Annotated in this window: 51 protein-coding genes (2 of these 51 running past the window's edge); 27 read left to right on the top strand and 24 right to left on the bottom strand. The window is 41.0% G+C overall.

Annotation, left to right across the window (positions count from 1 at the left end; genetic code table 11):
- The 5 genes from GSQ84_RS09045 to GSQ84_RS09025 form a co-directional block, all read right to left on the bottom strand.
- A protein-coding gene (locus GSQ84_RS09045) for an AraC family transcriptional regulator (protein ID WP_158796907.1) crosses the window boundary here: on the bottom strand, positions 1–170 show its start. Its footprint begins 751 nt before the window's first position; 170 of the gene's 921 nt are visible here — the first part of the coding sequence; it begins with the start codon at positions 168–170; the stop codon falls past the left edge of the window.
- A gap of 82 nt (positions 171–252) precedes the next feature.
- On the bottom strand, positions 253–993 hold the full coding sequence (locus tag GSQ84_RS09040) for a DUF4198 domain-containing protein (RefSeq protein WP_158796906.1): 741 nt from the start codon (positions 991–993) through the stop codon (positions 253–255).
- Between the two features lie 12 nt (positions 994–1,005).
- The gene (locus GSQ84_RS09035) at positions 1,006–3,426 is read right to left on the bottom strand and encodes a TonB-dependent receptor (protein WP_158796905.1); all 2,421 of its coding nucleotides are present in this window, start codon (positions 3,424–3,426) and stop codon (positions 1,006–1,008) included.
- Positions 3,427–3,722: 296 nt separating this feature from the next.
- The gene (locus GSQ84_RS09030) at positions 3,723–4,733 is read right to left on the bottom strand and encodes an aldo/keto reductase (protein ID WP_158796904.1); all 1,011 of its coding nucleotides are present in this window, start codon (positions 4,731–4,733) and stop codon (positions 3,723–3,725) included.
- A gap of 125 nt (positions 4,734–4,858) precedes the next feature.
- Complete coding sequence (locus GSQ84_RS09025) at positions 4,859–6,034, bottom strand: threonine synthase (RefSeq protein WP_158796903.1); 1,176 nt, start codon at positions 6,032–6,034, stop codon at positions 4,859–4,861.
- Positions 6,035–6,275: 241 nt separating this feature from the next.
- On the opposite strand from GSQ84_RS09025, the gene GSQ84_RS09020 reads away from it, so the two are divergent.
- Positions 6,276–7,178, top strand: a complete 903-nt coding sequence (locus GSQ84_RS09020) for a LysR substrate-binding domain-containing protein (RefSeq protein ID WP_158796902.1) — start codon at positions 6,276–6,278, stop codon at positions 7,176–7,178.
- 57 nt (positions 7,179–7,235) lie between these two features.
- Here the strand turns inward: GSQ84_RS09020 and GSQ84_RS09015 are convergent, their stop codons facing one another.
- Both GSQ84_RS09015 and GSQ84_RS09010 read right to left on the bottom strand, forming a co-directional pair.
- Positions 7,236–8,204: a hypothetical protein gene (locus GSQ84_RS09015; RefSeq protein ID WP_216848897.1), complete on the bottom strand. Its 969-nt coding sequence runs from the start codon at positions 8,202–8,204 to the stop codon at positions 7,236–7,238.
- A gap of 174 nt (positions 8,205–8,378) precedes the next feature.
- Positions 8,379–9,284, bottom strand: a complete 906-nt coding sequence (locus tag GSQ84_RS09010) for a prohibitin family protein (protein WP_158796900.1) — start codon at positions 9,282–9,284, stop codon at positions 8,379–8,381.
- Between the two features lie 291 nt (positions 9,285–9,575).
- Here GSQ84_RS09010 and GSQ84_RS09005 point away from each other — a divergent pair, with 291 nt between their 5' ends.
- From GSQ84_RS09005 to GSQ84_RS08995, 3 genes are all read left to right on the top strand, one after another.
- Entirely contained in the window at positions 9,576–10,145 is a 570-nt protein-coding gene (locus tag GSQ84_RS09005; RefSeq protein ID WP_158796899.1) for a DUF4468 domain-containing protein, read from the top strand.
- Between the two features lie 95 nt (positions 10,146–10,240).
- The gene (locus GSQ84_RS09000; RefSeq protein ID WP_158796898.1) at positions 10,241–10,750 is read left to right on the top strand and encodes a hypothetical protein; all 510 of its coding nucleotides are present in this window, start codon (positions 10,241–10,243) and stop codon (positions 10,748–10,750) included.
- An 83-nt stretch (positions 10,751–10,833) separates the two neighbouring features.
- The gene (locus GSQ84_RS08995; RefSeq protein WP_158796897.1) at positions 10,834–11,622 is read left to right on the top strand and encodes a GDSL-type esterase/lipase family protein; all 789 of its coding nucleotides are present in this window, start codon (positions 10,834–10,836) and stop codon (positions 11,620–11,622) included.
- 92 nt (positions 11,623–11,714) lie between these two features.
- Here GSQ84_RS08995 and GSQ84_RS08990 read toward each other — a convergent pair whose 3' ends face one another.
- The 5 genes from GSQ84_RS08990 to GSQ84_RS08970 all read right to left on the bottom strand — a co-directional run bounded on the left by GSQ84_RS08990 (position 11,715) and on the right by GSQ84_RS08970 (position 19,381).
- The gene (locus GSQ84_RS08990; protein WP_158796896.1) at positions 11,715–13,124 is read right to left on the bottom strand and encodes a DNA/RNA non-specific endonuclease; all 1,410 of its coding nucleotides are present in this window, start codon (positions 13,122–13,124) and stop codon (positions 11,715–11,717) included.
- Between the two features lie 103 nt (positions 13,125–13,227).
- On the bottom strand, positions 13,228–14,370 hold the full coding sequence (locus tag GSQ84_RS08985) for a hypothetical protein (protein ID WP_158796895.1): 1,143 nt from the start codon (positions 14,368–14,370) through the stop codon (positions 13,228–13,230).
- Positions 14,371–14,393: 23 nt separating this feature from the next.
- Positions 14,394–17,276 carry a TonB-dependent receptor domain-containing protein gene (locus GSQ84_RS08980; protein WP_158796894.1) on the bottom strand — a complete coding sequence of 961 codons (2,883 nt, stop codon included), beginning with the start codon at positions 17,274–17,276 and terminating at the stop codon, positions 14,394–14,396.
- Positions 17,277–17,503: 227 nt separating this feature from the next.
- Positions 17,504–18,712 carry a FecR family protein gene (locus tag GSQ84_RS08975; RefSeq protein ID WP_158796893.1) on the bottom strand — a complete coding sequence of 403 codons (1,209 nt, stop codon included), beginning with the start codon at positions 18,710–18,712 and terminating at the stop codon, positions 17,504–17,506.
- Between the two features lie 78 nt (positions 18,713–18,790).
- The gene (locus tag GSQ84_RS08970; RefSeq protein WP_158796892.1) at positions 18,791–19,381 is read right to left on the bottom strand and encodes an RNA polymerase sigma-70 factor; all 591 of its coding nucleotides are present in this window, start codon (positions 19,379–19,381) and stop codon (positions 18,791–18,793) included.
- 256 nt (positions 19,382–19,637) lie between these two features.
- Between GSQ84_RS08970 and GSQ84_RS08965 the strand changes: the two genes are divergently transcribed.
- Genes GSQ84_RS08965 through GSQ84_RS08950 form a run of 4 tightly spaced genes read left to right on the top strand, consistent with a single transcriptional unit; the run spans position 19,638 to position 23,634 of the window.
- On the top strand, positions 19,638–20,954 hold the full coding sequence (locus GSQ84_RS08965) for a gluconate:H+ symporter (protein WP_158796891.1): 1,317 nt from the start codon (positions 19,638–19,640) through the stop codon (positions 20,952–20,954).
- A gap of 6 nt (positions 20,955–20,960) precedes the next feature.
- The gene (locus GSQ84_RS08960; RefSeq protein ID WP_158796890.1) at positions 20,961–21,434 is read left to right on the top strand and encodes a RidA family protein; all 474 of its coding nucleotides are present in this window, start codon (positions 20,961–20,963) and stop codon (positions 21,432–21,434) included.
- Entirely contained in the window at positions 21,427–22,548 is a 1,122-nt protein-coding gene (locus GSQ84_RS08955) for a D-TA family PLP-dependent enzyme (RefSeq protein ID WP_158796889.1), read from the top strand. The genes GSQ84_RS08960 and GSQ84_RS08955 overlap by 8 nt, the downstream gene beginning before the upstream one ends.
- A 9-nt stretch (positions 22,549–22,557) precedes the next feature.
- On the top strand, positions 22,558–23,634 hold the full coding sequence (locus tag GSQ84_RS08950) for a dipeptidase (RefSeq protein ID WP_158796888.1): 1,077 nt from the start codon (positions 22,558–22,560) through the stop codon (positions 23,632–23,634).
- A gap of 75 nt (positions 23,635–23,709) precedes the next feature.
- Here the strand turns inward: GSQ84_RS08950 and GSQ84_RS08945 are convergent, their stop codons facing one another.
- The gene (locus GSQ84_RS08945; protein ID WP_158796887.1) at positions 23,710–24,834 is read right to left on the bottom strand and encodes an acyltransferase family protein; all 1,125 of its coding nucleotides are present in this window, start codon (positions 24,832–24,834) and stop codon (positions 23,710–23,712) included.
- A gap of 350 nt (positions 24,835–25,184) precedes the next feature.
- On the opposite strand from GSQ84_RS08945, the gene GSQ84_RS08940 reads away from it, so the two are divergent.
- Together GSQ84_RS08940 and GSQ84_RS08935 are read left to right on the top strand one after the other, a co-directional pair.
- Positions 25,185–25,937, top strand: coding sequence for a hypothetical protein (locus tag GSQ84_RS08940; protein WP_158796886.1), 753 nt, complete (start codon positions 25,185–25,187; stop codon positions 25,935–25,937).
- Between the two features lie 154 nt (positions 25,938–26,091).
- Complete coding sequence (locus GSQ84_RS08935; RefSeq protein ID WP_158796885.1) at positions 26,092–26,844, top strand: hypothetical protein; 753 nt, start codon at positions 26,092–26,094, stop codon at positions 26,842–26,844.
- Positions 26,845–26,892: 48 nt separating this feature from the next.
- On the opposite strand, the gene GSQ84_RS08930 is transcribed toward GSQ84_RS08935, so the two are convergent.
- Positions 26,893–27,174 carry a helix-turn-helix domain-containing protein gene (locus GSQ84_RS08930; protein WP_158796884.1) on the bottom strand — a complete coding sequence of 94 codons (282 nt, stop codon included), beginning with the start codon at positions 27,172–27,174 and terminating at the stop codon, positions 26,893–26,895.
- A 346-nt stretch (positions 27,175–27,520) separates the two neighbouring features.
- Between GSQ84_RS08930 and GSQ84_RS08925 the strand changes: the two genes are divergently transcribed.
- On the top strand, positions 27,521–29,059 hold the full coding sequence (locus GSQ84_RS08925; protein WP_158796883.1) for a hypothetical protein: 1,539 nt from the start codon (positions 27,521–27,523) through the stop codon (positions 29,057–29,059).
- Here GSQ84_RS08925 and GSQ84_RS08920 read toward each other — a convergent pair.
- A complete protein-coding gene (locus tag GSQ84_RS08920) occupies positions 29,025–29,540 on the bottom strand; it encodes a DinB family protein (RefSeq protein WP_158796882.1) in 516 nt (171 codons plus the stop codon). The two genes, GSQ84_RS08925 and GSQ84_RS08920, sit on opposite strands and share 35 nt — an antisense overlap.
- A 33-nt stretch (positions 29,541–29,573) precedes the next feature.
- The gene (locus tag GSQ84_RS08915; RefSeq protein WP_158797382.1) at positions 29,574–30,149 is read right to left on the bottom strand and encodes a thymidine kinase; all 576 of its coding nucleotides are present in this window, start codon (positions 30,147–30,149) and stop codon (positions 29,574–29,576) included.
- A gap of 100 nt (positions 30,150–30,249) precedes the next feature.
- Here GSQ84_RS08915 and GSQ84_RS08910 point away from each other — a divergent pair, with 100 nt between their 5' ends.
- Positions 30,250–31,737, top strand: a complete 1,488-nt coding sequence (locus GSQ84_RS08910) for a hypothetical protein (protein ID WP_158796881.1) — start codon at positions 30,250–30,252, stop codon at positions 31,735–31,737.
- On the opposite strand, the gene rodA is transcribed toward GSQ84_RS08910, so the two are convergent.
- The 7 genes from rodA to purN all read right to left on the bottom strand — a co-directional run bounded on the left by rodA (position 31,730) and on the right by purN (position 39,689).
- Positions 31,730–32,995, bottom strand: a complete 1,266-nt coding sequence (gene rodA / locus GSQ84_RS08905) for a rod shape-determining protein RodA (protein ID WP_158796880.1) — start codon at positions 32,993–32,995, stop codon at positions 31,730–31,732. The two genes, GSQ84_RS08910 and rodA, sit on opposite strands and share 8 nt — an antisense overlap.
- Entirely contained in the window at positions 32,992–34,938 is a 1,947-nt protein-coding gene (gene mrdA / locus GSQ84_RS08900; protein ID WP_158796879.1) for a penicillin-binding protein 2, read from the bottom strand. Before mrdA ends, rodA begins: the two co-directional genes overlap by 4 nt.
- Positions 34,939–35,454 carry a rod shape-determining protein MreD gene (locus GSQ84_RS08895; RefSeq protein ID WP_158796878.1) on the bottom strand — a complete coding sequence of 172 codons (516 nt, stop codon included), beginning with the start codon at positions 35,452–35,454 and terminating at the stop codon, positions 34,939–34,941.
- Entirely contained in the window at positions 35,444–36,283 is an 840-nt protein-coding gene (mreC, locus tag GSQ84_RS08890) for a rod shape-determining protein MreC (protein WP_158796877.1), read from the bottom strand. Before mreC ends, GSQ84_RS08895 begins: the two co-directional genes overlap by 11 nt.
- Before the next feature lie 118 nt (positions 36,284–36,401).
- Entirely contained in the window at positions 36,402–37,424 is a 1,023-nt protein-coding gene (locus GSQ84_RS08885) for a rod shape-determining protein (protein WP_068403231.1), read from the bottom strand.
- An 86-nt stretch (positions 37,425–37,510) separates the two neighbouring features.
- Positions 37,511–39,037: a bifunctional phosphoribosylaminoimidazolecarboxamide formyltransferase/IMP cyclohydrolase gene (gene purH / locus GSQ84_RS08880; protein WP_158796876.1), complete on the bottom strand. Its 1,527-nt coding sequence runs from the start codon at positions 39,035–39,037 to the stop codon at positions 37,511–37,513.
- 73 nt (positions 39,038–39,110) lie between these two features.
- Positions 39,111–39,689, bottom strand: a complete 579-nt coding sequence (purN, locus tag GSQ84_RS08875) for a phosphoribosylglycinamide formyltransferase (RefSeq protein ID WP_158796875.1) — start codon at positions 39,687–39,689, stop codon at positions 39,111–39,113.
- 596 nt (positions 39,690–40,285) lie between these two features.
- Here purN and rpsT point away from each other — a divergent pair.
- The 15 genes from rpsT (at position 40,286) to phoU (ending at position 57,469) form a co-directional block, all read left to right on the top strand.
- Complete coding sequence (gene rpsT / locus GSQ84_RS08870) at positions 40,286–40,540, top strand: 30S ribosomal protein S20 (RefSeq protein WP_041878275.1); 255 nt, start codon at positions 40,286–40,288, stop codon at positions 40,538–40,540.
- A 58-nt stretch (positions 40,541–40,598) separates the two neighbouring features.
- Complete coding sequence (gene radC / locus GSQ84_RS08865; protein WP_158796874.1) at positions 40,599–41,297, top strand: DNA repair protein RadC; 699 nt, start codon at positions 40,599–40,601, stop codon at positions 41,295–41,297.
- Between the two features lie 162 nt (positions 41,298–41,459).
- Entirely contained in the window at positions 41,460–43,859 is a 2,400-nt protein-coding gene (pheT, locus tag GSQ84_RS08860; protein ID WP_158796873.1) for a phenylalanine--tRNA ligase subunit beta, read from the top strand.
- Between the two features lie 53 nt (positions 43,860–43,912).
- Positions 43,913–44,203: a hypothetical protein gene (locus GSQ84_RS08855; RefSeq protein WP_158796872.1), complete on the top strand. Its 291-nt coding sequence runs from the start codon at positions 43,913–43,915 to the stop codon at positions 44,201–44,203.
- A 32-nt stretch (positions 44,204–44,235) separates the two neighbouring features.
- Positions 44,236–44,526, top strand: a complete 291-nt coding sequence (locus tag GSQ84_RS08850) for a cell division protein ZapA (RefSeq protein ID WP_158796871.1) — start codon at positions 44,236–44,238, stop codon at positions 44,524–44,526.
- Positions 44,527–44,794: 268 nt separating this feature from the next.
- Positions 44,795–46,357, top strand: a complete 1,563-nt coding sequence (gene rny, locus GSQ84_RS08845) for a ribonuclease Y (protein ID WP_158796870.1) — start codon at positions 44,795–44,797, stop codon at positions 46,355–46,357.
- A 62-nt stretch (positions 46,358–46,419) separates the two neighbouring features.
- Positions 46,420–46,947 carry a DUF962 domain-containing protein gene (locus GSQ84_RS08840; RefSeq protein WP_158796869.1) on the top strand — a complete coding sequence of 176 codons (528 nt, stop codon included), beginning with the start codon at positions 46,420–46,422 and terminating at the stop codon, positions 46,945–46,947.
- Positions 46,948–47,029: 82 nt separating this feature from the next.
- On the top strand, positions 47,030–49,834 hold the full coding sequence (locus tag GSQ84_RS08835; RefSeq protein ID WP_158796868.1) for a TonB-dependent receptor: 2,805 nt from the start codon (positions 47,030–47,032) through the stop codon (positions 49,832–49,834).
- Positions 49,835–50,085: 251 nt separating this feature from the next.
- Complete coding sequence (locus GSQ84_RS08830; RefSeq protein WP_158796867.1) at positions 50,086–51,471, top strand: T9SS C-terminal target domain-containing protein; 1,386 nt, start codon at positions 50,086–50,088, stop codon at positions 51,469–51,471.
- Between the two features lie 298 nt (positions 51,472–51,769).
- Positions 51,770–53,122 carry a hypothetical protein gene (locus GSQ84_RS08825; RefSeq protein ID WP_158796866.1) on the top strand — a complete coding sequence of 451 codons (1,353 nt, stop codon included), beginning with the start codon at positions 51,770–51,772 and terminating at the stop codon, positions 53,120–53,122.
- A 29-nt stretch (positions 53,123–53,151) separates the two neighbouring features.
- The gene (gene pstS, locus GSQ84_RS08820; protein WP_158796865.1) at positions 53,152–54,204 is read left to right on the top strand and encodes a phosphate ABC transporter substrate-binding protein PstS; all 1,053 of its coding nucleotides are present in this window, start codon (positions 53,152–53,154) and stop codon (positions 54,202–54,204) included.
- A gap of 89 nt (positions 54,205–54,293) precedes the next feature.
- Entirely contained in the window at positions 54,294–55,196 is a 903-nt protein-coding gene (pstC, locus tag GSQ84_RS08815) for a phosphate ABC transporter permease subunit PstC (protein WP_216848896.1), read from the top strand.
- Between the two features lies 1 nt (position 55,197).
- Positions 55,198–56,043, top strand: coding sequence for a phosphate ABC transporter permease PstA (gene pstA, locus GSQ84_RS08810; protein WP_158796864.1), 846 nt, complete (start codon positions 55,198–55,200; stop codon positions 56,041–56,043).
- A complete protein-coding gene (pstB, locus tag GSQ84_RS08805) occupies positions 56,025–56,783 on the top strand; it encodes a phosphate ABC transporter ATP-binding protein PstB (RefSeq protein ID WP_158796863.1) in 759 nt (252 codons plus the stop codon). Before pstA ends, pstB begins: the two co-directional genes overlap by 19 nt.
- 11 nt (positions 56,784–56,794) lie before the next feature.
- Positions 56,795–57,469, top strand: a complete 675-nt coding sequence (gene phoU / locus GSQ84_RS08800) for a phosphate signaling complex protein PhoU (RefSeq protein WP_158796862.1) — start codon at positions 56,795–56,797, stop codon at positions 57,467–57,469.
- Between the two features lie 105 nt (positions 57,470–57,574).
- Here the strand turns inward: phoU and pstS (GSQ84_RS08795) are convergent, their stop codons facing one another.
- Positions 57,575–57,671: the 3' portion of a phosphate ABC transporter substrate-binding protein PstS gene (gene pstS / locus GSQ84_RS08795; protein ID WP_158796861.1), read on the bottom strand. 1,013 nt of this gene lie beyond the right edge of the window; 97 of the gene's 1,110 nt are visible here — the last part of the coding sequence; its start codon lies off the right edge, out of view; it ends in the stop codon at positions 57,575–57,577.

Here is a 57,671-nt window from a genome sequence, read left to right as displayed (position 1 = left end):
ATGGAATAGAAATTATACATAAAACTTTTCAGACTGTTCTCCACACGACATTCGATTGCGCTCATATCAATCACACTTACCAGTGGGTGCGCAGGTTTAGGTAATTCCAGGACCTGATGCAGTTCGGATATGGAATTGATGACATAGGGGGTACCAGCCTCTTTCTTCATATCAGCAAGTTAAGAAAAAGAGGCTGTATAAACGTAACAATGCCTCCAAATAATCTATTTGAAGGCATTGTTACGTGATCTGTTATTTTACTTCATCAAGCACCATGGTCATACAGGATTTCTCTCTGAAGACATCATAATGTATTCCTCTGTAGGTACCCGGGCTTTCAAACTTTAAGGTAACCAAAGCAAAATATCTGCCTGCTTTTGGTGAATGAAAAGATACTTTTCCATCCTCATTTGTGGTGAATTTCTGCTCAGCCATTCCCGGATTACGCAAAAAGACGATTGCATTAGGAACTGGTTTCCCATGTAATAATGCTTGCAAAGTTACATCGGCACCGGTTTGGGTATCAGGAGATCTCACAATGGATAGATCTGTCACCGCATCTTTTGCTATAGTTTCGTCATCGCCAATTTTAATCGTGGTGCGGCTATAATAGTTTTGTTTAGCTATACCAATTTTAGTAGTGGATTTACTCCAGTCTTCCACTCTGCGTTGCTTGTTTTCTAACAATAACACGTAAATACCTTTTTCTGCAGGCGTAAAACTAGCCTCATAAGAAGTCTCCTTAGGTGTAAAATTTAAAGTTATGTGTTTACCCGACGGGCTAATGGCCCAGCAGGTAAAATCTTTAGCCTCTTTAGAATCATCGGTGTTTACATTTTGCAGCCGATATTCATTATAAGATCCAAAAATCACTTTTACCAGTTGTGCTTTTCCTACTTGTCCTGTTCCATTGGCCTCGATCCATAAAGAATCGGCTTTGGTAGTTAAAACAGTAAATAAACAGCCTATTAAAATTAATGTGAAACGTTTCATCAGTTTAAAGAATTAGAATTTAAGTGACAGGTTAGCTGTAAATCTTGCGGGAGCTTGTGGGGTTAACCTTACCGACCATGCTTTTTCGCTGGTAAGATTGTCTACCTTAAAGCCAATACGCCATTTCGGCTGATCATAGAAAACACTGGCATCAAACATGGTATAACCTGGTATAATTACTTTTGAAGTATTGGTATTGGTTTGATATGATAAACTACCTGAGTTTCCACCAAAGCCTACACCTAAACCTTGGAGGTCACCTGTTGGCATGCGGTAACTGAACCAGAAATTCAGCATTCTTGCAGGACCTGAATCAGCAGGCCTCAAGCCTTCTTCAGCAGGGTCTGTTTTGGTCAGTATGCTTTTGTTATAGGCATAACCGGCAACGATGTTAAAACCTCTGAATGGATTTGCAGTCAGTTCTATTTCTACACCTTTACTTACCTGTGTTCCATCCTGAATAGAATAATTGGCATCAGTAGGATCTGTACGTAATATATTTCCTACTTTAATATCATAATAACTTACTGTACCTACTAATTTATGGTCAAGCACATCGCTCTTTACCCCAAATTCCAGCTGGTTACCATGTTCTGCTTTAAATGCGCTGCCATCTTTAGCAACTCCGCTGTCGTTAAAAAAGCCGTTCATATAATTACCAAATACTGAAACGTGGTCTTTATATACCTCATATACGGCACCTAACTTTTGCGACAGGTCATTTTGATTGTAGGGGCCTGCTGTTATTCCGCCAGCTCCCAGACCACCTGCGGTAGTCCCTGTGATTAGATTATAAACCCCCAGATACATGTAACGGCTGGCACGCAAACTTCCCATTACTTTTAAACGATCGGTCAGGCTGATTACATCCGAGAAATAAACTGAGTAGGTATTATCCTCGTTTTTCTCTTTACGCAGCGATCCTTTAGTGCTTAATGAATCCACTTTAAATTGGCTTACACGATAGGAAGCCGGCGTATGGATAAAGTTTACATCCGGTAAGTTTACCGTTTCCCTGTCGAAATCATTAAAATTGTTATAGTAATCGGCACCTACAACCAAACGGTTACGCAGGCCGGCAACTTTAAAGTCACCAATAAAATTCTGCTGGATATTGGTAGCGATAAATGAGGTGGTACCCGAGATCACATTTGGACGAAGAGTAGAATCGGTACGTCCTGTTAAGGCAGTAATGTCACCCTTTATATTAGAGCGGGCGCGTGAAATAATGGTCTGTGAGGTCCATTTATCAGAAATTTTATAATTCAGCTGGGTAAAAATGTTCAGCATCTGCGTGGTATAGGTCAGATCGTTACTCATGAAAGTCCTGTTATAAGGAAAACCCATCGTAGCGATATTCCGGATTTTCGGATTCGCTACGGTACCGCCACCCGTATAAGGATTAAAACGTACTACGGATGTTCCCGTTTCCTGGCCAAATTCGATATCTACCAATAATGACAAACGGTCGTTAATCTGGTAAGAAAAACTTGGGTCTATACTGATATTATTGGTATATCCCTGGTCTGCGAAGGTCTTTTGGTAAGTAGTTGCCCCATTTAAGCGGAACAAAGCTGTTTTGTCTGCATTGATGGGTGTGTTTACGTCAAATGCAACTCGGTTATAATTCCAGCTTCCGCCAAAATAATCTACCTGCCCACCAAAATCATTATAAGGTTTTTTCGTTACACGGTTCAATAAGCCTCCATAACTGCTGGATACACTATTGCCAAATAGAGTTGCTGAAGGACCCTTTATCGCTTCCACACGTTCCAGATTCGCTACATCAATAGATGAAAATGCTTGTCCTGCTACACCATTTCTGGCATTTGGCTCCGTTTCAAAACCACGTGAGAAATAGGTTACGCGGCCCTGGTTGGCAATTACCGGGATGCTTGCCCCTGGAATATTCTTAGTGATGCTTCCCAGATCTGTAGCCATTTGTTCTGTGATTAACTCTTTTGGAACGGTGTTATAAACCTGTGGGTTTTCCAGATTTTTCAAAGGCAACCGGGCAATATAAATACTCTCTTTTTGAGAAAGCCTGTTTGTATTACCGGCGATGGTTACTTCCTGTAAAGCCTGGATATTCTCTCTGGTCAGCTGATAATTTGCAATGGTGGTTTGTCCGGAAACAACTTTAACAGCGATATCTATTTCTGCAGCACCTAACACCTGAATTTTAATCGTATAAGTTCCATCAGCAAGACTGTTAAATGAATAATTACCCTTGTCGTTAGTGAGCGTAGATTTTTTTATTTCCAACAGTGAAACTGATGCCGATCCGTAAGGCTGGCCGTCTACGAGTGTTAATTTCCCTGTTATTTTTCCAGTGGAAGGGACAATATTAGGCTGAGAGGAAATAGATTGGGAATAAGAAATTAAAGGGCCTGTTAAAAAACAGGCAATTAAAAAAGTGAATAGAGCTCTCATCAAATATGATATATTTTAGTGTGATTTGTGCTTCAAATATATCAATATTATTAATAATCAATCTAATTAAGCTTAGTTGTTTATTAATTATGTCGGTTTTTAATGAGAATATTGCCTTTTTTATACATTATTTAAAGATTGTTGATGAATTTGTTAAAAAAAGATGAACAGCTTTGATCATCTCCATATAGCTTAGCTGTTCTGATGGAATATGAAATTATTTGAACATACAAATGCCCCCAAAAATTTTGACACTCTTTGAGGGCATTACAAATTTCAAAAAACGCTTAATAAATTTATTGGTCGATGGTTCCCATGCTTGCTTCGTCATAGCGGGCGCCGGTTGAAGTGCCCAGCGGGATAACTGTTTCCAGGTGTTCCAGCTCTGCTGCTGTTAAGGTGATACTGGCTGCGGCAATATTCTGTTCTACATATTTTACGCGTTTGGTACCGGGAATAGGCAGATGCCCTTTTGCAATTACCCAGGCAATTGCCAGCTGTGAAGGAGTGATCTCTTTTTCGTCGGCCAGTTTTTTGATCTCATTGACCAGCTCAATGTTTTTGTAGAACATCTCTCCCTGAAAGCGGGGGATACTTTTTCTGAAATCATTCTCAGGGAAATCTTCGGGGCTTTTGATGTCTCCTGAAAGGAAGCCTCTTCCTAGTGGAGAATAGGCTACAAAGCCGATTCCAAGTTCTTCCAGTGTGGTGATGATATCTGATTCTTCCGCGCTTCTTTCAAACAATGAATATTCGGTTTGGATGGCTGTTAACGGATGTATCTGATGGGCTTTTCTGATCGTTGCCGATGATACTTCTGATAGGCCGATGTAACCTATTTTTCCTTCTTTCACCAGGTCTGCCATTGCGCCAACTGTTTCTTCTATAGGGGTATTTGGATCTAAGCGGTGCAGGTAATACAGATCGATATAATCTGTAGCCAGGTTTTTAAGTGAACGCTCTACTGCCTTTTTTACATAGGCTTTGGTACCATTGAATTTCCAGGTCAGCTCTTCATTGTTGTCTATTTCAAAGCCGAATTTAGTCGCAATGATATATTGGTCCCTGTTTCCTTTGATCGCTTTGGCAATCAGCCTTTCATTTTTAAGCGGGCCATACAGATCTGCTGTATCGAGGAAATTGCCGCCCAGTTCCAAAGAACGGTGGATGGTGGCAATAGAATCAGTTTCATCGGCCTTGCCATAAATATCGTTACCTGCAATTTGACTCATGCCCATGCAGCCCAATCCTATTGACGGAACGGTTAGTCCCTGGCTTCCTAATGTTGTTTTTTTTATACTGCTCATATCTTTTGATGATTGTCTATGATTGAATAGTCCAAAGATCAAGGATGGAGACCTGCAAAAAGTAGCTGAATCTCTTAATGTTGTATCCAAACTACGGATTTGTAGTCTGGATACAACCATTGGGATTAGATGGTTATATTTTCGAGGTATTTATAGCCGTTACCGGTGTTGAGCAGGAGGATCTTTTCGCCGGGGCGAATCCATCCGGAGGTTTTCAGGCTTTTATACGCTTCCCATAGCGCTGCACCTTCGGGTGCAATGAGCATTCCTTCTTTTCGGGCAATCTCTTTCAGTGCCGATTCCATTCTTTCATCAGTGATGCTAATGGCTGTTCCGGCGCTTTCGCGCAGCACCTTTAAGATGAGTTTATCGGCATAGGGTTTAGGTACGCGTAGTCCGTTGGCAATGGTAAAACCATGGTCTACAAACTGGGAGCTCAGTTCTTTGTTATGGAAGGCCTGCGTAATCCCGTCGCAGCTCATCGATTGAACCGTAACCATTCTTGGTCGCTTGCTGCCTATCCAGCCCAATTTTTCCATTTCGTCGAATGCTTTCCATATACCGATCAGCCCAGTACCTCCGCCTGTAGGATAAAAGATCACATCGGGGAGTTCCCAGTTAAACTGTTCTGCAATTTCATAACCCATAGTTTTTTTACCTTCCAGACGGTAAGGCTCCTTTAGGGTTGATACCTGGAACCATCCATTCGCTATGGCATCTTTTTCTGCGAGCTTACCACAGTCGGATATATTTCCGTCTACTTCTATCAGCTGTGCGCCATACAATCTGCATTCATCTTTAAAAACCTTTGGGGTAAGCTTTGGCATGTACACATAAGCATTCAGCCCTCCCTGCGCACAGTAGGCCGCGAGTGCACCACCTGCATTACCGGCAGTGGGGGTTACAATATCAGTAATCCCCAATTCTTTTGCTTTGGAAACAGCAGCGCTGATCCCTCTTGCTTTAAAAGAACCGGTAGGGTTGCCTGATTCATCTTTCCAGATGATCTCATTTTCATTGTCTTCAAAACGCAGGTTTTTAAGCGGGAGAATGGGGGTGAAACCTTCTCCAAGCGTTACGATATGGGCAGGGTCAGTTACCGGTAAAAACTCATGGTAACGCCACATGGTGGATGGCCGGCCGGCGAAAAGGGCTTCAGGATTAAGGCTTAAAGGCAAGTCATAACTTGCGAATAAAGAAGATCTGCAGCTTTCCACTAAACAAACGGTTTGTATCACATCGGCAGGGTAGCGGGTGCCACAGGCAGGGCATTGTAGATCTTCGATCAGCGAGAATTTCATTGGATTCTATTATTTTTTATCTGTTGTGAAGCCCCATCAAATTACCTGGCAATTTGTAAGTTATAATTTGATACAGGTTTCATTAGAATTGCTCTTTAAAACTGTAAATGTAAAGGCTAAACGCTCAGGCTTGTTATACATAATACTGATAAGTCATAACCAAATAGTAAAGTATAAATAGGAATATAAGGAATAATTCCCTGCAAAAGATTTAAATTTACGACTACCTAAACAATTGCCAGTGCTATCGTTAAGTCACCTTGTTTTTTTAGAAGTAGCCGCTAACCTTAGTTTTTCCAAGGCAGCCAAAGCGCTGTATATCAGTCAGCCAGCCATTAGCAGGCATATTCATCTGCTGGAGGGGCAATATAACTGTGCTTTGTTTGAACGCAAGGGGAATAGTATTCAGCTTACGGTGATTGGGGATACAATCTATAAATATCTTCAGGAAGCAAAAGAAATACAGCGGAAAATACAATTTGAGGTCAGCACTTTAAAACAGGAAGCCGAGGCTGCGGGTAATTTGAAGCTGGGGGCAAGTACTACCGTATCTTTGTATATTATACCCAGTATCCTTTCTTCCTTTCATCAAACGATGCCTAAGATTGATATCCAGGTAGTAAACCGAAACACGGAAAATATCATTACAGCCTTATTGAACAAACATATTGATGTAGGGATTGTGGAGGTAGAAAATAAGATCAACCTGGTGAATTATGATTATTTCACTTCAGATAAAGTGATCGCTGTTTGCGCTTCTAAAAGTCATTTAGCTAAAAAAGCAAGTTTAACGCTTCAGGAATTGCTGAAAACGAATGTCGCCCTGCGCGAAGTAGGCTCGGGAACTTTATCTGCGCTGACCAGGGAACTGAGAAAAAACGATATTTCTATTTCCGATCTCACGGCAAAGGTTAGGCTGGGAGGAACAGAAGCTTTAAAGAACTTTATCCTTGCAGATCTAAGCCTGGGTTTTCTGCCTCAAAAAGCAGTGACCAAAGAATTGATTAGCGGCGACCTGGTAGAGGTTCATATTGAAGGACTGGAAATCAAGCGTGATTTCTTTTTTCTTACCCGGCCGGGAGAGAATTTTGACCTGATCAAGAAGTTCATTCGCTTTTCGCAGGGGCAGATACAAAATCAATAGTTGTACCCAATTAATAGTTCTATCCGGACAAAAAAGCCCGGGCAGCATAACATCAATTTACTGGTACTGTATGTACACAGGTGCCGGCTTTAAGTTAAGCACTTCTTCTTTGGTCATCATCCGGTGTGGCACAGGTTTAATGTCGTTCTTGTAAAACAGCTTAAAGCCGGTGAACTGTACTGGTTCGCCCTGTACGAAATATTTATAAGTTCCTTTTTTCAGGTCGGGGCCACCCCAGCCATCCATGTCCATTACAAACTGAACGTTATTGCGCAGTTTGATATCCTGGTAATTGGTCACCATGCGTTTGGTAAAGCGGTGCACCACGAAAACCTTAGGCGGCAGGTTGTACTTTTTACAAAGGTCGCTCAAGTAGGCGGTTACGTAGTTGATATCTTTGGCATCAAAGGTGCCAATGCGTTTACCTGGTACACTGCCCTCCTTCATTGAGAACTCCGGATCGATACCAAAATGCACATTGGGCATTTTCAGGTATTTTTCCAGTAAGGGCAACTCTTCCTGCACAGTGCTGAAACCAACCTGAATATCCAGGAACACCAGTGCGTTAATGGGTTTGGCCATTTCAATCACTTTATCGATCTGACTGAAGGGCATCCTTAGGTTATGGCGACCTTTTGGACCAGGATCTGCCTGGGCTGTTATGCAGATGTAGTGCAACGCGGGCACCACCGGTGTAGCCGGGTCTGCAGCTTCCCATGCCTTCACTTCGGCCATCAGCTTTCTGCGCATCTCAACTGGTTCATACTGGCCAAGCACACCCATATTCTTCGAATACATATTTCCGTAAAACGCAACGATCCGTTTAAAAGGTAAGATAGCACCCGGAAGGGGATAGGGAGCCTTTTTAACCGGCCAGCGCTTGTCGCCATTAGCTATACGTTTCATCAGGGAATCGTACCTGGTCGTATCGAGCGTTGTCCTTAAGGTCGTATCGGTTTTTACAGTTTGGGCAGAAGCAGTGGAAATAATCAGTGCTAATAGCAGGAGGCAGAAGGTATGTTTCAAAATGGCTAATGTTGTTTGGTGCAAATAACGCAATTTAGGCCAATGGATTTGAATTAATTTATTTACCCTGATAATTAAAGAAAAACAGGCTGTCTCCTAGGTATTGATTGAAGCCCAAATTTTGTCCAGCTTTTAAGTGTTCAATCAATGTTTAGGAAACAGCCCCATTCAAAATTAATTTCCGTTAATTAAAACGGGGGCACCTTTGCTGTTTCCCATTACAATGATCTTGGTATTGGGCGACAATGCAATTTCTTTTTGTGCTTTAATGGTTTCATATTGCAGTTGCTTATCACTCAATCCTGTGGAAAGTATTTTTTGATAATCTGCGATACCCTGGGCTTCTACGCGCTTACGCTCCGCTTCCTGTTTCTCTTTCTGCAACACGAAGATCATTTTCTGGGCATCCTGCTCTGCGTTGATCTTCGACTCGATAGATTTTTTAACCGATTCTGGCAGGGTGATGTTTCTGACCAGCAATTGCTCCAGTACCAATCCCCTTTGTGCAAAACTCCTGTTGATCGTTTGGAAAATCTTATCCTGAAATTCCTGACGTTTTGTTGAATAAAGTGCTACTGCTTCATAAGAAACAGCATTGTCACGTATAGCCGTTCTGGAAACCGGTCGTACAATTTTATCCAGGTAATCATCCCCAATCTGGCGCAGGATCTCCGGTGCCTGTGTAGGGCTTACCCTGAACAGTACAGACAGGTCGATCGTTACCTCCAGACCATCGGCTGATAGTACACGGATCGCATCATCGCCTGATTTAGATCCTTCATCATGCACGGCAGACATGGTGTAGTTTTGTGTTTTTACGTCGAAGGGAGTGATCTCCACCAAGGGGTCTACAATATTTAAACCGCTATACAGCACATGGTCGTCTACTTTTCCGAAAAGAGTTTTAACGCCAACCTGGCCTGCCCCGATGGTTTTAAACATGGAAGAGAAAGCTCCGATAGCGATGATCACTATACCCGCAATGCGGACCAGCGAACCAAAACGCGCATTTGGGTGGTCTTGTCTGGACAATACGAAGCCAGCTAATAAAATTAGGATACCAATGATTAAGAAGAACATAAATTTTGAGATTTAATTGTTTGTTAATTTACTGAATAATTCTTGATTGACAGGGGAATTAAGGTACTATCATGGACCCTGGGGCGGGCCGCTATCTGATTTCATTTTGTTTGATTTGAATTACGAAAAGCTATTCAAAAGGGATGCCGTATATTGCCATTAAAGACGGATGTGCCACTGCAAAGCTAAACGCAACTTTTAAGGCAGACAAGTGTTTGGCATAAAGGTGATACCCTTCCATATTGGAAAGGTTTATTTTCATTTTGACACGATTGCCTATATTTACATCCTATGTACAGACTCACATTTTTGCTCCTGCTGCTACCTTTTTTATCTTTTTCACAGACTGATACTACGGGTACCGGATTTCCATTTGAGGATGGGAAGATTGTTTACGAATCTGCGGCCGCTGTTTCTGGTTTAAGCAGGGATACGCTGTATGCTGCAGCAAAGAAATGGATAGCCCATAGTTTTGCTGACGGAAAGTTTAAGCTGGAACATGAAGACAGCGGCACAGGGCAAATTCAGGGAAGTGCTGTGTCACTGCTGTTAGTGACTTCCAGCAACTGGCTTTTTCAAACCTATGCCCTGGAGTTGAACTTTAGTATAGAAATTCTGTGTAAGGATGAACATTATCAGATCAGGTTTTACGGAATCACGACTAAAAGTGTGGCGCTGGGATCAATGACCAGCGATGTACAGGTTCCGCTGGAAACACTTGCCCGCCAGATGAAGGAAACAAAGTTTAAGCCTAAACAGACAGAGCGGAACAGGGATATGAAAAGGGCGGTAGATGAACAATTCAGTAAACTGCTCAGCAGTTTTCAGCAGGGATTTAAAAAATCCGGGAGCCTGTTTTAGAGTGATTGAAATTATTTTAATAGTATAGAAAAATAATTTGTTTCTCTCGTTTTGATTTATTAACTTGATTTAATAGATCAAAATTGTTAATCAGGATGACGTTAATAACAGGCAGCATAACTACAAGGGAACAAAAGATGGCCTTTATAGAAAGGTCCTTTAATCCTTTAGATAGCAGATTAAACAAGTATACAAGAGGATTGGAGCAGGTGGATGATGCATATTTTGACGAAATATACCATTCTTATCTAGAGTCGAGTATACGGTGCAGGGAAGCATTAAATCACATGTTTTCTGAAAAACCACATTTAAAAATGATGGTAGACCGTTTGAGTGACGATAAGATCAATAGGCTTTTTTCTTCCATGAAGGTAATCGGAAAGCTGGGGCGTGTAGAACGCATGACTATCATTATTGGAATCATTGCTACATTAATCCTGATCTACGGTTTTTATGCAAGTTTGCTGACGGCTACTTTTGCGGCACTGGGGATTGGCTTTATGGATGTATTATTGGTCAGGAGATTAAATAAAAAAATAGACTATATCCTATCAGATCATTTACTGGTCGAAATAATCACTTCAGGTTCAATCAAACTTGATTAAGAAATATTAACCAATACACACCAACGGAGGTTCCGGAGAAATCCGGGACTTTCCTATCTTTATGGCCAATCCTATCCATCATTATGCATAAAAAAACACTATCCTTTTTAGGGATAATCATTCTGTTAGGCTTAAACTTAAACAGCGCCAGTGCACAAACAGCACACAGGAACTTGAACATCGTCTTTATCGGAAACAGCATTACCCATGGTGCCGGCTTGCCTGATCCTTTAACGCAGGCACCGCCTGTCATTGCAGGACAGCAACTTGCTAAAATGAAAGGTGTTGGTAAAGTACAGGTGAAAAACGTAGGCAAAAGTGGTTCTACTACTGTGGACTGGCTGCCTGAAAATAAACAGCTGTTTTTAAATGCTGAACTGGCTGCACAGCAATTTGCTGCAGATACGGCTGCCCAACTGGTTTTTTCTTTAGTATTGGGTACCAATGACAGTGCAATCAAAGGCCCTAACGGATCTCCTATTTCGCCAGAAAATTATAGCGTAAATTTAATAGCCATTACAGAGAGGTTATTAACAGAGTTCCCTGCCAGTAAGGTGATCTTTCAATACCCTACCTGGTATAGCGAAAATACGTATAATGGTTCTATGTACTTAAAGGAGGGACTGGAAAGGTTACAGCTTTATTTTCCTGAAATAGATAAAGTGGTTAAACAGTATTCCATATCTCATCCTAACAGGGTGTTCGCTGGCGATAAAAAGGTATTTGCCTATTTTAAAGCGCATCCTGCTTTGTTTCAGAATGAAAATGGTCAGCAGGGCGTATTTAACCTTCACCCCAATGTACAGGGGGCTGCGGTGTTGGGTGGTTTCTGGGCTGCGGCTATTGATAAAGCCATCATCGCGCAGCCATAATAAAAAGCTTTCCGGCTGAAATGCCCCGCCCCATAATTGTCTGATTTCATGGGGCGGGGCATTTCGGCCGGAAAGGTATGGTATTTCAGGTCTTACTGACCAGCGTCTTTAGTGTTTTCCAATGCTGTTCTTACTGCAGCCGGTAAATTGGATAACAAGATGTAGCCGGTAGCCGTTTCAATTTCCTTTACAGTAACGATATATTTTGTCCAGTCGGAGTTAATGGTATTATTATTAGGGGTATCTACTGCAATTACACGGGTAGAGGTAGTAACGCGGCTGATGTCTCCATCACCTGCAGGTATCACTACGGCTACTTTCCATACATTGCTGGGTACCGTTACATGGCCATTGTTAATGGTGCTTGCTGAGCCGTTAGCCCCAACGCCACCAACACCGTAACTACCCATAATGATGTACACTTCATTTCCTTCCACTACCTGTTCCCGCAGGTAATTTTCCAGGTTGGCCCAGGTCTGCTCATTGTTCTGAGGTGCCTGAGGAATCATATTTGTCATTAAAAACGTAGCCGCATTGGCATTGGTAGAACTAGTGCGATCTGCTGAAGGGCAATTATGTCCTCTATCAAATCCGCTGCCTGAATAGCTATTGCTTTCTACCTGGTACCATCCGGCCGGTATGCCAGACCATCCTGCAAAGTCATCCAAACGTGCAGAAGCACCGGTAGTATTTGTTGCATCAAGGTGCCAGCTTACCCAATTCGGTTCGCCCTTAGTGGCATTGTAAGATTCCGTATAATACTTTTGATCGATCAGGTAATTGTCCATCATGGTGGTTGATGTTTGTGCATTGGAAGGATTTCCAAATAAAAGGTTGCTGTTATCACCGCTGGATGGTGGGGCATCTGTTCCGCTGGTTACGGGTCTTGGTGTTGCAGCAGTTGAAGTACTGGTGGTATCACTTCCGCTATCGGGTGTACCCGCCACAATCCCCGGATCTCCGGTTCCTTTAAAGGTGATATCGTCAATGTTGATACGGGTTGTACCGGCCTTTTTGATTTCAAAACGCACAATGCCTTTTACACTGACTTTGAATGAATCGGTAACCAGTGTGGTATTGGTTTCTGTGATGTCACTGCCAACCTGTGTATAGGTTTTACCACTATCTACAGACATTTCTAGTTGCCAGGTAGAATTGGCGTCAGATCCGTATTTACCATGTTTGATATACAAGGTGTTTAGACCTTTGATATCAAAATTCATTGCCAGATCGCCGGTACGCAGCCTTACTGATTTGGTGCCATCCTTTAAATCGGCAGCCAGGCTTCCAATCAGGGCATCATTAAAATCCCAGCTTCCAGTACTCAGCGTGACATTGGCATTGGCATAAGCTGTTTTTGAACCATTTTCAAAAGTTTCGGTGATGCTGTAAGGCTGTGGAAGTGGCGTTACCGGTGTTGGCGTTCCACCACCAGAGATAGTTTTGCAGCTGGCACCCATAATAGCTATGGTAATGCCTAGTAATAAGTTGAGTCTTTTCATGGGTTTATTGTTTTAGAATTCATGGTAGGTTATCGTCATTTTAAGAAGAAGCACGTGTTATTAAGCACGTACTTCTCTTCCGGACGAGGGAGGTAATTATTTTTTATTTTACAAATACAAAGGCAGTTCCATTGTAGGTATAGGTGCTGGTTGCATTTGAAGCGACTCCGAATTTATAAACCGCGTAGGTAAGGTTGAATATCTGACCGTTAATAGGTTTAGAATATTTGTAATTCAGCAGTGCGATAAATGCATTTTGAAGATCCGCAGGACTCCAGTAGGTAGCATCTGTAGTTGCACTTATATTAAAATCTTTATACTGCGCAACATTGGCCCTTGCTGCGGTAGTACCGGCACTTGTACTTCCGATATAGGTATAATCGGCTGAACTTAAAGTCAGGTATACTGTAGGGTCGGCTATCCAGGTACCACTGTTTTTCAGGAAAGATAAGGTAGCCTGTGTGGAAGCGGTTGTCCAGTTGCTGCCATCATACGTCAGCGCTAATACTTTCTGATAATTTGTAGGGTTGAGATAATACTTGTAACTGATGTATTCCACATCATTTGCCTTAATCGTATCCATGATGGAGGCATCGGCTTTCAGGAAAGTATTAAAATAGCTGGCCAGGTTGGGTACATCCGCACCGATAAAATTGCCAAAGCTGCCACGGTTAACAGAAGTGTACTGTGCAGGAGATATTTGGTAGATTTTCTGCCATGTCCCGTTCAGGTATAAAAAGGAATTGGTAACCAGTGTACCTGCGCTGGGGGTAATGCCCGATTCATAATCCGTATAGGTAATTACGGCTAGCTGGTTGGCAACAGGAGTTGGATATTTATAGGCCAGAAAGCTTAATGTCTGCGCAGGAGAAAAATCCTTAAACGTACTTTTAGTCACCGCTGCGTAATCGGCCGTAGTAACCGTATAACTTACATCATTGAATAAACTATCGGCAATGGTAATGGCGGCTGGTGCATTTGTATAAGTTACATTGGCTGTTGAACCATTCCCCAGTTGTGGTTCTTTTAAATTTAAGATCTGAGGGATATATAAATTCGCATCAGCATTAGATTTAAAACTAAAAGATTTATAGGGATAAGCAGTGGTAGGCAACAGCTGATAATCTGATGTGGCCAGCGTAAATGTCATTGCTTTGGTATAGGTTTCCGGGGCAATGACCGGCTGCTTTTGGCAAGAGGCAAAAGTGATGGCGGCCAGGATAAATAAATAATATATCTTTTTCATGCGTATTTTTCTTTGATGATCATTTAAAATTTAATTTTCAACCCGGTAGTGAACGTCCGTCCAATTCCATAATAAGCGTTGATGTTTGCAGCCTGTCCTGTTGCATTGGCATCATAACCATCCGAAATATATTTCCTGTTAAATACATTCATTACGTTGGCAATGAAAGAAGCATCCAGACCTGCAATTTTAAATCTGAATACCGCATTCAGGTTAACCAATGAATTGTTGGGTATTTTATAAGGTGTTAAACCCGGAATGGTGAGGTTTGTGAATAGAAAATTAGACGTGTAATTGGCAGTATAAAAATAATTAGCACCCAGTTTAAGCTGTGGCATCACATTCACATCAAGGCTTAGCGCCGCAGTGGTTTGTGGAGCATCGCCAACTTTGATATCCTTCAGGTAAACTTTGTTCAGTGTAGTAACCACTTGTTGCTGATTGTTATATACGGTAGCAGGACCTGCATCTTTGGTATAGTACCAATCTCCTACAGAAAGCATTCCGCCAATCGTTACATCTTTTACCGGACGCAGTTTAAGCTCCAGTTCGGCGCCCTGGTGCATTTCCGTTACACCGGTAATGTTTACACTGTAGAGTTGTAACGTGGTAGCGTCAGAATAAGAATTTGAAAAGGATTCATCTTTATACAATGTTCTGTAAAGGTTTAATTTGGCAGTGAACATCGAACTTTTAAAGCCGTAGCCCAATTCATAACTTAGCAGTTTTTCAGGAACGGTACCATCGTTGATTTTATTCGTGAATTTCTCAAAAACGTTATCGAAGTAGGGCGGTTTAGTAATGTAACCTACATTAGCGAATAAATTCATCTGGCTGTTCAGGTTGTAATTGGCACCGCCTTTAGCCTGATAGGTAAAGAAGTTTACATATCTGCTGGATTGATTTGGATCACTATTCAGGTAATTAAACAAATCGGTTCTTTTATCACCGCTGCCTGTACCAGATAGTGTTACAAAAACAGAGAAATCTTTTTTCGAATATTCTGTCTGCATGAAGGCGCCGCCAGATGCTACATAATCCTTGTTGTAATAATCAATCTTATCACCTACAACTGCGCGGTGTAAAGGATTGTTGATATCTCCTCCAGACGTACCTAAAGCAGCACTTCCTTTGTATTTATCGAGCACATAATCAGCACCCAATAAATCGGTCACCACTTCATAGTGTGTCCCTTCATAATACCTTAAATCTACTCCGGCAGAGAAGTCCAGGTTATTCGTCAGGTTCTTTTTATAAGTACTTCTCAGACCATACCATTTATGGTCGTTATGTGCGGCATAAAAGTAAGTAGCCGCAGAGCCATCAGGACTGGCTGCATTGGTTTTTTCTGCTGCGGTAAAATCAAATGGTGAATAGATATTGCTGATTCTGTTGGGTAATGTTCCGCCAATAGATCCGCCGCCACCTGTGCCGTAAGTAGCATAAAGTATAGTAGAGAGGCTAGAAGTTTGGTCGATATCCCAATGATGGGTAATAGAAGCTAAAGGTTTACTGAAAAAGTTGTTGTAAGGATTTACGTCTTTGCCATCTTTAACACCCCAGTTATCATTAAATCTTATTCCCTGTGGTGCGTTTTGCATCGTTGCTATCGTTTGCTCAAATCTTTGTCCGTGGGTTTGATGTGCACCCATGAAATCAAAAGATAAGGTTTGGTTTTTGCTTAAAACCTTCGACAAATTGAAGAAGTAATTGTAACCAAGAAATTTCAGTCCATCGGCGTTACCATTTCCCATTGTTCTGCTGCCCTGAAAAGTTGCTGCCCAACCATTTTTATCCAGACCAGTAGAGATCAGTACACCAGTTCTTTGATAGCCATCACTGCCGATATATTGTGCAATATAACCTCCCTTTTCTGTATCTGTACCGCGTGTGGTAATGTTAATGGTACCACCGAAAGAAGGTACGATTACTTTTGACGCACCTAAGCCACGCTGTACCTGTACAGAAGTAATTACATCAGCCAGTCCGGTAAAATCAGACCAATAAGCTGAACCGCTTTCCGGATCATTTACAGGAATACCGTTAATGGTTAATGCCACGTTACCTTTCTTTGATCCACTGGAAAACCCCCTGATGCTGACCCGGGAATCGCCATAACCCCCGCCTTGAGCAGTCGCCATAATCCCTGGCGTACCCTGCAGCAGCTCAGGAATATCCTGGTTACCCAGTTTTTCCTCGATAAACTGGGCATTAATAGTAGATACTGCTACCGGTGTTTTTCTGTCGATAACTACATCACTGGTGATGTTTACTTCGTTCATCGCGTTTGCACTTGCCTTCAGCTGGATCTCTCCCAGGTTAGCATTTTGTGAAACCGTGATTTCCTGGCGCACGTAACCGATATACGAAATCACCAGTACCGTGCCTTCTGTAGAAGTAACCTTTAATTTGAAGGTACCGTTCAGGGAAGTAGAAGCTGCATTTGATGATCCTTTCACAGCAACTGATGCACCTATAAGTGGCTCTTTGGTATCTGCATCGATCACTGTACCTGTAATGACGGTCGACTGACTGGCTGTTGCCACCTCTTTTTTTATACCTGCTGTGTTTCCGGTTATCTTTTCTTTCAGGACAATCGTATGGCCAATGATCGCATAAGTAAGCGGCTGGTTTTTAAAAACTTTGTTCAGTGTTTTTTCCAGCGTTAAGTTTTCAATACTTAAACTTAGTTTGTTGCTTCTAGCCAGTAATTCTGTCTGCATGAATACATCGTAGCCGCTTTGCTGCTCAATCTTGCTGAGCACCTTTTCCAGTGTGGCATTCTTTTCTGAAATGGTAATACGCTGTCCAAAACCTGCAGCACTGATATGCAGGCATACGGTAAATAGCAGGAGCGTAATGACTTGAATCCGCATAATGAGTTTCTTTTTGGTGGTTGTACTCATCGGGTTGAAGCGATTGAATACTTTATTACAGTTAGTTATTCGCCTGCTTTGGTATAACGGCGTGAAAAATGTAGAAAAATCCATATTTTTGTTTGGGTTGTGATTAAAGTGTATTCCTTATATAATTTATACTCAGCCTTTTCATTTGCCGGAGCGTGCTCGATACACCCTCCGGCTTTTTGGGCTAAAGCAGGTAACCGGCCTTGCAGGCTACCTGAATAGATCCATTATGATTTTACAATAATTTTCCTCCCGCTAATGGTAAAGTTAATTCCGCTTGTTTTTAATATTTCGAAGACCTGTGAAACAGGGACGTCTCTTGATACGCGTCCACGGTAATGTCGTTCGGGGGTATCCCCCTGGTATTCTACATCCACGTCGTACCATCTGGACAGCTGTCTCATGATGGTAGGCAGGCTGGCATTTCTGAATAAAAATTTTCCGTTTTTCCAGGCCATTGCCTCATCGATATCTGGATCTGAAAGCACTTTTAGCGTACTGGCCATTCCTACAGCCTGCTGTCCTGGTTTTAGTTTTATTTCCTGCCTGCCGTTTGTACCGCTAACTTTTACGCTTCCTTCCAGTAAGGTGGTTTTGGTTGTTGTTTCATCAGCATAACTGCTGACGTTAAAATGCGTACCGAGCACTTCAACCGTCTGGCTTATTGTTTTTACAAAAAATGGTTTGGCTGCATTTTTTGCTACTTCAAAATAGGCTTCACCTGTTAGCTCTACCCGGCGTTCATTACCCTGAAATTCTGTGGGATATTTTAAAGAAGAGGCTGCATTTAACCACACTTTAGTGCCATCGGGCAAAATGATCATGTACTGGCCACCGCGTGGGGTGACAATGGTATTCATGGCCATTAGCTTTGCTGCGGCAGAAGGGTTGGTGGTGTTCACCGTATTTTTTACTTTATAAACTACCTGTCCATTTTCAGTTTTGTCGATATCAACATTTTCCTGACTGGCAATCTTTCCGCGTTTCGCATCATTCAGTACTATTTTTGACCCGTTAGCGAGTGTAAGCACTGCTTTATTACTTCCCGGTAAGATATCTTTTTGATGGAGTACCAGTGTGTTACTCTTTTGCTTTTTGTTAAAGAGCTGGTTAACTGCAAAACCAATACTCAGCAGCATGATCAGGACAGCGGCATAATGCAACAGATTTTTTGCTGCTGAAGTGTCGTGGTTTGTTTTTGTGTAACCTGTACTTTCACTTATCTTTTTCCATGCCGCATCTTTATCCGTATCCGGAAAATTCTCCAATTCCTTATTCAGGAAACTTTCGTCAGTGAGCCTGTTGAAGGTATCCCTATTGTGGTTGCTTTCTTCAAGCCAGTGGTCTAATGTTATTTTTTCTTCTTCCGTCAGCTCGTTCCGCAAATACTTTGCGACGAACTTGCCGAGATCAAAATAGGATTCGTATTGATTCATAATGCCTTTTCAACAGTAGAGACACCTGAATATTTAAAGAGGATAAAGAGATTTGATTTTTTTAAAAAAAAGAATGGATTATTTATAAATCCCTGCAGTAAGTACCATTAAGAGCATAAAGGTTTCTGGAGTAAGCTTAAGCCTTAATAATTGCAACGCCCTTTGTTTTTGTTTTTTGACGGTGTTGATAGACATATTGAGTTCGTCTGCAATTTCCTGGTTCTTTTTACCATCAAAATATCCCATTACAGAAATTGTACGATAGCTTTCGGGCAATGACTGAATGGCGGAATGGATCTCTGCCATTAATTCTGTTCTAATGATCGCATCAATTACACAGGGTTCCTCTGGTTCGATGTTGCCCTGTAACTGTATATAACCTTCAACAATCTTTTCATGTCTGATCACATTCAAACTCGCATTACGGACAGTTTGGTAAAGAAAATTTTTAATGGCTGTTTTGTGGGGAATAACAGTGTCTTTAAGCTGCCAGTATTTGATAAAAGCGTCCTGGACAATATCCTGCGCCTGATATTTATCTTTAACGAATTGTAGGGAAAAATAAACCAGTCTGTCATAAAATTCTTTAAACAAAAGATCTAAACCGATTTGATCCTGTGATTCTTCTGTGGAAGACTTTGACGAGAATATTCCTTTTACAATGCTCATTATAAGATGGAATAGTTAATTGATGATTTATTTAGGATGTAACTGCTATCTGTGTGAGTACGCTTCAAAATTGAACTTTTGTTATTGTCCACAGATTAATTCTCTATTAACAAATAAATTTCTATTTGTAACTTTTTAGTTGCAAGAATATAATTTTAAATGTTTAAAAGGATTTAATGACATTATGAACAATCAAAATAATTGTCTAATATTAAAAAAATATAGTACTCTTGCTTATTAACCTACAGCGATAGATATGACCATAGTTATCATCTTATTATGCATTCTGTTACTGATTGTAATGGTTTCGGTATTCCGGATCAATGCTTTCCTTTCTTTCCTGGTGGTTTCTATTCTGGCAGGAATAGTATTAGGCATCCCATTAAATAAAGTAGCCGGTTCTGTTGAAAAAGGAATTGGGGATGTATTGGGTTCTTTGGCCATTATCATTACCATTGGCGCTATGCTGGGCAAGCTGGTAGCTGAAAGTGGTGCAGCACAGAAGATATCTGCAGTGATCATGAATATCTGCGGTGAGAAATATATCCAGTGGGGTGTGGTGGTAACGGGGTTCCTGATTGGTATCCCTCTTTTTTATGGGATAGGTTTTGTATTGATGATCCCGCTGATCTTTTCCCTGGTTTACAAATACAAACTGCCTCCTATATACATTGGCCTGCCCATGCTGGCGGCACTCTCTGTTACCCATGGGTTTCTGCCCCCTCATCCTTCTCCATCAGCATTGGTGATCCTGTTTAAAGCCAATATGGGCTTAACCCTGCTTTATGGACTGATAGTAGCAATTCCAGCAATTGTTATCGGCGGTCCGCTTTTTTCCAGGACGCTTAAAAATATCTCTTCTTCCCCCTTACAAACTTTTATGCCGGCAGAACTGCCCGACAGCGAATTGCCAGGCACATTTACCAGTTTTTTTACAGCCCTGCTGCCAGTATTGCTGCTGATCATCGCAACGGTGCTCACCTTAATTGTAGGCAAGGATTCTTCCTTAACAAATGTGATTGCCCTGGTGGGGCATCCCGATGTGGTCATGCTAATTGCCCTGTTTACAGCTACGCTTACCCTGGGTATTTTTCAGGGTAAAAAGATTGCGCATATCATGAATATTTATGCAGAATCTATTAAAGATATCGCACTAATCCTGTTGATCATAGGCGGTTCCGGCGGATTAAAACAAGTACTGGTAGATAGTGGGGTAAGCGCACAGATTGGCGCCTTACTGATGGACCTGCATATGCAGCCGCTGTTCCTGGGCTGGTTGATCACGGCCGTAATCAGGTTCTGCGTAGGATCGGCAACTGTTGCGGGATTAACCACAGCGGGCATCATCATTCCTTTAATGGCCAGCACGCATACTGATCCTAATTTAATGGTACTTGCTGTTGGAGCCGGGAGTTTAATGTTCTCTCACGTAAATGACTCCGGTTTCTGGCTGTTTAAAGAATATTTTAACCTCAGCATCAAAGATACCTTCCGGTCATGGGCCATGATGGAATCTATTGTTGGTACTGTTGGCCTGATTGGTGTACTTTTATTAAATCAAATTATTAAATAATATCACATGAATAATTTCAATGCGGACGAGCAATTTGCTAAACTGGGTTTAACCTTACCTCCTGCACCTACACCACTGGGTGTATATAAACCCTTTCTGATTGACGGAAAATACCTCTATTTATCCGGACACGGGCCTGTTCAGGATGACAAGAGCCTAATTATTGGGCGTATCGGTTCTGATTTAGATAAGGAGGAGGGTAAACTGGCGGCCAGACAGACAGGCTTAACCATGTTATCTACCATTAAAACCAACCTTGGTTCTTTGAACCGCATCAAACGGGTCATAAAAGTACTGGGAATGGTAAACTGTACGCCAGATTTTGAGAAACATCCTTTTATCATCAATGGCTGCAGTGAACTTTTTGCTCAGGTATGGGGAGAAGAAAATGGTATTGGAACACGCAGTGCCGTAGGTTTTGGTTCCCTGCCTGATAATATTCCCGTAGAAATTGAGGCCTTATTTGAATTGTATGATTAGTTCTGAAAAAGCCTGGTATCTCATCGATGATGTAGAGCAGTTGGATTCACCTGCACTTGTCTTTTATAAAGACAGGATTATAAAAAATATTTCTTTACTGAAAGAAGGGATCAGTGATGCCCGCAGGCTGCGGCCTCATGTGAAAACACATAAAACCAGGGAAATTACTTTACTGATGCTGGAAGCAGGCATCACTAAATTCAAGTGTGCTACCATTGCCGAAGCAGAGATGCTGGGTAGCTGTAAAGCACCGGATGTATTGTTGGCCTATCAGCCTGTGGGCCCTAAAATCAAAAGGTTTATCACTTTGATCAAAACTTTCCCGGCTACACATTTTGCCTGCCTGGTAGATAATGAAAGCTCATTAAAGGCCATCTCTGGTGCCGCGGTTGAGGCAGGCATTCAGGTGCGGGTTTTTCTCGACCTGAATGTAGGAATGGGCCGCACCGGGATCACACCCGATGAGAATGCCCTGCTGCTGTACCAACAGGCGGCGGCGGATAATGGTATCCGGCTAATGGGACTTCACGCCTATGATGGGCATATCCATGACACTTCATTGTTTATCAGAAAAGTTAACAGTGCACTGGTACTGGGCCTGATCATGAAGTTTCAGGAGTCGATCTTAAAAAAAGGAATGTCAAAACCGGTGATCGTTGCCGGAGGAACACCGACCTTTCCGCTGTATGCGCCTCTGGAAGATATAGAATGTAGCCCGGGTACTTTTGTACTTTGGGATAAAGGTTATATGGATTCATTTGCAGAGCAGGAATTTCTGACTGCTGCACTGGTGGTAACCCGTGTGATCTCCCTGACCGATGAGACCAAGCTTACCGTAGACCTGGGACATAAGTCGGTAGCGTCGGAAAATGAGCTCAGTAAAAGGGTTTTCTTTTTAAATGCCCCGAATGCCCAGATGGTTGGTCAGAGTGAAGAACACCTGCTATTATACATGGGTGCAGGCCATGGATTTAAAATTGGCGATGTACTGTACGGACTGCCAGTACATATTTGTCCAACCGTTGCTTTGTATGGTCTGGCCAGTATTATAGAACAGCACCGGCTCACAGAAGAATGGGCCATCATTGCAAGAAACAGAAAGATCACTATTTAATTAAAGATAATGTTTGCCATAGACGCACACCTGGATTTAAGTATGAATGCGCTGGAATGGAACCGCGACCTGCGGCTGCCTGTTTCGGCAATCAATGACAGGGAAACAGGATTAACGGATAAACCCGACAGGGCTAAGGCGGTAGTTTCCCTGCCAGAGTTAAGAAAAGGAAAGGTGGGATTAGTGGTAGCTACCCAGATTGCGCGGTATGTAGCGCCGGGTAATTCTTTGCCCGGATGGCATTCTCCTGAACAGGCCTGGGCACAAACACAGGGACAGGTTGCCTGGTATAAGGCGATGGAAGAAGCAGGGGAGATGGTACAGGTCAATGATCTGGAGAGCCTGGAAAAGCACATTCAGCTTTGGGAAAGTGATATCAGTGATGACTTAAAGCCTATAGGATATATTTTAAGTTTGGAAGGCGCAGATTCTATCATTACCGTACAGCATTTAGAGCGGGCACATGCTTATGGATTGCGGGCAGTGGGGCCTGCACATTATGGGCCAGGGCGTTATGCCCAGGGTACCGATGCTACAGGATTAATGGGGCCTAAAGGACACGAACTGCTGAGAGAAATGGAAAGACTGAATATTATTCTGGATGCAACACATTTATGTGACGACAGTTTCTGGGAGGCACTGGATCATTTTAATGGACATATCTGGGCTTCACATAATAACTGCAGGGCATTAGTAAACCATAACCGCCAATACAGTGATGCGCAGATTAAAGAACTGGTAAACCGGGGTGCAGTTATTGGTTTGGCACTGGATGCCTGGATGATGGTGCCCGACTGGGTTCGCGGGGTTTCTACGCCCAAAGGGATGCATTGCAACCTGGAAGTAATGGTAGATCATTTAGACCATATCTGTCAGATAGCAGGTAATACATTACATATTGGTATCGGCTCTGATCTGGATGGGGCTTTTGGAAAAGAGCAGTGTCCTTATGATATTGAAACGATAGCCGATCTGCAGAAAATCCCTGTTTTACTGGATAAAAGAGGTTATAAAAAACAGGATATACAAAATATGATGAACTGCAACTGGATGCGGTTTTTAAGAAACGCATGGGCAGTTAAATAAGATATCCCCATAAAAAAAGAGGTTATCCACATTTAAATGTGGATAACCTCTTTTTTTATGGGGATATCTCTGCTTTTAAACGCGGATATAGATTTTACGTTTGTCCAGAATGTAGCCTACCAGCCAGCAGGTAAGCATATAACCAATAGCAAATAATAGGGAACCCACAGGGCCGGGCGCAATGGCCTGGAAAACATTTCCGTTAATCCAGTCGTAGAAATGTGCATTGGGAAATAACAGGTCGATCAGCTGCATCAGCATGTCGGCAACGATATAAATGAAGAGCGGATTTTTCCCAAACACCACAAAGAAGTTAGTCCACCAGGTATACTGTTTCACTTCAATCAGGAAGATCAGCGAGCCAATCACCAGCAGGTCTATTCCACAGGTAAGCATCACAAAAGAACTGGTCCATATTTTCTTATTGAATGGAAGAATTAAATTCCAGCTCAGGGCAATCAGCAGCAGAAGACATCCCGCAAACAGTAATTTGGCAATAGTTTCATAACCCTTGCCTTTTTCCTGGATAAACTTTCCTGCAAAATAGCCGATCACTACATTTACAATAGAAGGAATAGTGCTGAGAATACCTTCAGGGTCAAAGGCAACCCCTTCACCATGGTACATGTGTGATTCTCCGAGAAGGTACTTATCAATGAAATAACCCACATTTCCGGTCATGGTCAGTTCAGATCCCTGCTGTCCGCAGAACAGCAGTAAGGCCCAATAGCCCAATAGAAATATTACACTCAGCCAGATCACAGTCTTGCTGGACAGGTAATGGATCATCAGTGAAGCGATTCCAAAACATAGCGCTATCCTTTGCAGTACCCCAAAAATACGTGTGTTGGCAATTGGCGAAACCATAATATGCCCTTGTGCATCGTACTTAAAGAAAGGGAACCAGTACATCAGATAGCCGATGATAAAGATTAGAAAAACACGTTTAAAAATTTTAAGCAGTACCTGTGAATTGTCCATTCCGTTGAACTTCTTCATTGAAAAACTCATGGCATTACCCACAGCAAAAAGAAAGGACGGAAAAACAAGATCAGTTGGTGTAAAGCCATGCCATGCAGCATGTTCGAGCATGGCAAAAGGTGTGGCCCCTCCTCCAGGGGTGTTAACGATGATCATGAAGCACAATGCCATGCCACGAAATACATCGAGTGAAAGAAAACGTTCGGATTTTTGGTTCATTGGTTTAAATTGAGTTACCAAAATAGAAAAGAAACTGCAGATTTAATAGGATATTTGATAAATAAAACGTTAATCTTTGTCTTTTTAATGATACAAAGGGCGTTTTTTATCAATCTTAGATCTGCACGATAAAATGTTATCCCATAGCCTAGAGGTAAAATGCTCATAACGTCTAAGAAAATTAAAAAAAAATATAAACTATATCTTTGTGTTTTTAATCAAAAATATTATTTTTCGGGTTATAAATTACGTGTTTTAACATAAAGGGCTTTTAACTATTTTTAATACCTTAGAATTTTTTGAAATCCTGATAAAAGAAGGCTGGTTGATATTATATCGTACTGAAGAAGATGAACGCTAAAGGACAAATTATACTTAACTATACAGACGAGTTCAAAATTGCCTGCAAGATCAATAATCTTCATTTTGAAGAGCTATTGCAGTATTTTATTGATCATGTTTCTTTTTATGCCTTTATCGGGGGGAATATGGAATCTGTTTATCTCTGGGCCACTACAGTAAGTATCGATTGCAAAGACTTTCAGGGCGGGCAAATTGAGACGATTACCGATCAAAGGATCCAGCAGATATCTTTGAAATATATCAGGAAACTCACCAGCCTTAATCTGGAGCCAGACCTGCCTGAAAGTCTGGAGACCAATAAAAGCGTAACCATCATGAGGGAATGGGCAGCAGAAATGCTTCCTTTAACAGATTACCTTTCGGAGATTAAAACCCAAACAGGGGAATTACTTCAATTAACCTTTGATTTTAATATGTTATGCAGGATGAACGGCATTGAAGTACAACATCTGTTGCAGTATTTCATCAGCACTATATCCCTGGCAAGGGAGAGGGCAGTTAACCTTTTGACTATCGTAAAAGCTGATCCAAGCACTGCCGTGCTTCTTTTCCTGGTAGGTAGCCATGAAGAAGTTAAAGATAAAATTCTGCCCCAGCAGGATGTTTACAAACAATATGGACTGAAATTGCTGAGGCTCGACAGAAAACTAAAAGAAGTTAAAGATCTTGAAACAAGAATAAAAATCTACAGCTCTTTTTACCGCGAATGGTATAATGCACTCCAAAGTGATATCAATTGACCCAACCTTTTTCCTGTCTTTTCTGATCCTCTGTTAGCGGTAATATTGAAAAGGCAAATTCGATATTGCGCAGGCTCATAAATTGGATATACTTTTTGAAACCCCTTGGCCGATACACCTGTTTATATAACTGAGGAAAATAAACAAAATATATATGAACGAAAAAGGAGGATTTGGGCTGAATTATGCTGAAGATTTCACTATAGCCTGTGCCATCAATTATCTGAAAAGGGAGGAAGTACTGCAGTACTTCATTAACCGGGTTTCTTTTTACGCTTTTAACGGAGGTGAAATGGAAGCCGTTGCTTTATGGGCTACGGGTATCGTCATTGAATGTAAAGAAGCTTACGGCAGCCGTATTATTGCTGTCACAGATAAAAAAGTACAACGGATATCCGTCAAATACGTCACACTTTTAAGCGAGCTCAGTGCATCTGAAAAACCTTCCACCGTTGATAAAATGAAAGAGAGTTTTTACCTGATGCAGGAATGGGAAACAGAAATGATGCCGCTGGTAGATTATCCCAAAACCTTCGGGCTGGATGAAGATAATTTCCTTATGCTTACATTTGACTTTAATCTGCTTTGCAGGATGAACGGAGTTAATCCCAATCAGGTATTACAATATTTTATAGATCATATTTCACTGGCCATACAAAGGGCTGTCAATTTGCTGGAATACAAAGAAACGGATTCTACGATGTCTCTTTTTGGCATGATGCTGCTGAGCAGGTCCATGCAGAAGAACAAGTTACCCGTTCAGCAGGATGTACGAAAATGGTATTCAGAGAGATTGCTGGAATTGGATGAAAGGCTAAAAAAGGAAACTGTCCTCGAAAAAAGAATTAGCGTTTACAAAGCCTTTTATGCAGAATGGTTCCAATCACTAATGAAAAACCTGAACTGATCATTTTGAGGAAGCAGATCAGTAAACCATCGCTGTTTGCATTAAAGATTATAAGTCTAAATCTTTATTTTTTATTTTGTTTTTTTCAATTAGTGCTGTACTGGGAAGAAAATCCCGGGGAGATAATCCGAAATGGTCTGCAAACACATTAATGTGCTTTAAATTGTATTTAGCCGGGTTACTGCTGTTCTCTACATTCCCTATGAATGAGGCTTTTACTCCAATTATATAGGCGATATCTTCCTGCCGTAACTTTTTATCAGCTCTTAACTTTCTGACAAAATCGATTACGTGTTGTTCAATAAGATCTAATTTTACCTTTCCTTCCATTCAAATACTAAGTAATTTATATTCTGAAGTATAATTTACAGCTATATATGTAAAAAAGTATTTATCGCCTATTTTAAGTTAACTTATTGAAAAATGAGAATATTAATTGGAGATTTTATTCGTGTGCAAACAATTATTTATGAAAGCCGCAACGTATAGCAATATAGGCTAAATTGTTTAATAATTTGTTGAATAAGGGTAAACATTTAAAAATAAAAATACTTATATTTATTATATAATAACTAACCAACAGCTAATTTTAAATCCCGATTCTTAAAAACCGGTCTTTAATAATCGAGATCATTAGGTATATTTGTCAAATCAACATTCATTTTGAAAAATTCCTATGCAAAAAACCAGATTTAGTTTACTATCTCTAAAAAATTTAGATGGTTTGCTAATCTCAGTGATTGGTTTCCTACTGATTATAATATATACCCGTTATAACGGTATCGGCGTGTCGCCAGATTCCATTGCTTATCTGAGTGCAGCAAGGAATATGTATATGCATGGCCTGCTGGCAGATTATAATATGAGGCCGCTGGTTGATTTTCCTTTGTTTTATCCCTTTTTTCTAAGCGTTATCGGTTTTATTACCAGGATTGATCCCCTGATACTGGCACCTGTAATCAATGGTTTATTGCTGGCGGGTATTATCGTGATGACAGGCTACCTGATCGATACTTTTGAGGGAACTAATAAATGGTATAAACGTATTATCTTGTTTTTTCTGGCCCTCAGTCCTTCCTTACTGGATATTTATTCGATGTTATGGTCAGAAACTTTATTTCTATTTTTAACCATCGCCTTTATCGCCTCTTTTAGCAGATACCTGAGAAAACGTACGCTTGGCAGTCTTTTGTTTTGCGCAGGTGTTGCCGCAGTAGCCTGTATCACGCGCTATGCGGGTGTAACTTTAGTGGGAACAGGACTACTGCTGCTGGTGTTTGACCGTTCACTGGAATGGCGTAAACGGATGATCTACTGTATATACTTCGGCTTCATTTCTATTTCCTTACTGGTGGCTAACCTTGTGCGTAATGCTGTCATTACGAGCTCTCTTACCGGACCAAGGCAGAAAGGTATCCTCACGCTGAGCGATAATGTGGTTTTTTATGGTCGTGTAATCTGCAGTTGGTTGCCTGTACACGGTGACCAGCCACGATTGGTATCCGGAATTGCCATCGCTATCTTCATTTTTATTTCACTGTTATTTTTAAAGCGCAGCTGGTTAAACCGCACTTATGAAACAGCAGAGAACTGTTTTGCTGCTTTTTTTATCGTTTATACCGTATTTATTATCGGCATTTCTACCTTATCTCATTTTGAGCAGATCAACAACCGGTTTATCTCTCCGGTATTTGTGCCAATGCTCATTGGTTTAACCTCCTGGATACCCAATAAGCTGAGGCAGCTGAACAGGGTTCAATTTGGCCTGGCAGTCGCTATTTTAGGAATAATAGGAATTGTATTTGAATATGGTCAGCTGAAACAGGTACATTTTATGTATGAAGATGTAAAGGATTATGGCATTGGAGGTTATACCGATGATTCCTGGAAACATTCAGAGACAGCAAAATTCTTACGGGAGCATCCTGACTATTTTAACCGGAAATATACTGTTTATTCCAATGACCATCAGGCAGCCTATTTTAATGGAAGAATGCGTACTGAGTCTATCGCACAGCGGGTAAATAAACATGATACTGACGAAATGTTTGAAGAAGACGGGTTCTATCTCATTTGGTTTGATAATTTTTCAGACAATGAACTGGTCAAGTTCAGGTATATGTGGGATAGGAGTTATATGGTGAAAAAGTTTGATTTCAACGACGGGGATATTTTCTTTGTTAAACCCCGCCATCCTTTAGTACGGCCACGGTAACCAGCAATTGCCCCACATGACGCATGGTATGTTCTGCCCCGTGTACTAATAAACCGATTACTGTTGAAGGAAGTGCTGCGCGGCCTATGCCACGAAAATCTGTCAGCGTAGCGGTATCCGTCTGTCTCAATTGTTCCAGCGCAAGATCTACCTGCCGGTTAAAACGACCGGTAAGTTGATCAACAGTTTGTGGATCAGGTGTGTCTTTACCTTCTCCTGCGAGCTGTGAAAACTGAAGGGGATTGAGTTTTTCGTTTTTTGCATAGGTAAATACCCTGTCTAGTACACCACTTAAATGCTGTAAATGAAAGCCAGGGGATGCTAATCCTGCGGGACGCAGCCAAAGCAGTTGCACAGGGAATTCAAACAGATATTGATTTATTTCTTCCCTGGCCTGTAAAAGCGCATGCGCTATAGGCTGCAGTAGGGGATGAATGTCGGGTAGGGGGCCTCTTTGCCAGACTTCTCTTTGCTCTGCCATCTGTTGTTTATTTTTATGGGTTAACGCTGTTGCTTAATCTTTAGCATGAAAGCAGATCCGGCACCTGGGTTCATAACTTTCTTTTTCTCCCAGCATGATCCTGGCATCACCGGCTACCCTGCGGTAAGAATACATGGCCGGGCCACCGCATCTTACACATATTGCATGTACTTTGGTTACCATTTCTGCAATGGCCATCAGCGCCGGTACAGGGCCAAATGGTTTGCCCGTAAAATCCATATCCAGCCCGGCTATGATTACCCTGATCCCTTTGTTGGCTAAGGTATTACATACATCCGCCAGGCCATCATCAAAAAACTGAGCTTCATCAATACCTACTACCTGCGTATCTGCCTTCAGCAGCAATATTTCTGCGGAGTTGCTTACCGGAATGGCGGTAATGGAGTTGTAATTGTGAGAGACTACAGCATTTTCATCGTAACGGGTATCTGTTGCGGGTTTAAAGATCTCTACCCTGAGGCGGGCAATCTCAGCACGCTTCAGCCGTCTGATCAGTTCTTCCGTTTTGCCGGAAAACATGGAACCGCAAATTACCTCAATGCTGCCGCCAAATTCTCCTCTGCTGTAATTTTGTTCGCTAAATAACATGTTTATTCCGGGGATGTGTAACTCACGAATATCGAAATTTTGTAGTACTTTTGAGTGTAAAGTTGTCAACATAAAACATCGATTTTTCCGTTATACTACTATGATGAACCAGGAGGATATATTTAAAAAAATTGGACAAATACTCAATGAGTTAAGTGATCAGTATCAATATTTGGCTCAGAATCCTCAGGAATTGAACGAGTTAGAACTTGAGCTTTTCCTGGCTAATGCCGATTTTTTATCTGATCATGTTCAGATTATTAAAAAAATCAATAGTCAGACAGTCCAAAAGGCTTTGCCCGAACATACTGATGTCAAAGCAGAAAATATATCACCACAGCCTGAAATTACAGGTTATGCTGCAGTTGATGAACCTGAATATGACAATCAGGGAAATCAGTTAATAGAAGAAGAACCTGGAATTTCGGTACATGAGCCGATTGATACATGGACTGAACCAGAGCCACTAAAAGAAGAGGAGGCACAGCAGCAACCTGCTATTCCTGTTTCCGGGGCTTCAGGAGGAGAGGGATATTCCCCATCCGCTATGGCAGAAGAAGAATTTTTAACGGAATCCCTGGAGGAAGTAACCGAACCCGATACTATGCCGTTTACAGCAGAAAAGGAAACAGATCAATCTTATAGCTGGGAGAAGGAACATGAAGTGGTCCATACTACGCCAAGACTGGATGACGATATCTTTAAACCGGATATTGAACCTGCTACTTTTGAATTTATCCTCAATGAAAAACCATCATCCGACCGTTTTGAGTTTGAGGAGAAATCTATAGATGAAATTTTTGACAGGCCTTTAAGTAAAGAGGAAGAACTGATCATCGCTCAAAAGCAAAAACTGAGAGAAATGGACAGCCTGGAATTATCATCTGCAGAAGAAGATGAAATAGGGCCTGAGCCTTTCCTGGTAGCTGAACCTGCTCAGCACGAACCTGAACATGAATCTATCACGCCTATCTTCGAAGCGCCCGAAGAAGAAGAAGAGCCTGAAATTGAAGAAATCAAGCCTGAATTCCATTTGGAAACCCCTGTTGTTTCAGCAGTCCTGCCTATTACGCCAGAGTCCGAAGAGAAAACCGCTCCATTAGCCTATATAGCACCTATAGCTGAACCGGCTCCTGCACCATTAGTTTTTACACCAACTGCACCCGCGGCAGCACCGGTAAGCAAGCCAGTTATTCAGGAAGAGTTGTTCAGACCTATAGCGTCTGTTGCACCTTTACAAAAAGAAGAAGAACCTGCAACACAGCCTTTGCCTAAGCCTACGCTAAATGATATCTTGTCTGGTAATACGCCGAATAGAAATTTTAATACAGACACCAGAAGGGCACCAATTACAGACCTGAAGCAGGCCATCAGCCTGAATGATAAAATGAGGTATATCAAAGACCTGTTTAATGGCTATAACCTGGCTTATGCAGAAGCTATAGACCTGCTGAACAAGATGCCCGACTTTAAAACTGCAGATGCGTTTCTGAAGAATAATTATGCCGGTAAACACAATTGGGCAGATAAACAGGATACGGCAGATCAGTTTTACGAATTGTTAAACCAACGTTTTCCGCTTAAATAAATCCCATTCTGTTTGAATCCAGTTTGAGGAAGATAAAAAGCAATACGGTAAAACTCCACAAGGACGATCCCCCATAACTGATAAAGGGAAGAGGGATACCTATTACAGGGATAATGCCTATCGTCATCCCGATATTAATAAACACGTGGAAAAAGATGATACTGGCTACGCAATAGCCGTACACCCTTGAAAATGAAGAGCGCTGCCTTTCTGCAAGGTTAATTACCCTCAGCAGTAAAAAGACATACAAGCCAATCACTACCGAACAGCCTACAAAACCCCATTCTTCACCTATTGTAGAGAAGATAAAATCTGTACTTTGTTCCGGTACATAACCATATTTTGTTTGTGTGCCTTCCAGAAAACCCCTGCCGGTAACCTGACCGGAGCCAATGGCAATTTTAGACTGGATCACGTTATATCCTGCACCTTTTGGATCTGTTTTCAGGCCCAGCATGATTTCTATACGGGTACGCTGATGCGGTTCCAGTACTTTCTCATAAGCTACCTTTACAAAAAACAGGTAAGCGATAGCGATCACTGTAGTAAGGATCATTGAGAACATCATCTTTTGCTTACGCTTGTTCTGGTAAATAAAGATACCGCCCACAACTGCAATTATCGGAATGAGTACAGCTAGCGGAACCAGGAAGTCTGCAATGAACAAAACGATCATCCCCAGGAAGATCAGCAGGAAATAACCCGAAAGGCCTTCCCTGTACAGCGGAAACATAAAGGCAAGGAACACCAGTGCAGACCCTGTATCCGGCTGCAGCATGATCAGCAGTAGTGGAAAACAAATGATCAGTCCGGCGAAAAAGATAGATTTAACATCCCTGAACTTGGGATTAAAATTTCCTACATACCTGGCAATGAGCAATGCGGTACCAAACTTAGCCAGCTCTGAAGGCTGCAGCCTGAAACTGCCCAGCGGAATCCATGCCTGGTTACCCGCTACCTTACGGCCTACTACCAATACTACCATCAGCAGGAACATCGTTATGCCATATATAATCGGGGCAAATACGCTGAAAAACTTAGCATCGACCAATAATATTGAAAAGCCTACTACCAGTGCTGTAATGATGAAAATAAGTTGCTTACCGTAGTTACTACCAAAATTGAACAGGGTAGAAGTATCTGGATTATAGAGGGAAGCGTAAATGTTAACAAATCCAATGCTGCACAGGGCGATGTAAATCAGAATGGTTACCCAATCCACATTAAAGAAAAAGCGGCTCCCCTGTTGATTGATCATTTGGTAATAGGTGTTGTTTTTGTAATAGCTGCAATTTTATTTTGTGGCTGAATCGCTGCCGGAGCTGGCTTAGCCGTAGTATCTGGTTTTTTCGGATCGTACTTAAATTTAGACTTTGGCGGATCAGGTAAAACCACCTGATTTTTCATCCATTCGGCCCTCTCTGTCCTGTTACCGGAAAGTTTACCTGTCAGGTATTTTTCTGTGATATAACTGGCAATGGGCGCAGCATAAGCAGAGCCATAACCGGCATTTTCTACAATCACGGCAATAGCGATCTTCGGGTTTTCACGCGGGGCAAAACCTACGAAAACAGAGTGGTTTTTTCCATGTGGGTTTTGCACTGTTCCTGTTTTTCCGCACATTAAGATATTAGGAATGGCTGAGTCCCTGGCAGTACCGTAGTCTGAATTTACCGCTGCCTCCATTCCGTCAATTACAGGATCAAAGTATTTAAGGTCGATATCTACGGAATTTTTTACCAGGTATTCTTTTTTTACGTCTTTCTTTTCGCCAATGGCTTTGATGAGGTGTGGTTTAATATAATAACCCCTGTTGGCAATGATAGCCATGATATTGGCCATCTGTAAAGGCGTGGCATTCATTTCTCCCTGTCCGATGGCCAGTGAGATAATAGTGGTATAACCCCAGTATTTTCCAAAACGCTTGGTATATTCATCTGAAGTGAAGAGGATACCTTTACGTTCAAAGGGCATATCCAAATCTAGTTTTGAACCCAGCCCGAATTTTCGCACCCTGCCTATCCAATCGTCATAAGAAGCCTTTTTGCTTTTGAACCTGCTTTGCGTCATCAATCGCTGAAATACGTTACAGGCATAGGCATTACAGGATCTGGCTAAACCCCTTTTCAAAGAAATATTTCCATCAACGTGCTCACAACTCACCCGGTGGTTTCCTGCCCAGTAATATCCGGGGCAGTTAAAGGTAGTATTTGGATCAATTACGCCTTCCTGCAGAGCAATCAGGTCATCCAGAGGTTTGAATGAAGATCCCGGCGAATAATAACCAGATAATGGCCTTACCGTAAAGGGTCTGTTTGGTGAACGGAAAATATCCATGTAATTATTTCCCTGTTGCCTTCCTACCATCAGGTTAGGATCATAGGTAGGGCTGCTCACAAAGGCGAGTACTTCCCCGGTGCTTGGTTCTATAGCCACGATGCTGCCTACTTTATTCTTTAATAGCTGTTCGCCTAGTTTTTGCAGGGTAATATCAAGTGAAGAGGTCAGGGTTTCACCCGAAGTAGCCAGTGTATCAAACTTACCATTCAGGTAACTTCCCTGGGGAACATTCCTGGCATTGTAGATCATGTTCTCCACACCACGTTCACCCTGTAATTCCTGGTTATACTGGCGTTCTACACCAGCCTTTCCGATGTAATCTCCGGGGCGGTAATAACCGTCGCTTTCATCAATATCTTTGGCAGAAACCTCTTTTACATAACCAAAAAACTGTCCGGCCACACTATCGGGATAATGCCTTACTGTTCTGTTCTGTGTTTCAAATCCAACAAAGCGGGAAAGCTGTTCCTGAAGGGAAGCATAGGTTTGTACGGATAGTTGTTTTTCAAATACAGAACGCTGGTACCTCGACTGGGTTTTTGCTTTGTTGAAACGTTTGTAAAAACCCTTCATGTCAATCCCGATGATCCGGCAAAGTGCCAGCGTATCAAAAGGTTTAACCAGGCTGGGGGTAACCATCAGGTCGTATACCGGTTCATTCTGTACCAGCACTTTACTATTTCTGTCGAGAATGATCCCACGTGCCGGGAAAGTATATTTTTTGCGCAGTACATTGCTATTGGCAGAGAGGAAATAGCGGTCGCTGGCCACCTGGATATAAAACAGCTGCCCCAAAAGAATGAGTGCAACTACTATAAACAGCCCTTGTACAATGTATTTTCTATTAAAAAGATTATCCATTTAGCGTAATTTCCTACTGTAAAATATTAATTCCACTAACAAAAGTGTGAATAACGTAAAGATAGCACTCAATGTGCATCTTAACAATGTATAGGAGAGTTCCGATAATTTAAAAGCTTCCAGTAAGAAGAGCACCAGATGATGGGCAAAGGTACACAACAGTGCATATAAAGCAAACCATCTGAATCCCATATTTCCGAGGGAAGGTTCTGGTTCATCAAAATTATCACGGCTTACCGTAACGGATATAAATAAGATCCGCACAAAAACCAGCATTACGCAGGCAGCAGTATGTACACCCAGCGTATCATAAAAAGCATCCAGCGTTAAACCTGTACCAAAAGCAATGATATACAAAATCAGGTTAGGGGTGCTAAAAGGCAGCAACAGCAGAAACAGGATGTAGGTGAAAGGGGTGGCCAGGTTATAAAAACTGAGGTTCCTTAACAACAGTATTTGTATGGCAAGCAGGATGAACCACCTTAAGATATTGGTTATGATAATTCTACTGTTCATTGGGCAATGTCGATTCTAATGCTTTCTGTTCCTGGGCCAATTTATCTTTAATCACATAGACGTACTGCAACGTGCTGAAATCGTTAAAAAGATTGATTTCTATGGTCAGGAAGTTATCTCCTGTAGAGATCCCCCTGTTACTGATCGATCCAACCAGAATACCGGGAGGGAAAGATCCGAATCCTGATGTGACTATGGTATCTCTCAGCTTTACCCTGAAATGATTGGAGATATCTTTAATAAATGCTTTTCTATAATCTGAATTTCTGTCGCCCCAAACCAGTGAACCCATTTCTTTGGTAGATTTGATACTTACACTGATCTTCGCGTCTTTGTTTAGCAGCGATTCTATTGTAGCAAGATGAGCTGATACGTCACGAACGTGGCCTACTACTCCTTTTCCGGCAGAGATCACGGGCATGCCGCTTTCAATACCATCGGCAGAGCCCTTATTGATCGTGATTACGTTGTTCCTTAAGGTAACAGAATTTTTGATCACCCGGGCAGCGAGATAGGTGTACTGCACGTGGTTGGCGGTATCTTTAACCACGGTATTTTTAGCGCTGTCGATATTTTTTAGCGCTGTCAACGCGGTATTCAGTTTTGCATTTTCCAGGGCCAGACTATCATTAACCTGCCCCAGGTTCATATACTTCTTAAAGATATTCAGGTTTTCATAAGCATGTCCTACTACCTGATTGGTAGAGTTAAACGTTACGCTGCGCTGATAGGCATTATTTTTTACCGTCAAAATGATACCAGCAGTAAAAAAAATGACAAACAGGAAGAATGCGTTGTATCTGTTTATGAAAATCCAAAGGTTACGCATATTTCTTCATTCTGTATTGAAATTCAGCCATCAATTGTAATTATTTAAATATATAAAATGTGAGTACAGTTTTATGGACCGACTCACATTTTTAAAGGCTGTTAGCTCTTATTTAATTTTATTGCATTAAAAACTTATAGCTGCCAATGTTCTTCAGGGCAATACCAGTACCGCGAACAACCGCACGTAAAGGATCTTCCGCTACGTGAACAGGCAGTTTAGTTTTAGCAGCCACACGTTTGTCTAAACCGCGTAACAACGCTCCTCCTCCTGTCAGATAAATACCAGTCTGGTAGATATCAGCAGAAAGCTCTGGTGGCGTGATCTCTAAAGCTTTCAGGATTGCTTCTTCAATTTTAGAGATTGATTTATCCAGGCAATGGGCAATTTCAGTGTAAGAAACGGTAATCTGTTTCGGTACGCCGGTCATTAAATCACGACCTTGCACGGCGAAATCTGCCGGTGGATCTGACAATTCAGGTAAAGCAGCACCCACTTCAATTTTGATCTTCTCCGCAGTACGGTCGCCGATCATGATGTTATGCTGACGACGGATATAGTTAACGATATCCGAGTCGAAATTATCTCCCGCAACGCGGATAGACTGATCGCATACAATACCAGACAAAGCAATTACAGCGATCTCTGTAGTACCACCACCGATATCGATGATCATATTACCCATTGGCTCTTCTACATCAATTCCAATCCCTACAGCAGCTGCCATAGGCTCGTGAATTAAGTAAACTTCTTTCGCGCCGGCAATTTCTGCCGAATCCCTAACCGCACGTTTTTCTACCTCGGTAATTCCCGAAGGAATACAGATGACCATCCGCAAAGAAGGGAACATCCAGCCTTTACCGCCGTTAAGCATACGGATCATACCTTTGATCATGGCTTCAGCGGCATTGAAATCGGCAATAACGCCATCCTTCAAAGGTCTTACAGTACGGATATTATCATGTGTTTTACCTTCCATCTGCATAGCCTGACGGCCGATGGCGATAATTTTATTTGTTTGTCGGTCAAAAGCTACGATCGAAGGCTCATCAACAACCACTTTGTCATTGTGTATAATCAGGGTGTTTGCGGTGCCTAAATCGATGGCAACCTCTTGTGTGAACCAGTTAAATAAACCCATTTATAGGTGATCAATTATGTTATAAAAAAAATATTATACTATTTGACGTAAAACTACGTCTTTTTATTGTTAATCGCCTTATATAATTAGTGCTTAAAATGTCTGATGCCAGTCGTTACCATGGCGATACCTTTTTCATTCGCCATGTTGATCGAATCAGCATCTTTTATCGAGCCACCAGGTTGAAGAACAGCAGTTATTCCGGCTTCAGCAGCGATTTCCACACAATCCGGGAAAGGGAAGAAAGCATCTGAAGCCATCACCGAACCTTTAAGGTCGAAATTGAAATCATTGGCTTTGACAATAGCCTGTTTTAATGCATCAACCCTTGAAGTTTGTCCAACACCACTCGCAATTAAGGTATTATTTTTTGCAAAAACAATAGTGTTTGATTTCGTATGCTTAACAATTTTATTGGCGAAGAAAAGATCTTTTAACTCTTCAGGGCTAGGTGTTTTTTCTGTTACTGCCGTCATTTGGTCGGTTCCTTCAATGATCAGGTCCTTATCCTGCTCAATTACACCATTTAACAATGTCTTGAATTGTTTTTTGCTTAGTTCTACTTCGTTGCGTTGCAGGATTACCCTGTTCTTTTTCGCTTTGAACAATTCTACTGCTTCAGGCTGGTATGAAGGGGCAATTAAAACCTCAAAAAACAATTTGTTGATTTCAGTAGCTGTTGCCAGGTCGATCTCTCCGTTAGCGATCAGTACACCGCCGAAAGCAGATACAGGATCACAGGCCAGTGCATCGTCCCATGCCTGTGCGATAGTTGGCCTTGAAGCTACACCGCAAGCATTGGTATGTTTTAAGATCGCAAAGGTAGGCTCCTGAAACTCATCGATCAGGCTAACTGCAGCATCCACATCAACCAGGTTATTGTAAGAAAGTTCTTTACCGTTCAATTTGGTGAACATTTCATCCATATTGCCATAAAAAACACCTTGCTGATGCGGGTTTTCTCCGTAACGTAATGTTTTAGCTTCTTTTAAACTTTGTTTGAAAACCGTAAGCGGTTCATCCAGGTTAAAGTAATTAAAGATAGCTGTATCATAATGAGAAGAAGTATGGAAAGCTTTCTTTGCATAAGCTTTACGCTGTGCCAGGGTAGTTTCTCCATTTTGTTCCTCCATTTGTTGCTGTAATACCGAGTAATCATCTTTAGAAGCAAGGATCACTACATCGTTAAAGTTTTTGGCTGCTGCCCTGATCAGAGAGATACCGCCGATATCGATCTTTTCAATGATTTCTTCTGCGGAACCACCAGCTTTAAGGGTTTCTTCAAAAGGGTAAAGGTCAACAATAACCAGGTCAATTTCGGGAATGTTGTATTCCGCGATCTGTGCTTTGTCTTCATTCAGGTTCCTGCGGTTTAAGATACCGCCGAAAATTGTTGGGTGTAAGGTTTTAACCCTTCCACCAAGAATCGAAGGATAACCGGTAAGATCTTCAACAGCTGTAACAGGCAAATTCAAGTCTTTAATGAACTGTTCTGTGCCGCCAGTAGAAAACAATTGAACTCCTTGCTGAGAAAGCAGGCGTACAAGTGGTTCTAAGCCATCTTTGTAATATACTGAAATTAAAGCGTTTTTGATCTTAATTTGTTGACTCATTGGGTGTGATTTTTGAGCCGCAAAATTATAATTTTTAAGCGATAAAATTTAGTTAGAAATCATAAAAAAAACCTTATTTCTTTATCTTTTTCAAAATGCTCTCTACAATACGCGGATAATGCTGATGTTCAAGCTGTTGTCCTTTGAACTTTATCATTTCTAAATTGTCACCTTTTTCAATTTTGTATTTCGCCTGGTAGATATATTCCCCTTCATCGTAATTTTCGTTTACATAATGAATGGTGATACCACCTTCGGTTTCTCCTGCTGCCATTACTGCTTTATGTACATGATCGCCATACATTCCTTTACCGCCAAATTTGGGCAGGATAGCGGGGTGGATATTTACGATACGTCCCGGATATTCCGCGATCAGGTTTTTAGGGATCAACCAGAGGAAGCCTGCAAGAACGATCAGGTCGATCTCCAGGTTTTTCAGTAATTCTATGATATCATCTGTTTCGTAAAACTCTTTTCTGTCGAAGATGTGGGAAGGGATTTCGAAGTTATCTGCGCGCTGCAATACATAGGCCTCAGGATTATTGGTGAGCACCAGTGCAATTTCTGCATCAGGACTGTTTTTGAATAATTCCATGATCTTCTGGGCATTAGAACCCGAACCAGAGGCAAATATGGCAATGCGTTTTTTCATGTGATCTGTTTCAATGGCCGTGTCGCTGGTTTATCCCTGCGGTACGGCTAATTGAGGCTGGTCAAAAATAACATTTTAGGTATTTAATAGATGGATTTATTCGAATATGTTTTTGATGACGGTTTTATGCGGCACCGGCGAGTTGGGTACTTAGCTGCCTTAGTTATAGTCTAGTTAATATGTACTTCTCATTTAATCCAAGTAAAATTTAGAATAAGTTCATAATGAGTCCAAGTTTTTCACGTAAAAACATGGACTAGACTTGGACTAGACTTGGACTCACTATGGACTAGCTATGGTTTGACTAACTCTCAGGGCATACTCAAAGCAGGCTGTGTCCTATAATTAAAAATGAAATCCGAAGAAAAAGGAAATGAACGATATGATGAACATGCTAAAAAAGACTCATCTAACAGCTCCTCTAAAGCGGTGTGAATCAATATTTAAGAATATTTGAATTATTTGTGATATCGTTTTGCATATTTAAAAGTTAAGTTCTATATTTGCAGTCCGAAAAAAGAGAAAAGAAAAGGGTAAAGGGGATTCGGAAAGCAATCACCAATACCTTACATATAAAAATATTATTATACTGAAAAATGGCAAATCATAAATCATCTTTAAAAAGAATAAGAGCAAACGCAACTAAACGTTTACGCAACAGGTACCAGGCAAAAACAACCCGTACTTTTGTTAAAAGATTACGTGCTTCTGTTGATAAAAAATCTGGACAGGAATTGTTACCTAAAGTAATTTCTATGTTAGATCGTTTAGCTAAAAAGAATGTGATTCACAAAAACAAAGCTGCCAACAATAAATCTAAGTTGACTAAATTTGTTAACGGCTTAAAATAGAATTAACTTTACAATATTGTAAACGGGATAGGTTTTGGCTTATCCCGTTTTTTTGTTTATGGTAAAATATGAACAAAAAATAAAGATTAAATCCCTCGCCGAGGATGAGCGGCCACGGGAAAAACTGATGCGCCAGGGCAGGAAGCAGTTATCCAACGCTGAAATATTAGCGATTATCATTGGAAAAGGGAGCACGGCAGAAACCGCAGTAGAATTGAGTCAGCGGATTCTTTCCAGTTATGATAACGACTGGCATAAATTAGACAACGCATCTATAAAAGATCTTTGCCAGTTTTATGGAATAGGCGAGGCTAAAGCAATTGCTATCATCGCCGCTATTGAGTTGGGCAGACGAAGGGAAAATAGCCCGAAAGAGCCCGTCAAGAAAATTAATTCTTCTAAAGATGCGTTTGACCTGATGCATGCGGCCATGGCCGATCTGAACCATGAGGAGTTTTGGATACTGATCCTGAAAACCGATAATTCAGTAAAAAGCAGGCATATGATCAGTAGGGGAGGCTTTTCCGGGACTGTTGCAGATCCAAAGGTGATCTTTAAACTGGCATTGGAGCAATCTGCTTCTTACTTAGTACTGATGCATAATCATCCTTCAGGTAATCTGGTGCCCAGCGCAGAAGATATTAAAATCACCAAAAAATTAATAGAAGTGGGGCTTATACATGATCTCCCGGTGCTGGATCACCTTATCGTAGGCAACGGATCTTATTACAGCATGGCTGATGAAGGAATTATTTAAATGGTGATTATAGGCTAATAAATTTACAGCAAGGCATTATTTTATATCTTTGCATTTTAGATTACACCATGATACATTTAGGACCTGCTGAAAGCGGCTCCTCAAAACCTGTGGTAACCCTGATACTGCTGAAAAGCAATAAAAAACAAATGAAATTATAACATGAAGATATCATACAACTGGCTGAAACAATTCATACAAACAGACCTTAAACCAGAAGAACTTTCGCTCATCCTCACCAACATTGGCCTGGAAGTAGAAAGCCTGGATAAAGTACAGCCTGTTCCGGGCGGTTTGGAAGGATTAGTGATTGGTCATGTGCTTACTTGTGTTCAACATCCTAATGCCGACCGTTTAAGGGTAACTACTGTTGATGTTGGCGGTGAAGAACCGATACAAATTGTATGCGGCGCATCAAATGTTGCTGCAGGACTGAAAGTTGTAGTGGCTACAGTAGGTACAAAAGTATATCCGAATGAAGGCGAACCTTTTCAAATCAATAAATCGAAAATCAGGGGTGAAGCTTCTGAAGGAATGATCTGTGCTGAAGATGAGATTGGCCTGGGTGACTCTCATGCCGGTATCATGGAACTGGATGCAGATGCTGTTGTAGGCTTGCCAGCTATTGAATATTTCCAGCTGGAAGATGATTACCTGTTTGAAATTGGTTTAACACCTAACCGCGCGGATGCAGCCTCACATTTAGGTGTGGCAAGAGATTTAGCAGCTTACCTGCGGATTGAGCTAAAAATGCCGGATATTTCTTCTTTTAAAGTAGCCAATGAAAACCTGACAGTTGCTGTTGAGATAGATGATGTTATTGCCTGCCCGAGATACAGCAGTGTATCGATCAGCGGGGTAACAATCAAAGCCTCGCCCGACTGGCTGCAGGATAAGTTAAAAGTGATCGGTATCCGCCCGATCAATAATATCGTAGACATTACGAATTATGTATTGCATGATCTTGGACAGCCCCTACATGCTTTTGACGCAGACGAGATCAGCGGCAAAAAGGTAATTGTAAAAAAATGTGCAGAAGATACTTTGTTTGTTACACTGGATGGCGTTGAAAGAAAGTTATCTGCTGACGACCTGATGATCTGTGATACAGAAAAACCCATGACCATTGCTGGTGTTTATGGCGGAAAAAATTCTGGTGTAAGTGCAAAAACAACCAATATATTTTTAGAGAGTGCTTATTTTAATGCGGTATCGGTACGTAAAACAGCAAAAAGACATACCTTAAAAACCGATGCTTCTTTTCGTTATGAGAGAGGTACCGACCCGGAAATGACGGTTATCGCTTTAAAGCGTGCCGCTATCCTGATCTGTGAACTGGCAGGCGGAGAGGTTTCTTCTGCTGTAGGCGATTATTATCCTGCACCGGTAGCGCCTTTTGACATAGAGGTAAGCTATCAGCATGTTACTGGTTTGATCGGTAAAGCGATCCCCAATCAGGATATCAGGGATATCATTACTTCACTCGGTATTAAAGTGGCTTCAGAAACAGCAGAAAGCCTATCCTTAAAAGTGCCAAGTTATAAAGTAGATGTAACCCGTGAGTGTGATATTACGGAAGAAGTATTAAGGATTTACGGATATAATAATATAGATATTCCTGCCAAGGTAAATGCTTCACTGGCTTTTACCAGCAAACCGGATAAAGAGCAGACACAGCATGTGATCGCTGATATGCTTACTGCCAATGGGTTCCTGGAGATCATGTGTAACTCCCTGACTAAAGGTATTTACAGCAAAAATACGGATGAAGTGGTGAAGATCCTGAACCCTTTAAGTTCAGATCTTAATGTGATGCGCCAGAGTTTGCTGCTGCCGGCACTGGAAAGTGTTGCCTATAATCAGAACAGGAAAAATAGTGACGTTAAATTTTATGAATTTGGCAAAACCTACCACCTGATCAATGAAAAATATGTAGAGCGCCCAAGGTTGCTGATTGTACTTTCAGGAGCAAGCACTCCGGAGTCATGGGGCATGAAAGCAGTCCCGGTAAGTTTTTATAACTTAAAGGCTGCAGTTGATGCAATCATTGGCAGGTTGGGTGTTACAGGTTACCAGACAGAAGAGGTGAATGACGAGAATTATGCTTTCGGACTGAAATACTTCAGGGGGCCGCAGGCCATCGTTACTTTTGGAGCGGTTACTTCAGCAGATAAAAAACTGACCGATGTGGATAAGGATGTTTATTATGCAGATTTCGACTGGGCATTGTTATTGGATATCGTTAGGAAGAACAAAGTGATCAATAAGGAGATCCCTAAATACCCTGCCGTAAGAAGGGATTTGTCTATGCTGGTAGATACTGAGGTTACTTTTGAATCTTTAAAAACTATTGCTTTTAAAACGGAAAAGAAATTGCTGAAAGATGTACAGATTTTTGATGTGTATATCGGAGATAAATTGCCGGAGAATAAAAAATCTTATGCATTGAATTTTACCCTTCAGGACGATCAGCAGACGCTAACCGACAAGCAGATTGACGCTGTTATGCAAAAGATTATAGTTAACTTAGCACAAACAGCGAAAGCAGAGATAAGAAAGTAATTTTTTTTGTTACTTTTAGGAATATTTTAATGACAAAATCAATTTAAATCAAAATGTCTTTGGTTGCCGAACAATTAAATTCAGTATTACACAAAACAGCTCGTTTAATTGAGCTTTGTAATGCCTTACAGGAAGAAAATGAGTTGTTGAAGCAGGAAAATGCATCGGTGAAATCTGCCTTAAATGCGTCGAAACTAAAGAATTCAGATCTGGATGAAAAGATGCGGGTATTGAAGCTGGCGAAGAGTATTGAAGGAACAAGCGAGAAGACACTTGATATAAAGCAAAAAATTAACGATTTTGTGCGTGAGATTGACAAGAGTATAGTGTTGCTGAAAAAATGAGGAATACACTAACAGTGAAACAAAGCTAAGAAATGGGAGAAATCTCGATTAAAATAACTATCTCGGACCGCATTTACCCTTTAAAGGTGAATATGGAAGAGGAAGAAATTGTAAGGCGGGCAGCCAAAATTATTAATGAACGCATAAAAGACTATCAGGAAAATTATGCAGTCAGAGATAAACAGGATTTGCTATCTATGGCCGTGTTGCACTATGCAACGGCTGTGTTAAGGGTAGAAAACAAGGTGCAGGACCAGGATACTGCAGTAGCTGAAAAAGTTGAAGAATTAGATAGTTTATTGAACGATTTTTTTGCAAAATAAGTCGTTCGTTTATTAAATAGCACCAAAGATTTAACCGTTGTTAAATTTTTAGTTTCATTGTTGAGTTGATTTTTGAATACATGTACTATATTGTGGCTGGTTCGGCTGCATTAAAGAGAACATGTTTTTGAAGGCATAAACAGGGAACTTGAAATTTGAGAACGGTTTTTTGTTTTAAGCCTGGATGAATAAGATTCGATAAAACCTGCATGATGATCTTTATTAAAGAAGATGGTTTCATGCACGTTTATTATATATATAAATTAAAATGGAAATAGTAGCAATAATAGGATATGTCTTAGCCAGCTTAATAGTTGGTATACTAGTAGGCAGATATCTGTTGCGCAGCCTGCTGAAGAAACAGGAAATTGCAGCACAGAGTAAAGTGAAGAAAATATTAAAAGAAGCAGAAAGTAATGCTGAGATCTTGAAAAAAGACCGCTTACTGGAAGCAAAAGAAAAGTTCCTGCAACTGAAAACTGAACACGAACAGGAAGTAAATGCAAAAAACAACCAGGTAAATCAGCGTGAAAATGCGATTAAACAAAAAGAACAGTCGGTAAACCAGCGCCTGGAGAACATGAACCGCAAGGAACAGGAACTGGATAACCACAAGAAAAACCTGGAAAAACAAACGGACCTGGCTGTTAAAAAACAGGAAGAAGTTGAAGTGCTGAAAAACCAGCATGTAAAACAACTGGAAACTATCGCTGGATTAAGTGCTGAAGAAGCAAAAAATCAGCTGGTAGAAAACATGAAGTCTGAAGCCAGGGCGCAAGCGATGATCCAGGTGAAGGATATTGTGGATGAAGCTAAGTTAACCGCAACTAAAGAAGCGAAAAAAGTAGTGATCCAGACCATACAGCGTACTGCTGTAGAAGCTGCGATTGAAAATACGGTGTCTATCTTTCACATTGAAAGTGATGAGATTAAAGGTCGCGTTATTGGTCGCGAGGGTAGAAATATTCGTGCACTGGAAGCCGCTACCGGAATTGAGATCATCGTAGATGATACCCCTGAAGCAATTATCCTTTCTGGTTTCGACCCGGTAAGAAGAGAGATTGCCCGTTTGGCATTACACCGTTTAGTAACTGACGGACGTATCCACCCGGCGCGTATCGAAGAGGTAGTAGCCAAAACAAAAAAACAGATTGAAGATGAAATTGTAGAGATTGGCGAGCGTACGGTAATTGACCTTGGTATCCATGGTCTTCACCCGGAGTTGATCAGAATGGTTGGCCGTATGCGTTACCGCTCTTCTTACGGACAGAATTTATTGCATCACTCTCGTGAGGTAGCAAATTTCTGCGCTACAATGGCTGCAGAACTGGGCTTAAATGCTAAAATGGCTAAACGTGCAGGATTACTGCATGATATAGGTAAAGTGCCTGATGATAATCCTGAATTGCCTCACGCAATTTTGGGGATGCAGCTGGCAGAAAAATATAAGGAACACCCTGAAATTTGTAATGCGATAGGTGCCCACCATGATGAAATTGAAATGACCTCGATGATCTCTCCGATTGTTCAGGCTTGTGATGCCATTTCTGGTGCACGTCCGGGAGCAAGACGCGAGGTAGTAGAAAGTTACATCAAGCGTTTGAAAGAGCTGGAAGAACTGGCTTTATCTTACCCTGGTGTAGAGAAAACATTTGCTATTCAGGCAGGAAGAGAATTAAGGGTAGTGGTAGAAAGTGAAAGGGTAACTGATCAGCAGGCAGAATTGCTAGCAGCAGATATCTCTAACCGTATCCAGACAGAGATGACCTATCCTGGTCAGATTAAAGTTACCGTGATCAGGGAAACCAGATCTGTAGCTTTCGCTAAGTAGGAATTAAACCATAGTATTGACAGAGCGATAGATTCATCTATCGCTCTTTTTATTTAAAAAAAATGAAGAAGGAGCAAAAGAAGATGGTAAAGGGCTTACCAGAAAAAAAGGTAAATATCCTTTTAGCGCAGTATGCCGAAACACACCAGAACCCTTCCAACCAATTGATCCATTGGGTTTGTATACCGCTGATGTTGCTGAGCCTGATCGGCCTTGCCTGGTCTGTACCTTTTCCTCATCTGGCTTTCCTGGGAAAGTACAATGGATTTGTGAACTGGGCATCGTTTTTAATCGCCTTTAGCGGGTATTATTATTACCGGCTTTCGCCAGTTCTTTCTTACATGATGATCTTGCTTTTCTTTGCCGTTGCCCTTGTGGTAGTGCAGCTGGAAAAGTGGTCGATGACGGGTGGGCCTGCCTTGTGGCTGGTATGCGGATTGATCTTTATGCTGAGCGTTGCAGCTCAGTTTGTCGGTTATAAAATAGAAGGAAAGCGCCCTTCTTTAGAGCAGGAGCTTAGATTTTTACTGATTGGGCCAGCATGGTTATTCCAAAAATTAGCGATTAAAATTGGATTAAAATGGAATTAAAATACGATTAAAAAGTAATGTTTCCCTAACACATAGTTAACACTGTGGTAATAGTTTTGCCTAAAATTAATACAGGCAAAAATTGGAATCGCAAGTAAAACTAAAAAGAGGAATAGTCACGTTGCTTTTGGGCGTGATGTTTAGTGCGGTAGGATTCGCACAGGGAACAGGGAAAATCTCCGGAGTTGTTACCGATCAAAAAACAGGGGAAACCCTGATTGGGGTAACAGTGAAAATCGCGGGCGGTGCCCAGGGGTCTTCTACTGATGTAGAGGGCAGATACCTGATCTCGGGATTGGCTCCGGGAAAGTACACCCTACAGGTCTCATATGTAGGGTATGTCACAAAAAATATAACTGAAATCACCGTTAAAGGAAATACTTCTTCCCCGGTCAATGTGATCATGGAAGAGTCCAATTCACAGAACCTGAATGAAGTAGTAATTACTTCAAAGGCCAGTCAGGAATCAGTAAATACATTGTATGCCAATCAAAAGGCCAACCTGAGTATTTCAAGCGGAATCTCTGCAGAGTTAATCAGGAAAAGTCCGGATAGGAATACTTCCGATGTGCTAAAACGCGTTAGTGGTGCGAGCATCCAGGATAATAAGTTTATCATTGTAAGGGGCTTATCAGACAGGTACAATTCAGCCATGCTGAATAATGCAGTATTACCTAACACGGAGGTTGATAAGAAAGCATTTTCTTTTGATATTCTTCCGTCTAATCTGATTGATGCCATTGTAGTGAATAAAACGGCTTCTGCCGATATTCCGGGTGATTTTTCTGGCGGTGTGGTACAGGTAACCACTAAAGATTTTCCAGATCTGAAGTTCTTTAATTTTTCTTTGGGAACAGCTTACAATACACAATCCACTTTTAAGGATTTTTCAAAAAGTCAGAGTAGCGGTGGTGCATTTGGTTCTTACAGCAAGAACAGGGATATCCCATCATCATTTCCTTCAAGATCAGTTTACCTGAATTTACCTATCGCCGATAGGGTAGCTTTATCTAAGCAATTTGCCAATAACTGGGGTTATAGTGGTGTTAAGTCTGGCCTTGGCCCTATCTTCCAGGCCAATTATGGCACTACAAAAAGATATAAAGACAATAGCCAGTTTGGTACGGTATTGTCTCTTTCTTACCGTTATGATGAACGTTTAAAAACCAGCGACCAAAAAGCATATACCGGGCAGGCCCTGGGCGATCAGTTCAGCGATAAGGTATATAGCTATAACACCAATATAGGCGCTTTGGCCAATTTTGCCTATTCGTGGGGAAATAACAAGATTGCACTGAAGAACATTTATAACCGGGTACTGGAAAACCAGTTTACTTCAAGAGAGGGGATAGATGATTCGCAAACTAAGTTTCTGCGTACAGCAGATTATATTTTACAGCGGTCGCTGATTTCCAATCAGCTGAGCGGTAATCACCTTTTATCTGAAAACAGCAAGATTAAGCTGGACTGGAACCTGAATTTTGCGAATACCTCGAGGAAAGAACCCGGTTTTAAAAGAATGGAATACCAGGAAGAAAATGGTGTTGCCGGTTATACCCGCGCTAGCGTTCCCTCTTCGGGGCAGGCAGACCCGCGTCTGGCAGGAAATTTCTCTTCTAAATTGAATGAAAATCTGTACGGCGGGTCGTTTGATATTACCATTCCGGTGAAATGGTTCGAGGATAACAATAAAATTAAAGTGGGTTATTTTGGACAGTACAGGGAACGTGATTTTTCTGCCCGGGTAATCGGCTTTACCAGAAATGGGAATTTTGATACGAATCTTCTGAACCTTCCGCAGGACCAGATTTTCAGTGCGGCCAATATCAGGGAGAATGGATATGTGCTGAATGAGATTACCAACGGTGCCGATCATTATGATGCCAATTCTTTTTTGAATGCCGGTTATGTAATGTTCGACGGATATCTGACAGAAAAATTAAGGCTGGGAATCGGAGCAAGGATAGAGTCTTATAACCAGCAGCTGAACAGCGCGGATAATAACTTTACTCCTATTGTAGTAGATACAACCTATGTAAATGTACTGCCTTCATTTAACCTGATCTATAACCTGACCGAAAAAGCAAGTTTACGTTTAGCAGGTTCACAGACTGTTGGACGTCCTGAATTCAGGGAAATTGCACCTTTCAGTTTTTATGATTTTAATAAGAATGTCTCCATCGTTGGAAATCCAAACCTGAGACAATCAAAAACTACCAATTTTGATCTGGGTTATGCAGTTTATCCTTCTTCTGGTCAGGTATTCTCTGTGTCTGCTTTTTATAAGTACTTTGATCTGCCCATAGAACAGAGTTTGCAATTGGGTACATCAGGAACAACTTTCGGATATGTAAATTCTAAATCGGCAACGCTGTATGGTGTAGAGATGGAATTCAGAAGACCTCTCGATTTCATCGCAGAGCGCTTCAGTAATTTTACTTTTAGTACCAATGCATCTTATATGAAGTCAAAGGTAAAAGTAGCCAGGTCTGTAAATACCACTGGCAGCCGTCCGCTGCAGGGACAATCGCCTTATTTAATTAATGCTGGTTTACAATACAATTCTAAGGAGGAGAACTCAACCGGTTTTAGTCTATTATATAACAGAATTGGAAAGCGTATCTGGGCAGTAGGAAATGTAACTGATCCTGATATTTATGAGAATTCAAGAAATGTAATGGATTTGCAGCTGTCGAAGAAGTTTGCCAAATCAAAGGCTGAGGTGAAACTGAATTATAGCGATATCTTTAATAATAAGGCGATTTTTTACCAGAAACCAAAAGGTTCAAATCCTGACGCCGCGTTCGATCAGAAAACCGATAACATCAATATATCAGAACGTTATGGTTCTACAATTACTCTAAGTCTATCTTATAAAATCAGGTAACACGGTTTTTTATGACTAATATTTTAAATTTTAATCTCATTTTAATCTATGTTTAATTCAATTTTAATATTGAGGTAATATAGCAAACATACTTTTGTACAGATGATAAACCATAAATGAAGTCAGCATCAATTTACAGTTCTGCAACAGGTAATAGAAATTTGAAACAGGCTTTATAACCTAAAGTTGTTTAAGGCAGCTTAAGACATTGAAAAACAATAATAAAAACTTATAAAAAGAACATACATCAAATGAAAAAACAATTACATCTGAGCCTGATTGCCTTGTTAATGGCTGGTTCGACCGCATTTACTAGCTGTTCTAAAAATGGCGATGCTACACCTGAGGTAACTGTACCTACTGAATCCAATGCTTCATTAGCAGATTCATTTTTTGATAAGGTAACTTATAAAGGTGCTTTTGGTACCACTGACTGGACAGCTAACTGGACAAATTTTGCGCCAAAAACAACGGTGTACGGTACTGCAACAGAAACCCTGTCGGGCACTATTGCTGCAAGCAGGACACTAGATGCAACTAAAGTATATCTGTTATCCGGATTTGTTTATATTGCTGATGGTGTTACTTTAACTATTCCTGCGGGAACAGTGATAAGGGGCGACCAGGTTTCTAAAGGTACGCTGATCGTTACCAGGGGTGGAAAATTAATTGCTGATGGTACGGCTACAAAACCAATTGTATTTACATCTAACAAGGCAGTGGGCGATAGGGCTCCCGGCGATTGGGGCGGGATCATCGTATTGGGTAAATCTACCAATAACATTCCCGGCGGTACTGGTTTAATTGAAGGTGGTTTAACTACTCCTGAAGGTAACCATGGCGGAACAGATATTGCTGACAACTCAGGAATATTAAGATATATCCGTGTTGAGTTTCCTGGTATCGCTTTTCAGCCAAACAACGAGATCAATGGGGTAACCTTTGGTTCGGTAGGCAGTGGTACTACAGTTGATTATGTACAGGTTTCTTATTCGGGTGATGATTCATTTGAATGGTTTGGCGGTACAGTCAATGCCAAACATTTACTTTCTATTGCTAACGTAGATGATGTTTTTGATTTTGACAATGGCTTCTCAGGAAAATTACAGTACCTGGCTGCTCAGCGTGATCCATCATTAGCGGATCAGGCCGGACAATCTAACGGTATTGAGGCTGATAACTCGGCTACAGATTTCACCATCACACCTAGAACACGCCCTGTGATTTCAAACATGACTATCATTGGTCCGGGAAATACAAATGTGGATACCAAACATGAATATGCTAATCTTTGGAGAAGAGGTTCTGAAATGGTGCTGGCAAATTCAGTATTCATTGGCTTTAGATATGGTTTAGATATCCGTGATAAAGAAACTGGTGATGCAATTACCGCTGGAACATCCCTGATCAAAAATAATATTTATCAATCTTATACTGCGGGTAAAGATATCGTAGCTGACGGTACTGTGTTATCATTTGCTACGGTAGATTTATTAAAAACTTACCTGACTGCTAAAGGAAACCTAACTATCGATGAAACTGCGGCAGCTGCTTTGTTAACATCGCCCTTCAGCCTTACAGCACCGAATTTCACTTTAAAATCCGGATCTGCCGCTGCAACAGGTGCATCATTCTAATTGTCGCTAAAAAACCCAATAACTAAGAGGTCGTCTCGTTAATCCATTCGGGATGGCCCCTTTAAAAGTTAAATAAATAAATTCTTAATCTTTAAAACCGGTTGTTAGGTATGGGGAAATAAAAAAAAATAAACGTCTTATTATCAATTGTTTGGTGTATATGTGTCTGATGTCTTGCTTCCGGGTCAATGTTACGGAATCGCATGTATATTGATTCTATATGCAATGGTAATCATTACTTAACATTAAGATAACTTTCGGTGGACACCTTTGTGCAAGAAAAAAACCTTAATGGATTATGAAAAGTATCTCTACTAAATTTTTTAGAACAGCTCTTTTACTGCCTTTAGTAGTAGGAGGATTTGTTGCTAATTCACAAACAATAACAGCTGCCCCAACAGTGACGCTGGCGGCTGCAGATAATCAAACAAAAGTTACAAAAACTGACGCGAAAAAAGATTCTGCTGCAACTGTACTACAGTTCAATAAGAAAAAAGCTGATCCAACTGATACAGCATTTAAACCAGTGAGAAGATTATGGGGTTACGCTTTTGGTGATGCTTATTATAAGCAACATTCAGATGCATTAAACCGTGGTGGTTCAAATCAGTACACAGGTATTGCTGCTAACCGCAATGGTATGCAAATGCGTCGTATTTATTTAGGATATGATTATGATATCAACAAAAAGTTTTCAGTAGAAGCTTTATTGGCCGCTGAGGATAACGAAACTACAAGTATCATCAATGGTGCGCCTTCTACTACAACAGGAGATTTATTGTCAGATAACAAATTGACTTTTTACATCAAGTTGTTAAACTTAAGAATTCATGATGTATGGAAAGGTACAGACCTGGTTATCGGTCAGGTTTCCACTCCGGCTTTCCCTTTGTTATCTGAGAAAATCTGGGCTTACCGCGATATCGAAAGAACGGTTACAGATATTCGTCGGACACCTTCTTATGATTTGGGTGCTACTTTGCAAGGTACGTTTGATCCGGATACTAAAAACTATGGTTATAACATCATGGTGGGTAACGGAACAAGTGCAAAACCGGAAACTGATGGTAATAAATGGTATTATGGTGATATCTGGGCTAAATTCTTAGACAAAAAGATCATTTTAGATTTTTATGCTGATTATGAAAAACTGACTTACAATACAGCTACCGCCAGCAGTGTTTCACGTAATATGTTTAAAGGTTATGTTGCTTATACCACTCCAGTATTCACATTCGGTGTAGAAGCATTCACGAACTTATTGAAAAATGGTGCTTCAGTAGTGAACGCCGCAAAAGTTAAAAGCCAGGAAAACGAAACTGCACAGGCAATTTCAATCTATGCACACGGACGTATCCTGAAAGACAAAAAGTCTAACAATGATATACTAGGTTACTTTGTACGTTATGATAACTACAATCCTGATACAAAATTTGACGCAAGCCATGGTACTTATACAGGCTTAGTAAGTAACTATGATCCGAACACAAAAGAGAACTTCTTTACTGGTGGTTTAGATTGGCAGCCTTACAAAAATATACACTTTATGCCAAACGTATATTATAACGGATATACAAGCAATGTACCGGGAGTAGAGAAAGGCCATGATTTGGTTTACCGTGCTACGTTCTTCTTCCAGTTTGGTAAATAAAATAAAAAACCCAATAACTAAATAATAAAATGAAAGTAATTAACAGCTTGAAATTTGCGACTGCGGCCCTGGCTGCAGCTTGCTTCGTGTTACCTGCTGCAGCACAGGATAACACCCTATTAGGTGCAGGTAGCAGCTTTGTTTACCCATTGTTCTCCAAAATGTTCGCAGAATATGGTAAAGCAAATGCTACTAAAGTAAACTACCAGGCTATCGGTTCTGGTGGCGGTATCCTTCAATTAACAAATAAAACTGTTGATTTTGGTGGTTCTGATGCTCCATTAAATGCAGAGCAGGCCGCTAAAATTGGAGTTCCTGTTTTACACATTCCAATGGCTTCTGGTGCCGATGTGGTTACTTACAACATCCCAGGCGTAACTGCTTCACTGAAATTGACTCCAGCAGTAATTGCTGAAATCTATTTGGGTAAAATCGTTACCTGGAATGACGCTAAAATTCAAGGCGTAAATAAAGGTGTTAAATTGCCTGATCTTCCGGTAGTAGTGATCCACCGTTCTGACGGTAGTGGTACTTCTTTTATCTGGACTGATTATTTAACAAAAGTAAACCCTGAATGGGCTAAAAAAGTAGGTAAAGGTACTTCAGTGAACTGGCCAACTGGTTTAGGTGGTAAAGGTAATGAAGGTGTTGCCGGTTTGGTTAAACAAACTCCGGGTGGTATTGGATATGTTGAGTTGGCTTATGCTATCCAAAACAAAATGCCTGTTGCACAAGTACAAAACAAAGCGGGAAAATTCATCACTCCTAACTTGTCTTCTATCACTGCATCAAGTAATGTAGAATTACCGGCTGACGCAAAAGTATCTTTAACAAATACTGATAACCCTAACGGTTACCCAATCAGCAGCTTTACATGGGCTTTGATCTACAAAGAGCAAAATTACAACAGCCGTTCACAAGCAAGAGCTACTGAATTGTTGAAGTTACTGGCTTGGAACATTCACCAGGGACAAAAACTTTGTGCGCCTTTAAACTATGCACCACTCTCAAAATCGGCAATGAAAGTTGCTGATGCGATTCTGAAATCTGCTATGTTTAATGGCAAAGTAATTTTGAAATAGTATTTAAGCTTAAAATACATTGAATTTCAATTACCAGCAGGCCTATTTGGATCTGCTGGTAATTGTTTTATATAATAAAATCAAAATTTGTGAAAAATAAAAGATTAGACCTTTCTTATTCCCAGTTGAAGTGGGAGACTATTTTCAGACGAATATTGATGACGATGAGTGTGATTCTGGTCGTACTCATATTGGGCATATTGATTACACTGATCATGCAATCCGTTCCTTCTATGAAGGCCCTCGGTATTAGCTATCTATGGGGCAAAGTATGGGATCCGGTTCAAAATATTTATGGTGCTTTTCCTTTCCTGATTGGAACACTGCTTACCTCTTTTATTGCTTTAATTATTTCGCTGCCATTTTCTTATGCCATTGCGATTTACCTGGGCGAATATAACCCTAAAGGATGGTTGTCAGACCTGCTGAAAAATACTATCGAACTGATTGCCGCTGTACCTTCTATTATTTATGGATTCTGGGGCTTATTCGTTTTAGTTCCTTTGGTGAGGATGCTGGAAGCGAAAATACATGTTGCCCCTTATGGGATAGGCATTTTTACAGCCTCCCTTATTTTAGCCATTATGATTATTCCTTATGCAGCATCACTGGGCATAACCCTGATCAGAATGGTGCCTTCACCATTAAAAGAAGGTGCTTACGCTCTGGGTGCCACACGTTTTGAAGTAATTAGAAGTGTAATTATCCCTTACACGCGTTCGGGATTGTTTGCGGGGGTATTGCTTTCTTTAGGAAGGGCTCTGGGAGAAACGATGGCGGTAACCATGCTGATTGGAAATACCAGTGCATTGCCTACCAGCATTTTTGCACCGGGAAATACGATGGCCAGCGTAATTGCCAATGAGTTTACCGAAGCAGATCATACGGTGTATTTATCGGCACTGATTGAATTGGGGCTGGTACTGTTTGTAGTAACTGTGATTATCAGTGTGATAGGTAAGAGAATAATTTCACGATTTACAAATAACTAATATGGATGCGAGATTAAAAATTAGAAATACCAAAAGCGTCCTTTTTAAAGGGGTAGTTTTATTATTTGCTTTTCTGATCACCATACCGCTGATCCTGATTTTATTATATATTATTAAACAGGGTGCAGGCCAGGTAAACTGGCATTTCCTGACCAGCGTTCCGGCCCCGGTTGGTGAAGTTGGCGGCGGTATCAGTAATGCGCTGGTTGGAAGTTTGATTATCGTAGGTGTAGCCTCTATTATTGCTATTCCTGTAGGTATTCTGGCGGGTATTTATTTGAGTGAGAACCAGGGAACAAAACTAGCCTATTATAGCGGTCTTTGTGTAGACATTTTACAGGGTGTGCCTTCTATCGTGGTAGGTATTGTAGTGTATTTTTGGGTTGTTAAACCCCTTGGAACATTCTCTGCTGTATCTGGAAGTATTGCACTTGCCATTATGATGCTGCCTATCGTTATACGGTCTACTGAACAAACTTTAAAGTTATTGCCTCCATCTTTACAGGAAGCTGCTTTATCATTGGGTGTACCTTATCACCGGGTGATTTTAAAAGTTGTGATCCCTTGTGGTTTTTCGGGAATATTATCAGGTATCATGTTATCTGTAGCCCGTATTGCAGGAGAAACGGCCCCTTTATTGTTTACTGCTTTCGGTAACCCATACCTGTCTACCAGCATTACCAAACCTATGCAGAGTTTACCATTGCTGATCTTTAATTATGCAACGAGTCCTTATGACGACTGGCATAATTTGGCCTGGGGAGCTTCTTTTATTTTATTAATGTTTGTTTTACTATTAAATATATTTACAAAGCTGATTTCAAGAAAATGGAAAATACAATTGTAAGTGCTGAGAATTTTAATGCCTATTTTGGCAGTAACCATGTTGTTAAAGACGTATCTATCCAGATTGAAAAAAACAATGTAATTGCCGTTATGGGCCCGTCGGGTTGCGGAAAAACAACCTTCCTTCGTTGTATTAACCGGATGCATGAACTGATTCCGGGTGCTACGGCAAAAGGATCTATTAAGTTGGGTAATGAGGATGTGTATTCCATGAACCCGATCTATGTAAGGTATAAGATAGGTATGGTGTTTCAGCGTCCAAATCCTTTTCCGAATCTGAGCATTTACGATAACGTAGTGGCCGGATATAAATTAAACGGACTGAAAATTGCTAAAAATGAACTGGATGTGATTGTTGAAAAATCACTAACCAGCGCTGCGCTATGGAATGAGGTGAAAGATTCCCTGCATAAAAAAGGTACTTTCCTATCCGGTGGACAGCAGCAGCGTTTATGTATTGCCAGGGCTATCGCGATGGAGCCTGAAGTATTGCTGTTTGATGAGCCTACTTCTGCACTGGACCCGATCTCTACTTCAAGTATAGAACAACTTTTTCATGAACTGAAAACAAACTTTACGCTGATCATTGTAACGCATAATATGCAGCAGGCCGCAAGGGTGAGCGATAAAACAGCTTTCTTTTATATGGGTGAGCTGGTAGAGTTTGATGATACCAAACAGATGTTCACCAATCCAAACGATCAGCGTACACAAAATTATATAACCGGTAGATTTAGTTAATCAAGTCAAATATGAACCAATTAGAAACCGAAATATCAGCATTAAAATCTGAGCTGGTATCCATGTGGATATTAGTACAGTCGCAGTTTAACAAGGCTAAAGAAGCCATGATACAGTTTGATAAGGACCTTGCACGCGAAGTATTGATCAAAGAGAAAAGAGTAAATTCTTTTGAGCTGAAGATTGACCGTGATTGTGAGAACATCCTGGCTTTATATTGTCCTGTAGCGATAGACCTGCGTTTTTTACTGGCTTCTTTAAAGATCAATACCAACCTGGAGCGTATAGGTGATATTGCTGCCGGAATTGCAAAGTACATTGTGGAATCGCCCGTAAATTTTGATCTGGAAGCACTGGAGAAATCTCAGGTATTACGCATGTATGAAGAAGCCGTAAACATCCTGATGGATACGAGAACAGCTTTTGAAAAAGAAGATACCGTATTGGCAAGAAGCATTTTTAAAAGAGATGACGTGTTGGACCAGATCAATATGAATGCAGCTGCAAACATCGGAGAACTGATCAGGGATGATATCAGTAATATCAACGAGTCTTTATATATCCTTTCTATCATCAGGAAACTGGAAAGAGTAGGTGATCAGTCAATGAATATTGCCGAAGAGATTATATTCTATGTAGAGGCTAAGATCTTAAAACACGCAGAAAGTAATAATTCTGCTGAATAATATCGCCTTTAATTTAAACGAACAAAGGCTGTCTCTTTACCGGGACAGCCTTTGTTCGTTTATCAGCGTATTGTTTAGCGGCATTATTCATGCCTTGATGACCTTTTATTTCAGGATTACTTTTCCATCATAGGTAGCCGATTTTAATATCTTTTCTGCTACAGTTACTGCAGAAGTTGACAGGGTTGCATAGTTTAAAGGC

Source organism: Pedobacter sp. L105 (genome assembly GCF_009765875.1).
Taxonomy (GTDB): Bacteria; Bacteroidota; Bacteroidia; order Sphingobacteriales; family Sphingobacteriaceae; genus Pedobacter.
Note: the sequence above shows the minus strand (reverse complement) of the source record. Positions and strands in the feature narration are given on the sequence as shown.

Coding starts and splice junctions, on each gene's coding strand:
- GSQ84_RS09040 (WP_158796906.1), bottom strand. CDS start 993: ATGAAACGTTTCACATTAATTTTAATAGGCTGTTTATTTACTGTTTTA.
- GSQ84_RS09035 (WP_158796905.1), bottom strand. CDS start 3,426: ATGAGAGCTCTATTCACTTTTTTAATTGCCTGTTTTTTAACAGGCCCT.
- GSQ84_RS09030 (WP_158796904.1), bottom strand. CDS start 4,733: ATGAGCAGTATAAAAAAAACAACATTAGGAAGCCAGGGACTAACCGTT.
- GSQ84_RS09025 (WP_158796903.1), bottom strand. CDS start 6,034: ATGAAATTCTCGCTGATCGAAGATCTACAATGCCCTGCCTGTGGCACC.
- GSQ84_RS09010 (WP_158796900.1), bottom strand. CDS start 9,284: ATGTTCTTCTTAATCATTGGTATCCTAATTTTATTAGCTGGCTTCGTA.
- GSQ84_RS09005 (WP_158796899.1), top strand. CDS start 9,576: ATGTACAGACTCACATTTTTGCTCCTGCTGCTACCTTTTTTATCTTTT.
- GSQ84_RS09000 (WP_158796898.1), top strand. CDS start 10,241: ATGACGTTAATAACAGGCAGCATAACTACAAGGGAACAAAAGATGGCC.
- GSQ84_RS08995 (WP_158796897.1), top strand. CDS start 10,834: ATGCATAAAAAAACACTATCCTTTTTAGGGATAATCATTCTGTTAGGC.
- GSQ84_RS08990 (WP_158796896.1), bottom strand. CDS start 13,124: ATGAAAAGACTCAACTTATTACTAGGCATTACCATAGCTATTATGGGT.
- GSQ84_RS08985 (WP_158796895.1), bottom strand. CDS start 14,370: ATGAAAAAGATATATTATTTATTTATCCTGGCCGCCATCACTTTTGCC.
- GSQ84_RS08980 (WP_158796894.1), bottom strand. CDS start 17,276: ATGAGTACAACCACCAAAAAGAAACTCATTATGCGGATTCAAGTCATT.
- GSQ84_RS08975 (WP_158796893.1), bottom strand. CDS start 18,712: ATGAATCAATACGAATCCTATTTTGATCTCGGCAAGTTCGTCGCAAAG.
- GSQ84_RS08970 (WP_158796892.1), bottom strand. CDS start 19,381: ATGAGCATTGTAAAAGGAATATTCTCGTCAAAGTCTTCCACAGAAGAA.
- GSQ84_RS08965 (WP_158796891.1), top strand. CDS start 19,638: ATGACCATAGTTATCATCTTATTATGCATTCTGTTACTGATTGTAATG.
- GSQ84_RS08960 (WP_158796890.1), top strand. CDS start 20,961: ATGAATAATTTCAATGCGGACGAGCAATTTGCTAAACTGGGTTTAACC.
- GSQ84_RS08955 (WP_158796889.1), top strand. CDS start 21,427: ATGATTAGTTCTGAAAAAGCCTGGTATCTCATCGATGATGTAGAGCAG.
- GSQ84_RS08950 (WP_158796888.1), top strand. CDS start 22,558: ATGTTTGCCATAGACGCACACCTGGATTTAAGTATGAATGCGCTGGAA.
- GSQ84_RS08945 (WP_158796887.1), bottom strand. CDS start 24,834: ATGAACCAAAAATCCGAACGTTTTCTTTCACTCGATGTATTTCGTGGC.
- GSQ84_RS08940 (WP_158796886.1), top strand. CDS start 25,185: ATGAACGCTAAAGGACAAATTATACTTAACTATACAGACGAGTTCAAA.
- GSQ84_RS08935 (WP_158796885.1), top strand. CDS start 26,092: ATGAACGAAAAAGGAGGATTTGGGCTGAATTATGCTGAAGATTTCACT.
- GSQ84_RS08930 (WP_158796884.1), bottom strand. CDS start 27,174: ATGGAAGGAAAGGTAAAATTAGATCTTATTGAACAACACGTAATCGAT.
- GSQ84_RS08925 (WP_158796883.1), top strand. CDS start 27,521: ATGCAAAAAACCAGATTTAGTTTACTATCTCTAAAAAATTTAGATGGT.
- GSQ84_RS08920 (WP_158796882.1), bottom strand. CDS start 29,540: ATGGCAGAGCAAAGAGAAGTCTGGCAAAGAGGCCCCCTACCCGACATT.
- GSQ84_RS08915 (WP_158797382.1), bottom strand. CDS start 30,149: ATGTTATTTAGCGAACAAAATTACAGCAGAGGAGAATTTGGCGGCAGC.
- GSQ84_RS08910 (WP_158796881.1), top strand. CDS start 30,250: ATGATGAACCAGGAGGATATATTTAAAAAAATTGGACAAATACTCAAT.
- rodA (WP_158796880.1), bottom strand. CDS start 32,995: ATGATCAATCAACAGGGGAGCCGCTTTTTCTTTAATGTGGATTGGGTA.
- mrdA (WP_158796879.1), bottom strand. CDS start 34,938: ATGGATAATCTTTTTAATAGAAAATACATTGTACAAGGGCTGTTTATA.
- GSQ84_RS08895 (WP_158796878.1), bottom strand. CDS start 35,454: ATGAACAGTAGAATTATCATAACCAATATCTTAAGGTGGTTCATCCTG.
- mreC (WP_158796877.1), bottom strand. CDS start 36,283: ATGCGTAACCTTTGGATTTTCATAAACAGATACAACGCATTCTTCCTG.
- GSQ84_RS08885 (WP_068403231.1), bottom strand. CDS start 37,424: ATGGGTTTATTTAACTGGTTCACACAAGAGGTTGCCATCGATTTAGGC.
- purH (WP_158796876.1), bottom strand. CDS start 39,037: ATGAGTCAACAAATTAAGATCAAAAACGCTTTAATTTCAGTATATTAC.
- purN (WP_158796875.1), bottom strand. CDS start 39,689: ATGAAAAAACGCATTGCCATATTTGCCTCTGGTTCGGGTTCTAATGCC.
- rpsT (WP_041878275.1), top strand. CDS start 40,286: ATGGCAAATCATAAATCATCTTTAAAAAGAATAAGAGCAAACGCAACT.
- radC (WP_158796874.1), top strand. CDS start 40,599: ATGGTAAAATATGAACAAAAAATAAAGATTAAATCCCTCGCCGAGGAT.
- pheT (WP_158796873.1), top strand. CDS start 41,460: ATGAAGATATCATACAACTGGCTGAAACAATTCATACAAACAGACCTT.
- GSQ84_RS08855 (WP_158796872.1), top strand. CDS start 43,913: ATGTCTTTGGTTGCCGAACAATTAAATTCAGTATTACACAAAACAGCT.
- GSQ84_RS08850 (WP_158796871.1), top strand. CDS start 44,236: ATGGGAGAAATCTCGATTAAAATAACTATCTCGGACCGCATTTACCCT.
- rny (WP_158796870.1), top strand. CDS start 44,795: ATGGAAATAGTAGCAATAATAGGATATGTCTTAGCCAGCTTAATAGTT.
- GSQ84_RS08840 (WP_158796869.1), top strand. CDS start 46,420: ATGAAGAAGGAGCAAAAGAAGATGGTAAAGGGCTTACCAGAAAAAAAG.
- GSQ84_RS08830 (WP_158796867.1), top strand. CDS start 50,086: ATGAAAAAACAATTACATCTGAGCCTGATTGCCTTGTTAATGGCTGGT.
- GSQ84_RS08825 (WP_158796866.1), top strand. CDS start 51,770: ATGAAAAGTATCTCTACTAAATTTTTTAGAACAGCTCTTTTACTGCCT.
- pstS (WP_158796865.1), top strand. CDS start 53,152: ATGAAAGTAATTAACAGCTTGAAATTTGCGACTGCGGCCCTGGCTGCA.
- pstA (WP_158796864.1), top strand. CDS start 55,198: ATGGATGCGAGATTAAAAATTAGAAATACCAAAAGCGTCCTTTTTAAA.
- pstB (WP_158796863.1), top strand. CDS start 56,025: ATGGAAAATACAATTGTAAGTGCTGAGAATTTTAATGCCTATTTTGGC.
- phoU (WP_158796862.1), top strand. CDS start 56,795: ATGAACCAATTAGAAACCGAAATATCAGCATTAAAATCTGAGCTGGTA.